46 protein-coding genes and 1 pseudogene are annotated in these 42,560 nt (G+C 71.0%); 21 read left to right on the top strand and 26 right to left on the bottom strand.

Annotation, left to right across the window (positions count from 1 at the left end; genetic code table 11):
* Positions 1 to 289: 289 nt before the first annotated feature.
* Complete coding sequence (locus P6F26_RS16535; protein ID WP_278029809.1) at positions 290 to 757, bottom strand: Lrp/AsnC family transcriptional regulator; 468 nt, start codon at positions 755 to 757, stop codon at positions 290 to 292.
* Positions 758 to 901: 144 nt separating this feature from the next.
* Here P6F26_RS16535 and cysG point away from each other — a divergent pair, with 144 nt between their 5' ends.
* The 6 genes from cysG to P6F26_RS16505 all read left to right on the top strand — a co-directional run bounded on the left by cysG (position 902) and on the right by P6F26_RS16505 (position 6,465).
* Entirely contained in the window at positions 902 to 2,296 is a 1,395-nt protein-coding gene (cysG, locus tag P6F26_RS16530) for a siroheme synthase CysG (RefSeq protein WP_278029808.1), read from the top strand.
* 1 nt (position 2,297) lies between these two features.
* Positions 2,298 to 2,597 carry a DUF2849 domain-containing protein gene (locus P6F26_RS16525; RefSeq protein WP_278029807.1) on the top strand — a complete coding sequence of 100 codons (300 nt, stop codon included), beginning with the start codon at positions 2,298 to 2,300 and terminating at the stop codon, positions 2,595 to 2,597.
* A 24-nt stretch (positions 2,598 to 2,621) separates the two neighbouring features.
* The gene (locus P6F26_RS16520; RefSeq protein ID WP_278029806.1) at positions 2,622 to 4,298 is read left to right on the top strand and encodes a nitrite/sulfite reductase; all 1,677 of its coding nucleotides are present in this window, start codon (positions 2,622 to 2,624) and stop codon (positions 4,296 to 4,298) included.
* The gene (locus P6F26_RS16515) at positions 4,288 to 5,037 is read left to right on the top strand and encodes a phosphoadenylyl-sulfate reductase (RefSeq protein WP_278029805.1); all 750 of its coding nucleotides are present in this window, start codon (positions 4,288 to 4,290) and stop codon (positions 5,035 to 5,037) included. The genes P6F26_RS16520 and P6F26_RS16515 overlap by 11 nt, the downstream gene beginning before the upstream one ends.
* 56 nt (positions 5,038 to 5,093) lie before the next feature.
* Positions 5,094 to 5,534, top strand: coding sequence for a DUF934 domain-containing protein (locus P6F26_RS16510; RefSeq protein WP_430736759.1), 441 nt, complete (start codon positions 5,094 to 5,096; stop codon positions 5,532 to 5,534).
* 70 nt (positions 5,535 to 5,604) lie between these two features.
* Positions 5,605 to 6,465, top strand: coding sequence for a ferredoxin--NADP reductase (locus P6F26_RS16505; RefSeq protein WP_278029804.1), 861 nt, complete (start codon positions 5,605 to 5,607; stop codon positions 6,463 to 6,465).
* A gap of 13 nt (positions 6,466 to 6,478) precedes the next feature.
* On the opposite strand, the gene P6F26_RS16500 is transcribed toward P6F26_RS16505, so the two are convergent.
* Entirely contained in the window at positions 6,479 to 7,093 is a 615-nt protein-coding gene (locus P6F26_RS16500; protein WP_278029803.1) for a hypothetical protein, read from the bottom strand.
* 228 nt (positions 7,094 to 7,321) lie between these two features.
* Between P6F26_RS16500 and infC the strand changes: the two genes are divergently transcribed.
* Positions 7,322 to 7,813 (top strand): translation initiation factor IF-3, encoded by a 492-nt coding sequence (gene infC, locus P6F26_RS16495; protein WP_278029802.1) that lies wholly within the window; start codon positions 7,322 to 7,324, stop codon positions 7,811 to 7,813.
* 448 nt (positions 7,814 to 8,261) lie between these two features.
* Here the strand turns inward: infC and P6F26_RS16490 are convergent, their stop codons facing one another.
* The 9 genes from P6F26_RS16490 to P6F26_RS16450 all read right to left on the bottom strand — a co-directional run bounded on the left by P6F26_RS16490 (position 8,262) and on the right by P6F26_RS16450 (position 18,059).
* Positions 8,262 to 9,053, bottom strand: coding sequence for an FAD binding domain-containing protein (locus P6F26_RS16490; RefSeq protein WP_278029801.1), 792 nt, complete (start codon positions 9,051 to 9,053; stop codon positions 8,262 to 8,264).
* Between the two features lie 95 nt (positions 9,054 to 9,148).
* On the bottom strand, positions 9,149 to 11,527 hold the full coding sequence (locus tag P6F26_RS16485; protein WP_278029800.1) for a xanthine dehydrogenase family protein molybdopterin-binding subunit: 2,379 nt from the start codon (positions 11,525 to 11,527) through the stop codon (positions 9,149 to 9,151).
* Between the two features lie 128 nt (positions 11,528 to 11,655).
* Complete coding sequence (locus P6F26_RS16480; protein WP_278029799.1) at positions 11,656 to 12,141, bottom strand: (2Fe-2S)-binding protein; 486 nt, start codon at positions 12,139 to 12,141, stop codon at positions 11,656 to 11,658.
* A 164-nt stretch (positions 12,142 to 12,305) separates the two neighbouring features.
* Entirely contained in the window at positions 12,306 to 13,067 is a 762-nt protein-coding gene (locus tag P6F26_RS16475; protein WP_278029798.1) for a dienelactone hydrolase family protein, read from the bottom strand.
* Positions 13,068 to 13,145: 78 nt separating this feature from the next.
* Positions 13,146 to 14,153, bottom strand: a complete 1,008-nt coding sequence (locus P6F26_RS16470; protein ID WP_278029797.1) for a molybdopterin-binding protein — start codon at positions 14,151 to 14,153, stop codon at positions 13,146 to 13,148.
* Positions 14,150 to 15,124 (bottom strand): XdhC family protein, encoded by a 975-nt coding sequence (locus P6F26_RS16465; RefSeq protein WP_278029796.1) that lies wholly within the window; start codon positions 15,122 to 15,124, stop codon positions 14,150 to 14,152. Before P6F26_RS16465 ends, P6F26_RS16470 begins: the two co-directional genes overlap by 4 nt.
* A gap of 116 nt (positions 15,125 to 15,240) precedes the next feature.
* Positions 15,241 to 16,503, bottom strand: coding sequence for a vWA domain-containing protein (locus tag P6F26_RS16460; protein WP_278029795.1), 1,263 nt, complete (start codon positions 16,501 to 16,503; stop codon positions 15,241 to 15,243).
* A gap of 52 nt (positions 16,504 to 16,555) precedes the next feature.
* Complete coding sequence (locus P6F26_RS16455) at positions 16,556 to 17,047, bottom strand: peptidase S1 (protein WP_278029794.1); 492 nt, start codon at positions 17,045 to 17,047, stop codon at positions 16,556 to 16,558.
* Positions 17,048 to 17,159: 112 nt separating this feature from the next.
* The gene (locus P6F26_RS16450; RefSeq protein WP_278029793.1) at positions 17,160 to 18,059 is read right to left on the bottom strand and encodes an AAA family ATPase; all 900 of its coding nucleotides are present in this window, start codon (positions 18,057 to 18,059) and stop codon (positions 17,160 to 17,162) included.
* Between the two features lie 201 nt (positions 18,060 to 18,260).
* Between P6F26_RS16450 and P6F26_RS16445 the strand changes: the two genes are divergently transcribed.
* Positions 18,261 to 19,214, top strand: a complete 954-nt coding sequence (locus P6F26_RS16445; RefSeq protein WP_278029792.1) for a phosphoadenosine phosphosulfate reductase — start codon at positions 18,261 to 18,263, stop codon at positions 19,212 to 19,214.
* Between the two features lie 10 nt (positions 19,215 to 19,224).
* On the opposite strand, the gene ureG is transcribed toward P6F26_RS16445, so the two are convergent.
* The 5 genes from ureG to ureC form a co-directional block, all read right to left on the bottom strand.
* Positions 19,225 to 19,836 (bottom strand): urease accessory protein UreG, encoded by a 612-nt coding sequence (gene ureG / locus P6F26_RS16440; RefSeq protein WP_278029791.1) that lies wholly within the window; start codon positions 19,834 to 19,836, stop codon positions 19,225 to 19,227.
* A 28-nt stretch (positions 19,837 to 19,864) separates the two neighbouring features.
* A complete protein-coding gene (locus tag P6F26_RS16435) occupies positions 19,865 to 20,518 on the bottom strand; it encodes an urease accessory protein UreF (RefSeq protein WP_278029790.1) in 654 nt (217 codons plus the stop codon).
* Entirely contained in the window at positions 20,515 to 21,012 is a 498-nt protein-coding gene (gene ureE / locus P6F26_RS16430) for an urease accessory protein UreE (protein ID WP_278029789.1), read from the bottom strand. Before ureE ends, P6F26_RS16435 begins: the two co-directional genes overlap by 4 nt.
* A 167-nt stretch (positions 21,013 to 21,179) precedes the next feature.
* Entirely contained in the window at positions 21,180 to 21,830 is a 651-nt protein-coding gene (locus tag P6F26_RS16425) for a hypothetical protein (protein ID WP_278029788.1), read from the bottom strand.
* Positions 21,831 to 22,047: 217 nt separating this feature from the next.
* The gene (ureC, locus tag P6F26_RS16420; protein WP_278029787.1) at positions 22,048 to 23,808 is read right to left on the bottom strand and encodes an urease subunit alpha; all 1,761 of its coding nucleotides are present in this window, start codon (positions 23,806 to 23,808) and stop codon (positions 22,048 to 22,050) included.
* 249 nt (positions 23,809 to 24,057) lie between these two features.
* On the opposite strand from ureC, the gene P6F26_RS16415 reads away from it, so the two are divergent.
* Positions 24,058 to 24,897, top strand: a complete 840-nt coding sequence (locus P6F26_RS16415; protein WP_278029786.1) for a c-type cytochrome — start codon at positions 24,058 to 24,060, stop codon at positions 24,895 to 24,897.
* A gap of 200 nt (positions 24,898 to 25,097) precedes the next feature.
* Here the strand turns inward: P6F26_RS16415 and P6F26_RS16410 are convergent, their stop codons facing one another.
* The 7 genes from P6F26_RS16410 to P6F26_RS16380 form a co-directional block, all read right to left on the bottom strand.
* Positions 25,098 to 25,493 (bottom strand): carboxymuconolactone decarboxylase family protein, encoded by a 396-nt coding sequence (locus tag P6F26_RS16410; protein WP_278029785.1) that lies wholly within the window; start codon positions 25,491 to 25,493, stop codon positions 25,098 to 25,100.
* Positions 25,493 to 26,314, bottom strand: a complete 822-nt coding sequence (locus tag P6F26_RS16405) for a cyclase family protein (protein ID WP_278029784.1) — start codon at positions 26,312 to 26,314, stop codon at positions 25,493 to 25,495. The genes P6F26_RS16410 and P6F26_RS16405 overlap by 1 nt, the downstream gene beginning before the upstream one ends.
* A gap of 91 nt (positions 26,315 to 26,405) precedes the next feature.
* On the bottom strand, positions 26,406 to 26,723 hold the full coding sequence (locus tag P6F26_RS16400; RefSeq protein WP_278029783.1) for a hypothetical protein: 318 nt from the start codon (positions 26,721 to 26,723) through the stop codon (positions 26,406 to 26,408).
* Positions 26,720 to 27,025 carry an urease subunit beta gene (locus P6F26_RS16395; RefSeq protein WP_278029782.1) on the bottom strand — a complete coding sequence of 102 codons (306 nt, stop codon included), beginning with the start codon at positions 27,023 to 27,025 and terminating at the stop codon, positions 26,720 to 26,722. Before P6F26_RS16395 ends, P6F26_RS16400 begins: the two co-directional genes overlap by 4 nt.
* Positions 27,022 to 27,291, bottom strand: a complete 270-nt coding sequence (locus tag P6F26_RS16390) for a hypothetical protein (RefSeq protein ID WP_278029780.1) — start codon at positions 27,289 to 27,291, stop codon at positions 27,022 to 27,024. Before P6F26_RS16390 ends, P6F26_RS16395 begins: the two co-directional genes overlap by 4 nt.
* A gap of 15 nt (positions 27,292 to 27,306) precedes the next feature.
* A complete protein-coding gene (locus tag P6F26_RS16385) occupies positions 27,307 to 27,609 on the bottom strand; it encodes an urease subunit gamma (RefSeq protein WP_278029779.1) in 303 nt (100 codons plus the stop codon).
* A gap of 19 nt (positions 27,610 to 27,628) precedes the next feature.
* A complete protein-coding gene (locus P6F26_RS16380) occupies positions 27,629 to 28,444 on the bottom strand; it encodes an urease accessory protein UreD (protein ID WP_278029778.1) in 816 nt (271 codons plus the stop codon).
* A 145-nt stretch (positions 28,445 to 28,589) separates the two neighbouring features.
* Here P6F26_RS16380 and pyrC point away from each other — a divergent pair, with 145 nt between their 5' ends.
* The 11 genes from pyrC to purF all read left to right on the top strand — a co-directional run bounded on the left by pyrC (position 28,590) and on the right by purF (position 39,879).
* On the top strand, positions 28,590 to 29,633 hold the full coding sequence (pyrC, locus tag P6F26_RS16375; RefSeq protein ID WP_278029810.1) for a dihydroorotase: 1,044 nt from the start codon (positions 28,590 to 28,592) through the stop codon (positions 29,631 to 29,633).
* A 43-nt stretch (positions 29,634 to 29,676) separates the two neighbouring features.
* Positions 29,677 to 30,357, top strand: a complete 681-nt coding sequence (locus tag P6F26_RS16370; protein ID WP_278029777.1) for an orotate phosphoribosyltransferase — start codon at positions 29,677 to 29,679, stop codon at positions 30,355 to 30,357.
* 237 nt (positions 30,358 to 30,594) lie between these two features.
* Positions 30,595 to 32,091, top strand: coding sequence for a replicative DNA helicase (locus tag P6F26_RS16365; protein WP_278029776.1), 1,497 nt, complete (start codon positions 30,595 to 30,597; stop codon positions 32,089 to 32,091).
* 60 nt (positions 32,092 to 32,151) lie between these two features.
* Positions 32,152 to 33,192 (top strand): alanine racemase, encoded by a 1,041-nt coding sequence (gene alr, locus P6F26_RS16360; RefSeq protein WP_278029774.1) that lies wholly within the window; start codon positions 32,152 to 32,154, stop codon positions 33,190 to 33,192.
* A gap of 8 nt (positions 33,193 to 33,200) precedes the next feature.
* Positions 33,201 to 33,983 (top strand): MlaE family ABC transporter permease, encoded by a 783-nt coding sequence (locus P6F26_RS16355; protein ID WP_278029773.1) that lies wholly within the window; start codon positions 33,201 to 33,203, stop codon positions 33,981 to 33,983.
* Positions 33,980 to 34,726, top strand: coding sequence for an ABC transporter ATP-binding protein (locus P6F26_RS16350; RefSeq protein ID WP_278029772.1), 747 nt, complete (start codon positions 33,980 to 33,982; stop codon positions 34,724 to 34,726). The genes P6F26_RS16355 and P6F26_RS16350 overlap by 4 nt, the downstream gene beginning before the upstream one ends.
* Positions 34,723 to 35,100, top strand: coding sequence for a hypothetical protein (locus P6F26_RS16345; RefSeq protein WP_278029771.1), 378 nt, complete (start codon positions 34,723 to 34,725; stop codon positions 35,098 to 35,100). Before P6F26_RS16350 ends, P6F26_RS16345 begins: the two co-directional genes overlap by 4 nt.
* A gap of 142 nt (positions 35,101 to 35,242) precedes the next feature.
* Positions 35,243 to 35,710, top strand: coding sequence for a paraquat-inducible protein A (locus P6F26_RS16340; protein WP_278029770.1), 468 nt, complete (start codon positions 35,243 to 35,245; stop codon positions 35,708 to 35,710).
* Between the two features lie 520 nt (positions 35,711 to 36,230).
* Positions 36,231 to 37,598, top strand: a complete 1,368-nt coding sequence (radA, locus tag P6F26_RS16335; protein ID WP_278029769.1) for a DNA repair protein RadA — start codon at positions 36,231 to 36,233, stop codon at positions 37,596 to 37,598.
* 90 nt (positions 37,599 to 37,688) lie between these two features.
* Positions 37,689 to 38,246 carry a CvpA family protein gene (locus tag P6F26_RS16330; protein WP_278029768.1) on the top strand — a complete coding sequence of 186 codons (558 nt, stop codon included), beginning with the start codon at positions 37,689 to 37,691 and terminating at the stop codon, positions 38,244 to 38,246.
* 142 nt (positions 38,247 to 38,388) lie between these two features.
* Positions 38,389 to 39,879, top strand: a complete 1,491-nt coding sequence (purF, locus tag P6F26_RS16325; RefSeq protein WP_278029767.1) for an amidophosphoribosyltransferase — start codon at positions 38,389 to 38,391, stop codon at positions 39,877 to 39,879.
* A gap of 108 nt (positions 39,880 to 39,987) precedes the next feature.
* Here the strand turns inward: purF and P6F26_RS16320 are convergent, their stop codons facing one another.
* Positions 39,988 to 40,587, bottom strand: coding sequence for a biotin transporter BioY (locus P6F26_RS16320; protein WP_278029766.1), 600 nt, complete (start codon positions 40,585 to 40,587; stop codon positions 39,988 to 39,990).
* Positions 40,588 to 40,732: 145 nt separating this feature from the next.
* Between P6F26_RS16320 and P6F26_RS16315 the strand changes: the two genes are divergently transcribed.
* Positions 40,733 to 41,395 (top strand): SDR family NAD(P)-dependent oxidoreductase, encoded by a 663-nt coding sequence (locus P6F26_RS16315; RefSeq protein WP_278029765.1) that lies wholly within the window; start codon positions 40,733 to 40,735, stop codon positions 41,393 to 41,395.
* A 113-nt stretch (positions 41,396 to 41,508) separates the two neighbouring features.
* Here P6F26_RS16315 and P6F26_RS16310 read toward each other — a convergent pair whose 3' ends face one another.
* On the bottom strand, positions 41,509 to 41,937 hold the full coding sequence (locus tag P6F26_RS16310; protein ID WP_278029764.1) for a cell division protein ZapA: 429 nt from the start codon (positions 41,935 to 41,937) through the stop codon (positions 41,509 to 41,511).
* Positions 41,930 to 42,560, bottom strand: a pseudogene (locus P6F26_RS16305) (hypothetical protein); the annotation flags it as partial. The gene P6F26_RS16310 and the pseudogene P6F26_RS16305, both read right to left, overlap by 8 nt.

Below are 42,560 nucleotides of genomic sequence, written 5' to 3'. Positions count from 1 at the left end.
GGGGGGGGGGTGACCCGCGAAACGGGGACGCGGCGGAGGGTTTTGCGCATTTACCTGGCGCGGGCTGGCGGATGAGCAGCGAACGACCATCCGACAGCGGCCGACCCCGTCGCGGAGAGGCCCGCGGCGGCCTGCCGAGGGCCGGGGGACGCCTGCGACCCGCGGGGTCTTCCGGGGTGAGTGCCTTCGCGCGCGCCAAGCGGGTCGCACCGGGCCCCATCGGCAGGCCGCGCGACAGGACGGCGGACATCCCGTGCCGCACGTGCGCCGCCCAGCCGCGCCCGACCCCTCAGAAATCCAGCGGAAGAAGCGGCGTCGACTTGATCTCTTCCATCGACAGAAGCGCCGTCACCGTGTGGATCTTCACCACCGAGATCATCGCCTGGTAGAACGTGTCGTAGGCGCGCGCGTTGGGGACGCGGACCTTCAGGATGTAGTCGATATCGCCCGCGAGGCGGTGGGCCTCCATCACCTCGGGACGCGCCTTCAGCGTCCTGAGGAACCGCTCCTGCCACTCCGCCTCGTGCTCGGAAGTGCGGATCAGCACGAAGAAGCAGGCCTCCAGCCCCAGCGCCTCGGCGTCGAGCAGCACCGTCTGCCGTCCGATCACGCCCGCCTCCTTCAGCTTGCGAATCCGCGTCCAGACCGGCGTCTTGGACGAGCCGACGTGACGCGCGATCTCCTCCAGCGAGCGGCTCGCATCCTCCTGCAGGGCCGCGAGGATCTTCCGGTCTAGGGCGTCGATCTGGACGGACATCTTGCGGGGCTCCTCTGGCTGGGACGGGGTTCGCTTTCCCGACGCTTTACGGAACAAGCGTCCCTTTCGGCAAGCGATATCTGCCGCACCTTGGGAAATTGTTCTAGATTACGGTCAGTCTTCCACACCGGAGTTCCGCGACCCATGCGCCACTTCCCGATCTTCCTCGACCTCGCCGGCCGCCGCGTCGTCGTCTCCGGCGGCGGCGAGGCGGCGCTGGCGAAGCTCAGGCTCCTCCTCAAGACCGAGGCGCGCGTCACGGTCTTCGCCGAGGCGCCCGAGGACGGCGTCCGCAGCCTCGCGCGCGAAGGACGGCTGCGCCTCGTGGAGCGCGCGCTGGACCCCGGCGACGCGCTGTGCGCCGCGCTGTTCTACGCCGCCAACGACGACGACGGCGAGGACGCCCGCGTCCTGCGCCTCGCGCGGGCGGACGGGGCGCTGTGCAATTCCGTCGACAACCTTCAGGCAAGCCAGTTCATCACGCCCGCGATCGTGGACCGCGATCCCGTCACCGTCGCAATCGGGACCGAAGGCGCCGCGCCGGTCCTGGCGCGCGCCATCAAGGCCGACCTCGAGGCGCGCCTGCCCGCGGGCCTCGGCATCCTCGCGCGGATCGGCAAGGGCTTCCGCCGCGCGGCAGAGGCGCTTCCCATGGGCCGCGCGCGCCGCGAATTCTGGGGCGACTACTACTTCGACGCGGGGCCGCGCGCGCTGGCGGAGGCGGGCCAGGACGGCCTGCCCGCAGCATTCGACGCGCTTCTGTCGCGCCACCTGTCGCGCGCGCCGGGGGCGGGCCGTGTGGACCTCGTCGGCGCGGGACCGGGCGACCCGGAGCTTCTGACGCTGCGCGCGCGCAAGCTGATCGACGCGGCCGACGTGGTGATCCACGACCGCCTCGTGCCCGCGCCGATCCTCGAACTCGCCCGCCGCGAGGCGATCGTGATCGACGCAGGCAAGAAGGGCTTCGGCCGCGCGATGCCGCAAGACGAGATCAACCGCCTGATCGTGCACCACGCAGCCGGGGGCGCGCATGTCGTCCGCCTGAAATCGGGCGATCCCGGCGTCTACGGACGGCTCGACGAGGAGATCGCGGCGCTCGACGCGGCGGGGATCGCCTGGACGATCTGCCCCGGCGTGACCGCGGCCTCCGCGGCGGCGGCGCAGATCGGCCAGAGCCTGACGCGGCGCGACCGCAACTCGTCGCTGCGGCTGCTGACGGGTCATGACGTCAAGGGCTTCGCCGAGCACGACTGGCGCACGCTCGCGCGGCCCGGCGCGGTGGCGGCGATCTACATGGGCCTGCGCGGCGCGCGTTTCTTGCAGGGCCGCATGATGATGCACGGCGCAGACCCGGAAACGCCCGTAACCGCCGTCGAGAACGCCAGCCGCGAAGATGCGCGCGTGATCGCCTCGACCCTCGGCCGGCTTCCCGCCGACCTCGAGGCGGCCGCCCCCGAGGGCCCCGTGATCCTTCTTCTCGGCCTCGCGCCCCGCGCCGCCGAGCAAGCCGCCCGCACCCTGACGCAGGAGTTCGCCTGACATGCCCCGCCCCTTCACCCCAAAGGTCCTGACCGGCAACGCCCTTCTGGAGGGCGACGCGGTCTGGCTCGCCGCGAACGGCCAATGGACACGGCACCATCACGAGGCGCTCCTGATCGAGGACGAGGCGACGGCCGAGCTTTACCTGCTGGATGCCGAGGCGCGCGGGCACGAGGTCGTCGGCCCCTACCTCGCCGATGCCAGCCCCGGCGCGAAGGGGCCACGGCCCGTCGAGCGGCGTGAGGCGTTCCGCGCGACCGGCCCCTCGAACCACGCGCACGGCAAGCAGGAAACGGCCTGAGAGCCGCGGCAAGGAGGACAGAGCATGTATCGCTACACCGAGTTCGACGAAACCTTCGTGCGCGCCCGCGTGTCCCAGTTCCGCGCCCAGGTCGAGCGCCGGATCGAGGGCGCGCTGACCGAGGACGAGTTCAAGCCCCTGCGCCTGATGAACGGCCTCTATCTGCAGCTGCACGCCTACATGCTGCGCGTCGCGATCCCCTACGGCACGCTCGACGCGCGGCAGATGCGCCAGCTCGCCATGATCGCGGAGCGCTGGGACCGGGCCTACGGCCACTTCACGACGCGGCAGAACATCCAGTTCAACTGGCCGAAGCTGCGCGACGTGCCCGACATGCTGGACGCGCTGGCGGACGTGAACATGCACGCCATCCAGACCAGCGGAAACACCATCCGCAACGTCACCGCCGACCACTTCGCCGGGGCGGCCGCCGACGAGGTCGCGGACCCGAGGCCCGTGGCCGAGCTGATCCGGCAATGGTCGAGCGACCATCCCGAATTCCAGTTCCTGCCCCGCAAGTTCAAGATCGCCGTGACCGGCAGCCCCGAGGACCGCGCGGTGACGGCGGCCCACGACATCGGCCTGCGGCTGGTGCGCCGGGACGGAGAGCTCGGGGCAGTGGTGCTGGCGGGCGGCGGCCTGGGGCGGACGCCGATGATCGGCCGGGTGCTGGCCGATTTCGTGGCCCTGCCCGACCTCCTGCCGTATCTCGAGGCGGTCGTGGCGGTCTACAACCTCGCGGGGCGGCGGGACAACAAGTACAAGGCGCGGATCAAGATCACGCTCCACGAGACCGGCCTCGAGGAGTTCCGCGCCCGCGTCGACGCCGAATTCGCGGTGCGCCGCGCGATGTTCGACGGGACGGCGATGGAGGCCCTAGGACGGATCGCGCAAGATTTCGCGCCTCCCGCCTTCGAGGCGCCGGCCTCCGGCGCGCCGGAGAAAGACCCGGCGCGCGGCGACGACCCGGCCCTTCGCTCGTTTCTCGACACGAACGTGCATCCGCACCGCGCGCCGGGCTACGTCATCGTCACCGTCTCGCTCAAGGCGCATGGCCAGACGCCTGGCGACGCCACGTCCAACCAGATGCGGGCGCTGGCCGACATCGCCGAGACCTTCGCCCATGACGAGCTGCGCATCTCCCACGAGCAGAACGTGATCCTGCCGCATGTTCCGCGCCGCCACCTCGCGGCGATCTTCGCGCGGCTTCGCGAGGCGGGCCTCGCGACCGCCAACGTCGGCCTCGTCTCGGACATCATCGCCTGCCCCGGCATGGACTACTGCGCGCTGGCGACGGCCCGCTCCATCCCCGTCGCGCAGGGCATCGCGACCCATTTCGAGGCGATGAAGCTCGAGCACGAGATCGGGCCGCTGAAGATCAAGATCTCGGGCTGCATCAACGCCTGCGGGCATCACCATGTCGGGCATATCGGCATCCTCGGCCTCGACCGGGCGGGCGTCGAGACCTACCAGATCACGCTTGGCGGCGACGGCGGGCCGGACGCGGCGCTGGGCGAGCGCACGGGGCCGGGCTTCGCCTACGACGAGATCGTGCCGGCGATCGAGCGCATCCTGCGCGCCTACCTCGGCCTGAGGCGGGATCCACGGGAGACCTTCCTCGAGGCCTATCGCCGCGTGGGGGCGGAGCCCTTCCGCGCCGCCCTCTACGAGCCGGAAAAGGGGCGGGCCGATGCGGCATGACGCGATCCTTCCCGCCCCCGCGCAGCGCGCGGCGCGGCTGAACGCCGAGACCGACGGGCTGTCGACGCGCGATCTTCTGGAACGGGTCCTCGACGGGGCCGCGGGGCGCGCCGCGCTGGTGTCGTCCTTCGGGGCGGAGGCGGTGGTGCTTCTGCACATGGCGGCCCGGATCGACCCCTCTGTCCCGGTGCTGTTCGTGGAAACGGGTATGCTGTTTCCCGAGACGCTGGCCTACCAGCGCGAGGTGGCAGAGCGGCTGGGCCTGAGCGACCTGCGCCTCATCCGGCCCGCGCCGGACGCGCTCGGGCAGGCCGACCCCGACGGGACGCTCCACGGCCGCGACGCGGACGCGTGCTGCGCGCTGCGCAAGACCGAACCGCTGACCCGCGCGCTGGCGCCCTTCGACGCATGGATCACCGGCCGCAAGCGGTTCCAGGGGGCGGGGCGCGCGCACCTGGAGAGGGTGGAGGCCGAGGCGGGCACGGGCCGCATCAAGGTCAACCCCCTCGCGCGCTGGTCGCGCGAGGATGTGCGGGCCTACATGGAAGCCCACGCCCTTCCCCGTCATCCGCTGGTGGCGCGGGGCTACGCCTCGATCGGCTGCGCGCCCTGCACCTCGCCGGTGGCGCCCGGCGAGGACCCTCGGGCGGGACGCTGGCGGGGCCTCGGCAAGGAGGAATGCGGCATCCACTTCGTGGATGGCGTGGCGGTGCGAGGCGCGCAACGGCGGGCGTCCTGAGGTGGAGCGGCCGCGGGACCTTGCGTATTTTTCGGAAAGATGAAGGACGGGACGAGATGCGGGACGAACGGGTGATCGTGCGCGACGAGGGCTTCGTGGCCGACGACATGCGCGGCGCGCGCGCGCTGGACGTGGCACCTGACGACGACGTGGCGGCGCTGGCCGGGCGTCTAGAGGGGATCGGCCTGATCCGCGTGGCCTTCGGCAGCTTCGCCGACGGGCGCGGCTTCACGGTGGCGCGCAGGCTGCGGGCGATGGGCTATGCGGGGCGGCTGCGCGCCTGCGGCCACGTGCTGGCCGACCAGTATGCCATGGCGCGGCGCGCGGGCTTCGACGAGGTGGAGATCGGCGCCGTCCTCGCGGCGCGGCAGGACGAGGCGCAATGGCGCGCGCGGGCCGACTGGCGCGAGGGCGACTACCGCGCACGGCTCGGGGGGCGGCCCGGTGCGCCGGGGAAGCACGGGTCCGATCGCGGCAGGTTGACACCGCGCGGTTGAACCGGGGGTTCCACTGATCCAGATCAAGGCTTAGAGACGAGGAGGCGGGCAGGTTCCGCACGACAGCAGCATGACCGAGCACAAAAGACCCGTGAAAGACACCGACGCCACGCCCGTGAAGGCCACGCCCGCCCTCCCCGACGCGCAGACCGTGACGGACGTGCAGCATTATACCGACCGTCTGTTCCGGTTCCGCTGCACGCGCCCCGCGAGCCTGCGCTTCCGGTCGGGCGAGTTCGTGATGATCGGGCTGATGGGCGACCCCGATCCCGCGACGGGCCGGCAGAAGCCCCTTCTGCGGGCCTATTCCATCGCCTCGCCGTCGTGGGACGACGAGCTGGAATTCTATTCGATCAAGGTGCCGGACGGCCCGCTGACCTCGAAGCTGCAGCACATCAGGCCAGGCGACCAGGTGATCCTGCGCCCCAAGCCCGTGGGCACGCTGGTGCATGACGCGCTCATTCCCGGCCGGCGGATCTGGTTCTTTGCAACGGGCACCGGCATTGCGCCCTTCGCATCGCTCCTGCGCGATCCGCAGACCTATGCGGACTACGACGAGGTGATCCTGACCCATACCTGCCGCGAGGCGGGCGAGCTGACCTACGGCGCCGAGCTGATCGAGAGCATCCGGGGCGACGAGCTGCTGGAGGAGCTGATCGGCGAGGGCTTCGCCGACAAGCTGCGCTACTATCCCACGACGACGCGGGAAGAGAGCGCAAAGATGGGGCGGATCACCGACCTGATGCGGTCGGGCGAGGTCTATGCCGATCTCGGCGTGCCACCGCTGTCGCCGGAGACGGACCGTGCGATGATCTGCGGCAACCTCGCCTTCAACCTCGAGTTGAAGGACATGCTGGACGACTACGGCCTGCGCGAGGGCGCCAATTCGAGGCCCGCCGAATACGTCGTGGAAAAGGCGTTCCTCGACTAGATCCGGCCGGCGCTCATTCGACGCGCAGGAGGCGACGCACCCGCGCGAGGGCGGCCTCGCGCGCTTCCGGCAGGTCGCGCGCCCGCTCCAGAGCCGCGCGCGCCGCGCGCTTTCCCAGCTCCGAGAGGGTCGAGGCCTCGATCGCCGCGAGCGCCGCGTCATGGTCGAAACCCTCGACGCCGAAGACACCGAGCGCGTCCTGCGCGACCTCGGGGGCGTCCATTCGCTCCGGGGCTTCCGCGGGGTCGGCGGACGTTCGCGGTGGGGTCACGCCCTCGCCGGTCGTCGGCCCCCCAGGACCGGCTTCGGTGGCCTGCGCGGCAGCCGTGCTCTCGGGGGTCCCGGCACCGACGGCCGGAGCTGCGCCGGGGGGCTCCGTCGCGCCTGTGTCCTGCGGCACCCCGGCGCCTCCTGCATCTGGACCAGCGGCCGCGTCCGCGGCCTCGGTCGGGTCGCCCACCTCGGTGGCCCCCGTCCCGCCGGCCCCCGTCCTGCCGCCCTCCGCCTCCGATCGCAAGGCCGCGCCGCCGCCTTCGCCCGCAGGCCCGCCCGGCGCAGCGACGGCGAGGAAATACCCGCCGAGCGCCAGCGACGCGAGGATCACGGCCACGATGAGCGAACGAGTCATTCCGGCATCCGCCTCCCTTCCGGCAGGTCCAGCGCTACACGAAGCCGCGCGACCGGGGCAACGCCTTGCGTGCGGGGGCGGCGTTTCCTTTCCTGACGCCACCAAATCGCCTTGAAAGACAGGGGTGTTGAAGATACCTTGCGCGCTCAGATCCCAGGCTACAGAAGGACGAACCCCATAGCCCGCAGACCTCACAACGCGCCGCCGACCCGCGACACCGGCCCACGCGTGAACGACCGCATCCGCGCCCCGGAGATCCGGCTGATCGGACCGGAGGGCGAGAACCTCGGTGTCGTGCATCCCGCCAAGGCGATGGATCTCGCCGTCGAGGCAGGCCTCGATCTCGTCGAGATCTCGCCGAACGCCGAACCGCCGGTGTGCAAGATCATGGACTTCGGCAAGTTCAAGTACGAGACGCAGAAACGCGAGGCCGAGGCGCGCAAGAAGCAGAAGACGATCGAGGTCAAGGAGGTCAAGTTCCGCCCGAACACCGACGTCCACGACTACGAGGTCAAGATGCGCAACGTCACCCGCTTCCTCGAAGCCGGCGACAAGGTGAAGGTCACCCTGCGCTTCCGCGGCCGCGAGATGGCGCACCAGAACCTCGGCCGCGAGCTTCTGGAGCGTGTGGCGAGCGACGTCGAGGGTCTCGGCAAGGTCGAGAACATGCCCAAGATGGAAGGCCGTCAGATGGTCATGATGATCGGCCCTGCCCGGTAGACCACGAAAGCCATTGCCCGACGAACCGAGGCGCGCCCTGGCGGCGCGCCTTTTTTCGTGCCGGGAGGCGCGTCGCGCCGATGGGTTCGGCGTGGGGTTCGGCGTGCCGGTGCCCCCCGCATCCCGCGACCGGCACGGTGCTGTCCGCGTGCCGCACCGGCGCGGCCCTTCTCCCGCGGGGCCAGCCTCGGGCCAAGATCGTCCCCGCGCGTCCCCGCTCCGCCCTGCAAGGTCGTGGCGGCGCGCGTGCTCCCGGACCTGCAGGGCCTCCTGCGCGCCGCATCGACCTCGGCTCAGGACAGGATATCGCCAGTGGACGCAGAGAAGGCCGATCGAGCGCTCGCCGCCGCCGCAGCGAAACTGGCCACATCCGTGGCGTCGGACAACCGTATCCGCTGCGGGGCGGCGGGCCGCGCCTGAACGCGCCCCGCCCGCCCCGCGCCAGCCCTCAGCTCGCCGCGGCGACCGCCCGGCCGGTCATCACCTTCACGAGGTGCGCGCGGTACGCGCCCGACCCGTGGAGGTCGGAGATCATGTCGCCGGACGGCGGCGCCACGTCCGCAAGCGCGTCCGCCGAGAAGGACCCGTTCAGCGCCTCCTCGGCTTCCGTCCAGCGGAACACGCCATCCGAGGACGCGCCCGTCACGGCCACGCGCACCCCATCCGCGAACTTCGCGACGAAGACGCCCACCAGCGCGAAGCGCGAGGCCGGCTGGATGAACTTCTGGTAGCTCGCCTTTTCCGGCACCGGGAAACGCACCTCGGTTATGATCTCGCCCTCCTCGAGCGCGGTCGTGAACATGCCGTCGAAGAAGTCGTCTGCCGCGATGTCGCGCGTGTTGGTCCTGACGGTCGCGCCGGATCCAAGGACGGCGGCCGGATAGCACGCCGAGGGGTCGTTGTTGGCCAGCGATCCGCCGATCGTGCCGCGGTTGCGCACCGCGGGGTCGCCGATGCGGCCGGCCATCGAGGCGAGCGCGGGGTAATGCGCCGCCGCCTCCGCCGCAACCCGCGCATGGGACGTGCCGCCGCCGATGCAGACCTCGCCCGCGTCGGACAGGCACACGCCCTTCATCTCGGGGATGCCCGTCAGGCTCACCAGCGTCTCGGGCGCGGCGAGGCGCTGCTTCATCGTCGGCAGAAGCGTCTGCCCGCCGCCAAGCGCCTGCGCGCCCTCGTGGCCGAGCGCTGCCACCGCCTCGGCGATCGTTGAGGGTTTGGAAAACTCGAAGTCGTACATGGTCTCTGTCTCCTCGAAGGGACCTCGCCCTTCATCTTTCCCGAAATACGCGATCCCGGCGCCGGCCTCCAGCGGCGGCGCCGGGTCGGCGCGGTTCATCCCTGCATCGCGGCCCAGACGCGCGACGGCGTCAGCGGCATGTCGATATGCGCGACATGGGTCATGCCGCCCCTGTGCAGGGCGTCGATGACCGCGTTGACCACCGCCGGCGGCGAGCCGATGGCCCCGGCCTCGCCGCAGCCCTTCACGCCCAGCGGGTTGTGCGTGCAGGGCGTCGCGCAGGAATGGTCCACATCCACGAAGGGCAGGTCCGCCGCTCGCGGCATCGTGTAGTCCATGTAGGACGCCGTCAGAAGCTGGCCGTTCTCGTCGTAGACCGTGTGCTCGATCAAGGCCTGTCCGATGCCCTGCGCGACCCCGCCATGAACCTGGCCTTCCACGACCATCGGGTTCATCACGTTGCCGAAGTCGTCGGCGCAGGTGAAGGACATGACCTCCACGCGCCCCGTCTCGGGATCGACCTCCACCTCGCAGAGATAGGCCCCGGCGGGATAGGTGAAGTTGTTGGGATCGTAGAACGCCGTCTCCTCCAGTCCCGGCTCGAGCGTCTCGAGCGGGTAGTTGTGCGGGACGTAAGCCGAGAAGGCGATCTCGCCGAAGGTCTTGGCCCGGTCGGTCCCGGCCACCGCGAAGCTGCCGTTCTCGAAGGCGATGTCTCCTTCCGAAGCTTCCAGCATGTGCGCGGCGATCTTCTTGCCCTTCTCGATGATCTTGTCGAGCGCGCGGTCCATCGCCGAGCCGCAGACGGCCAGCGACCGCGACCCGTAGGAGCCCATGCCGAAGGGGATCTTCGAGGTGTCGCCATGCACGATCTCGACGCTGTCCTCGGGGATGCCAAGCTTCTCGGCCACCACCTGCGCGAACACCGTCTCGTGGCCCTGCCCGTGGGAATGCGCCCCCGTCATCACCTGGATCGTGCCGGTCGCGCTGACCCGGACGGTGGCCGCGTCATAGAGGCCCACGCGCGATCCCAGCTGCCCCACGAGGTGCGACGGCGCAATCCCGCAGGCCTCTATCCATGTCGACAGGCCCATGCCCCTCAGCTTGCCGCGCGCCGCGCTCTCGGCCACCCGCGCCTCGAAGCCCGAGACGTCCGCCATCTCCAGCGCGCGGTCCAGCGTCGCCTGGTAGTTGCCGGTGTCGTAGACCAGCCCCACCGGCGTGGTGTAGGGAAACTGGTCGGGCGTCAGCAGGTTCCTGCGCCGCACCTCCACGGGGTCGAGACCCAGCTCGCGCGCCATCTTGTCCACGGCCCGCTCGATCGAATAGGTGGCCTCCGGCCGCCCGGCGCCGCGGTAGGCGTCGACCGGAGCGGTATTGGTGAAGACCGCCTTCAGGTTCACGTAGACATGCGGCACCTTGTAGGGACCGGCCATCAGCGTGCCGTGCAGGAAGGTCGGCGTCGCCGTCGAGAAGTTCGACAGGTAGGCGCCGACATTGGCCAGCGTGCTGGTGCGGATGGCGAGGATCTCGCCCTCCTTCGTCGCCCCGATCTCGATCGTGGTGACGTGGTCGCGGCCATGCGCGTCGCTGAGGAAACTCTCGGTCCGCTCCGCCGTCCAGCGCACCGGGCGGCCCAGCTTGCGCGCCGCCGCGAGCACCAGCGCCTCCTCGCCGTAGTGGTAGATCTTCGAGCCGAAGCCCCCGCCCACGTCGGGCGCCACCACCGTCAGCTTGTGCTCGGGGATGCCAAGAACGAAGGCGCAGACCAGCAGCTTGGTCAGGTGCGGGTTCTGGCTCGTCGTGGTCAGCTTGTAGTCGCCCGTTCCGGGGTTGTACTCGCCGATCGAGGCGCGCGGCTCCAGAGCGTTCGGGACAAGGCGGTTGTTCACCAGCTCCAGCGTCGTGACGTGCGGCGCGTCCTTCAGCGCCTGGTCCACGGCGTCGCGGTTGTCCTCGATCCAGCCCCAGTCGAAGCAGACGTTGTCGGGGATCTCGTCATGCACCCGGTTGTCCGCGTCCGCGACCGCCGCCGCCATGTCGACGACGGCCGCAAGCTCCTCGATCTCGGTGCCGGCCGCGACCGCCTCCGCGGCGTCCCTCGCCTGCGCGTAGGTCTCGGCGACCACCGCGGCATAGGCGTCGCCGACGTGGCGCACCTTGCCATGGGCGAGCACCGGGCGCTTGGGCTCGCGCATCGGTTCGCCGTCGCGCGAATGGATGAGCCAGCCGGCGGGGTTGCCGCCCACCTCGGCGAAGTCCTCTCCGGTGAACACCGCCTGCACGCCCGGCATCGAAAGCGCCTTGGACGTGTCGATCGACACGATCTTCCCGTGCGCGACCGTCGAGCGGACCATGACGGCATGAAGCTGCCCCTGCATCGCCATGTCGTCGGTGTACTGGCCGCGTCCCGTCAGGAAACGCACGTCCTCGCGGCGCTTGGATCTCGCGCCTATTCCATGATCCTTGGGCATGGACTTCCTCCCTGTGATATCGCCCCCAGGCCCGCCACCATAGGGGGCCACCGGGGTTCATGGGGCCTCCCCGCCCCCTTCATCTTTCCGAAAATACGCGTCTCCCGGCCGGAAGCCGGGCAATCCGCCTATTCGGCCGCGACCGCGGAGACGTCCTGCCCCGAAGCCGCCATCACCGCCTTGACGATGTTGTGGTAGCCCGTGCAGCGGCAGATGTTGCCCTCGAGGTATTCGCGGATCTCGGCCTCGTTGGGCCGCGGGTTCTCCTTCAGGAGCGCGGTCGCCGACATCACCATGCCCGGCGTGCAGAAGCCGCATTGCAGGCCGTGATGGTCCTGAAATGCCTGCTGCACGGCCGAAAGCGTGCCGTCGGGGGCGGCCACGCCCTCGATCGTGACGATCTCCGCCCCGGCGGCGTCGAGCGCCAGCACAGTGCAGGCCTTCACCGGCTCGCCGTCCATGTGCACCACGCAGGCGCCGCACTGGCTGGTGTCGCAGCCGACATGCGTGCCCGTGAGCCGCAGGCCCTGCCGCAGAAATTCCGAAAGGAGGGTCCGCCCCTCCACATCGCCGGAGACGGGTTTCCCGTTCACCGACATCGCTACCTCGGTCATACAATGCCTCCCTTGGTCATCACCGGGATCATGCACCCTTCGCCGGACCCCGAAAAGGGGTTTTCGCCCCCTCGCGTGGAAGTGTTCCGCAATGGGCCTTCTCCTCGGTCGCATGCGCCCGCAGCCGGCGGGCGCCGGCCGCGGATCAGGTCGCGGGACCGCTCTCAGATCTCCTCGGCGAGGAATTCCAGAAGGCCTGCGAAACTGTCGATGGCCGCCGCCTCGACGTAGTCGTCGGAGCCCGGCACCGTGAAGGAATGCCGCGCGCCGCCGTAGATGCGCGCGTCGTGCGGGATGCCGGCTTCGACCAGCTCGTCCATCACCGCCGCCAGATCGGCAATGCCCGACACCGGGTCCGCGGAGCCGTGGAAGAACATGACCGGCGCGCCCGTCGCCATCGACCAGTCCTGTCCCTCGGGCGTGGGCAGGCCGCCGTGGAAGCTGACGAACCCGTCGAGCGCGGCGCCCGCGCGCGCCGCCTCCAGCACCGCCGCGCCGCCGAAGCAGTAGCCGATCATCACCATGTTGCCGGTCGCGCCGGGAATGTCCGCGGCGGCCGCGATCGAGCCCATCAGCCGTTCGCGGAACAGCGCGCGGTCGGCATAGAGCTCGCCCGACAGGGCGCGGTACTCCTCGAAGCCCTGCGGGTCGGTGTCGGCGCCGTAGACGTCGATGGCGAAGGCCGTGTAGCCCGCCTCGGCCAGCATCCGCGCGCGGCTTTCCTCGTACTCGGTCATGCCGTCCCAGTCGTGCACGATCAGGACGGTGCCCATCGGCTCGCGCGCGGTGTCGGTGGCGACGTAGCCTTCGAACTCGGTGCCGTTCACGGTGTAGGTGACGTATTGCCCGGTCACCTCCGCCACGAGGGGCAGCGGCGCGATGGCGACGGCGAGGGCCGTGGCGGCGATCAGGGATCTGGCGTGCATGGGGATCTCCGTTTCCTGTTCAGGGGGGCCATGCACCACGACATAGGGCGGCGCGGAGTGCGTCAAGCCGCCGCGCCCTCAGCGCCGCGGCCCGTCGCGCGGCTGGGGCCGCGTCGGAATTTCCTTCAGAAGGCCGCCCACGCCCATCGCCGCGATGTCCGTCGAGGTCACCGGCACGCCGCAGGCCACCCGCTCCAGCACCCAGTCCGCCCCGTTGAGCGCGGGCGAACGCGCGCATCCCGGCAGGCCGATGACCGGGCGCGCGCCGATCTCGCCCAGAAACAGCAGGTTGCCCGGATCGACCGGCATCCCGAAGCGGATCAGCCGCCCCCCCGCCCGCACGAGGCCCGAGGGCGCCACGTCCCCGGCATCGGACGTGGCCGAACCCGTCAGGATGAGCGACAGCCCCGCCGTCGCCCGACCCAGCGCCGCCGCGACCGCGCCCGCCTCGTGTTCGACCGTCTCCACGCCCGCAAGCGCCATCCCCAGCGCCTCGAGCCGGCCCGCCACGGCCGCGATCCCCTTCTCGTCGCGCCGCGCGGGCGCGCCGGACACCCGGGTCACGATCAGGTCCGCGTCGCGCAGCACGGGCGGCAGGCGACGGAGCGCGCCCGCGCCGGCGCGGCAGGCCGCGTCGAGATGCGCCGCGGCCACGGCGTAGGAGATGATCTTGACCGTGCCGACCATCGTGCCGTCGGCGACGCGCTGCCATGGCGGCACCGTCGCCAGCGTGATCATCGGATCGACCGCGTTGAGGCGGTGGATCGCCTCCGCGTCGAGCGCGACGATGCCGGGACCGGTGGCGCGGATGTTGACCCGCCCGGTGAAGGCCGCGTCGAGCTGCAGCCCCGCCGCCGCCGGGTCCCCCACCAGCGCTTCGGCCAGACGCCGGGCGGCCGCGTTCTCGTCCACGTCGCCCGGATCGAGGGTCGCGACAGTGACCTCGGCGATGCCCGCCTCGGCGAGCGCCAGCAGATCCTCGCGCCGCAGGACGCGCCCCTTGCCGAGCCTGCCGCCCGGAAGCTGCAGCGAATAGGCGAGAAGCCCGCCCTCGGCCTTCGCCACGGGGACCGGCCCGAACTTCATGGCCGCCTGAGGCGCTGCGTGATCTCGGCCATGATCGATACCGCGATTTCGCCCGGTCCCCGCGCGCCGATGTCGAGGCCGACGGGCGCGTGGATGCGGGCGATCTCGTCGTCGGCGAAGCCTGCCTCGCCGAGGCGCGCCACGCGTTTGGCGTGGGTCCGTGTCGAGCCCAGGCAGCCGAGGTAGAACGCCTCCGAGCGCAGCGCGCGCCCGATCGCGGGATCGTCGAGCTTGGGGTCGTGGGTGAGCGTCACGACGGCGGTGCGCGCGTCGATGCCGAGCGCGTCGAGCGCATCGTCCGGCCAGTCCTCGACCACGCGCTCGCCCGGAAAGCGGGTGTCCTGGGCGAAGGCGGGGCGCGGATCGACGAGGGTGACGTCGTAGCCGGTCATCCGCGCCATCGGCAGAAGCGCCTGCGCGATATGCACCGCGCCCACGACGATCATCCGCAGCGGCGGGTTGTGGACGTGCACGAAGGTCGCGCCGTCCTCCTCCATGCCGGAGCGGTCGGCGCGGAAGCGCGCGTCCCAGGCCTCGCGCGGGTCGAGGCGGCGCGCGCCCGTCGCGGTGTCCACGACATAGGCGACCGGCCGCCGCTCGGCGCGCGCCGACACCAGGTCCTGCAAGAGGCCCTCGGGCAGCGCGCGGCCCACAGGCTCCAGCCAGACGCGGATGCGCCCGCCGCAGGCGAGGCCGACGGCGAAGGCCTCGTCGTCGGAGACGCCGAATTCCAGCATCTTCGCCGCGCCGCTGCCGACGGCGTCCATCGCCTCGACCACCACCGCGCCTTCCACGCAGCCGCCCGAGACCGAGCCCGCCATCTCGCCCTCGCCCGAGATCGCGAGCTGGCTGCCGACGGGACGCGGCGCGGAGCCCCATGTCTCCACCACGGTGGCGAGGACCGCGCCCTTGCCCGCGCGGTGCCACTCCAGCGCCCGTTCGGGCATGTTCTCGAGGTCAGGTGCCATCATGTGCCTCCCGGTCCGACACTACGCCCGGCATTCGCACAGGCAACTCCGATTCTCGTCGCGCCCTGCAGGCCGGGCGCGCGGGGCGTATTTGGAGAAAGATGAAGGGACACGCGGCGTCATGCACCGGAGAGCTGGCGCATCAGGCGGGTCTTCTCGCCGGTGTCGCCGGGCCGGCTTATCGCGTCGGCGAGGCCCGCGAGCGCGGCGATGTTGTGGCCGGCGCGAAACGAATCGACATGGGGCAGCATGGCGCGGATGCCGGCCGCGCGCGGCGCGAAGCCGTCCCAGCGCAGGAGCGGGTTCACCCAGACGAGGCGGCGGCAGGAGAGCTGCAGGCGCTCCATCGCCGCCTCGAGGCGGTCGGGCTCGTCGCGGTCGAGGCCGTCGGTGATGAGTAGCACGATCGCCCCCTGCCCCAGCACCCGCCGACCCCAGTCGCGGTTGAAGGTCTCAAGGCAGGCGCCGATCCGGGTGCCGCCCTCCCAGTCCTGCGCCTCGGCGCCGGCGGCCGCGAGCGCCGCGTCCACGTCGCGGCGGTCGAGGTGGCGGGTGATGTTGGTCAGCCTCGTGCCGAAGGTGAAGGCGTGCACCTTCGACCAGCCCCCGTCGCGGCGGTTGGCGACGGCGTGCAGGAAGTGCAGGACGGCGCGGGAATAGGACGACATCGAGCCCGAGATGTCGCAGAGCGCGACGAGCGCGGGCCAGCGGGGGCGCGGGCTTTTCATCTCGAAGCCCGTGATCTCGCCGCCCTGCCGCAGCGAGCGGCGCAGGGTGCGCGGCCAGTCGGGCGCGCGCCCCGAGCGCGCGGCCATCGCGCGGCGGCTGGGGATCGGGCGGAGATCGAGCGACATGCGCGCCAGCACGCGCCGCGCCTCGGCCATCTCCTGAAGGGTCATCTGCTCGAAATCGAGGGTCTTGAGGCGTTCCTCCCGGCTCATGGTGAGGCTCGCGTCGATCTCGATCTCGGCGCTTTCGCCGCCGGGGTCGGGCATGTCCGGCAGGTCGGGCGCCCGCCCGTCGAGCAGCGCCTCGGCCGCGCGCCGCTCGGCGGCCTGCGCGAGACGCTCCTCGGAGACGCCCTGCATGGAGGGCAGCAGGAGCGACATCATGTGTTCGAGATACCGCGGATCGCGCCAGTAGAGGCGGAAGATCTGCGCAAAGACCGGCCGGTGTTCGGGCCGCGAGGTGAAGCAGGCGCGCAGCGCGTAGAAGAAGTCGCGCCGGTCGGTGAAGCCCGCCGCCTCCACGGCGCGGATCGCGTCGGCGACGCGGCCGGGCCCGGCGGGCAGGCCCGCCTTGCGCAGCGCGCGGGCAAAATGCACGACGTTGCGCACGAGCCGGGGATTGTCCGGCAGATCCAGGGGGGCAAGCTCGGTCATCGGACCGAACCTAGGCGCGCCGGCCCCGCTTGGCCAGCGCGCCCGGCGCGTTTCAGTAGCTCAGTTCCGTCACGAGGAGCTGGGCGGGATTGTTCGACGATCTGTAGTAGCTGCCGGTCCAGATGTCGTACTGGCCCTGCATCGGGTTGGTGAAGGTGATGGCCGAGTTCGTGCCCCGGTAGTCGTCGTTGAAGTGCCAGGTGCCGTCGGGGGCGTTCACGAGCAGGATCGTGTCGACGTTCGAGCGCGCCTCGAGGGCGATGGTCAGCTGCCCGGTCGGCGACGTGCCGGTGTACTGGAAGCGGAAGTCGGGGCGCGAGATGACGAAGCCGGGCCAGCTGAAGCCGCAGCCCTGCAGGCTGACGGTGCCGCCGGCCGTCACGTTGCGCACCCAGGGGTCGGGCATGAAGTTCGCGGGCACGTTCGCGCTCCCGAACACCGTTGGATTGTTGTAGCTGGGACAGGCCGTTGCGGCCGCGGCCGACAGCGACAGGGACATGGCCGCAAGGCCTGCGCCCGCGAGGAGGCGACGTGCGATCTTCATCTTGGGGAAAACTCCGGGTCCGTTGCGTTCAGGCGCGGAGGTTACCCGACGATATGGCGAAAATGGCATCGGATTTCGGCGCCGAGCGGGTCTTTTGCGGCGCAATCGGGGCTCAGGCGGTCTCGGCGGCCACCTCGTCGAGAAGCCGCCTGGCCGCGGAGCCCTGAAGCTTCTGGATGTCGTCCTGGTATTTCAGGATCGCGCCCAGCGTGTCGGCGATGACCTCGGGCGACAGCTCGATCACGTCGAGCGCGAGCAGGCACTTCGCCCAGTCGATGGTCTCGGCGACGCCGGGGCGCTTGAAGAGGTCCTCGGAGCGCAGGCGCTGGACGAAGGCCACGACCTGGCGCGAGAGGGCCTCGGAGGCCTCGGGCACTCGGGATTGCAGGATCGCCATCTCGCGGTCGATGTCGGGGTAGTCGACCCAGTGGTAGAGGCAGCGGCGCTTGAGAGCGTCATGGACCTCGCGGGTGCGGTTCGAGGTCACGACGACGATGGGGGGCTCGGGCGCGCGGATGGTGCCGATCTCGGGGATCGTCACCTGGAAGTCGGACAGCGCCTCGAGCAGGAAGGCCTCGAAGGGCTCGTCGGTGCGGTCGAGCTCGTCGATCAGCAGCACGGGCGCGCCGGCGGGATCGGGGCGCATCGCCTGCAGGAGCGGACGCTCGATCAGGTAGTCTGGGCCGAAGAGTTCCCGGCGCAGCAGGTCCTTGTCGGCGCCGCCCTCGGCCTCGGCGGAACGGATCGCCACCATCTGCGCGGCGAAGTTCCACTCGTAGACCGCCGACGAGGCGTCCAGCCCCTCGTAGCACTGCAGCCGGATGAGCCGCCGGCCGAGACCGGCGGCGAGCGCCTTGGCGATCTCGGTCTTGCCGGTGCCAGCCTCGCCCTCGAGGAACAGGGGACGGCCGAGGCGCAGCGCGAGGAAGGTCACGGTCGCAAGCGAGCGTCCGCAGACATAGCCTTGATCGCCAAGGATTTTCTGCACCTCGTCTATGCTCGATGGCGTCATGGAGCCTCCGCTTGGGGTTGGCGCACATGAAGGCCGCGCGGGCGCATCCGGTCAACCCCCCGCGGGGCTTGCGGCGATGGCGTGGCACGGCGGTCTTTTAAAAGCCCCAACCCGTCCACAGCTTTGCAACAGTCGCGTTTCAGGAGTATCCAGTGAAGCCGCGGTCCCGCAGCCGCCGTTTGCCGAAGGATGACGATGCACATGCATGACAAGGCCTCCTCCTCGTGGAAGAGCGGGCTTGGCCGCGACACCTGGATGCGCCGCATCGCGCAGATCGGGGCGGAACACGGATTGTACGACAGGATCGGGAAGCGCCATCTCGGTCTCTACGTCGAGGAGGGCGAGACGCTGCTCGTGGCCTTCGACCGGGCCGACCGCGTCTGGTCCGAGGCGCCCGACGGCCTGCCCGCGGGCTTCGAGATGGTGCGCCGCCGGTCGTGGTCGCTTCTGTCCATCATGGCGGTCGGCGAGACCTGGTTCCGCGACCCCGCGCTGGAGCGGTTCTTCAGCGTGCTCACCGCGGGCGGCATCCTGAGGCGGTATTCCAGCGTCGTGTTCTACGGCGTCGGACCGGAATGCGGCTTCGCGGCCTGCGTGCATTCGGCGACGATGCCCGGCGCACGGGTGCTCGCGGCCAGCCCCGTCGCGACGCTGAACCACGCGGACGTCCCCTTCGAGCGGCGGTTCCGCGCCGCGCGCAGGCTGGATTTCACAGGACCCTCCGGGAACGCGCCGCTCGCCCTTCGAAGCGCCTCGGACGCGCTCGTGCTCTATGATCCGGCCGAAACGGCGGACGCGGCTCAGGCCGCGCTCTTCAACGGCGCGAACACGACGCGGGTGGGCCTGCCCCATGCGGGGCGCGACTTCGAGGCGATCCTGCACGGCGAGGAGGCGGCGGTGCCGCTCCTGCGCATGTTGAGCCGCGGCAGGTGCGATCCCGCCCGCGTGCGCGCCGCGCTCAAGGGTCCGTGCCGCGAGGCTCCGGGCACGATGATCCGCAGGGCGCGGGCCGCGATGGTTCAGGGCCATTCCGGGCGCGCGGCCCTGATCGCGCGGCACGGCTACGCGGCCAGCGGGGACCGGCGCCTCGGCGCGCTTCTCACCGAGATCGAGGCGCGCCGGAAAGAGGACCTTTCGGAGACGGAAACCGCCTGAGGACGCGCGCTCAGAGGCCGCCCGCCTCGCGCACGAAGGCCACGACCTCGTCGATGCCCTCGCCGTGGCGCAGGCTCGCCATCACGAAGGGCCGGCCTGCGCGCGCCGCCGCCGCGTCCGAGGCGAGCCGCTCGCGGTCGACGCCGACATGGGGGGCGAGGTCGACCTTGTTGACGATCAGCAGGTCCGAGCGCGTCACCCCCGGCCCCTTCTTGCGCGGTATGTCCTGGCCCGCGGCGGTGTCGATGACATAGAGCGTCAGGTCCGCGAGCTCGGGCGAGAAGGTCGCGGCAAGATTGTCGCCGCCCGATTCGATGAAGATCACGTCGAGGTCGGGAATGCGCGCGCGGAACTCGGCAACGGCGGCGAGATTGATCGAGGCGTCCTCGCGGATCGCGGTATGCGGGCAGCCGCCCGTCTCGACGCCCCGGATGCGCTCGGCCGGAAGCGCCTGAACGCGCAGCAGGTATTCGGCGTCCTCGGCGGTGTAGATGTCGTTGGTGATGACCGCGACGGAGTACCGGTCCGACATCGCGCGGCACAGCCTTTCGGTCAGCGTGGTCTTGCCCGCGCCGACAGGTCCGCCGATGCCCACGCGCAAAGGTCCGTTCTCGCTTGCCATGCCAATCGTGTCTCCTGTCTGGCGCCCGTCACGTCCGGAACAGGCGCACCTCCTGCGTCTCGTGTTCCATCGCCGCGAGGTCCGCGCCGAAGGCCGCGCCGCCCAGCGCCTCCTCCACCGCGTCGGGCGACACCCGCGCGGCGTCGGACGCCACCCGCTCGATGACGGGGGCGAGCGCGGCCAGCACCCTCTGCCCCTCGGCCTGCCCCAGCGGCACGAAGCGAACCGCGACCGAGACCAGCGCGCCGGCGAAGGCGTGCAGGAACAGCGCGGCTACCGTTTCGGGCGGAAGCGACAGGCCCCGCGCCGCCTCGGCCACGGCGAGCGGATAGGGCCTGTCCGGCCCGCCCGCCCCCATCGCGCGCAGCGTGGCGGCGAAGGCCGCGCCCTGCGCGCGCGTCTCCTCCCAGCGCTCGGCCGAGCCCGCGAGCGCCCGGGCGACATCCGACAGCGCGTCGAGGTCCGCGTCCGGCGCCATCGCGGCGGCCAGAAGGATCGCGTCCGTCCGCCCGCTGCCCGCCTGGAGGACCGTGGCGATCCAGCCCTCCGCCGTCGCCCCGTCGCAGACGCGGCCCGCCGCGATCGCGGCCTCCAGCCCGTGCGAATAGGCATAGGCCGAGACTGGGAAGGAGGGCGACAGCCATTGCGTCAGCCTAAGAAGGTCGGACGGTGCGGACGTCATGGATGCGAATGGGAGTGGCCGTGCCCGTGGTCATGCCCGTGCCCGTGGTCATGGCCGTGGGTGCGTCCGTGGCCGTAGGCGCCGCCTTCGGGCGTGAAGGGTCCCTCGACCGTCTCGACGCCCGCGCCGAGGCCGCGAAGCATACCGGCCAGCACATGGTCGTCGCGGATCAGCAGGTGATCCGGCGCGACCTCGCAAGGCGTGTGGCGGTTGCCGATGTGCCACGCCAGTCGCGCCAGGTCGCCCGTCACCTTCAGAAGCGGCTCGGGCGCTGCGGCGATCTCGATCAGGGTGCCGTCCACGGCCTCGAGCGCGTCACCCGCATCCAGCGAGACCGTCTCGGACAGGTCGACCAGCACCGCGCGGCCGGATTGCGCAACAAGGCGCTTGCGCCGCAGGAACCGGCCCTCGTAGTCGAGAACCAGCCTCTCGGACGGCTGTCCCGTCCAGTGGCCCGCACGGCGCACGCGGCCGGCGCGAAGGTCATCCGCCATGATCTCTCTCCGAAGGTCGCGGCAAGGCCCCGGCTCCACGATGGACCGAAGCTCGGACAACACGATAGGGGCGATGGCCGCGCGCGCAATCCCCCTTCTGCCGCGATGCGGCATCGTGAGGGCGGCGGCAGCCGCGCCGAGGCGCATGCGCCGCGAGGCGGGAGATGTCAGGACCGGCGGCGGAGGGCCGCAAGCCCCGCCAGCGCCAGCGGGAGCAGCGCCGCGGCCGGCGGCAGGGGAACGTTCGGCAGGCCCTCCACGCTCCAGGAGAGGATCGTGTATTCGTCCACGCGATCCTGCTCGCCGCAGAAGCCCGGAGGCGGGTTGCTCGGAGCGCAGGAGTAGTCATACCAGTCTCCGTCGATCACGCGATACGTCGACCCGTAGAATTCGTAAGACGATTCGATGGGGCCGAAATATCCCGAAAACGCGCCTGTATCCCAGTCCACCCTGATGTCCACATACGCGTCCCGGAGGCCGCCATCCAGAAGCCCGTCGACGATCCGCCCGTAGGGCTCGTCTGCGATCAGCGTGACGTGAAGCGTCCGGATCCTCCCGGCATCGGCGGTGAAACCGGGCCAGTCCATCGGATAACATGCCGAGCCGTAACTGCATGTCCCGCTGATGTCGTAGATATCGTCCTCGGTCTCGAGGTCGGGGATCAGAAGGCTACGGTAATAGTAGCCCTCGTAGCGAATTTGCAGCTCGTATTCGAGGGTGAGCGCTTCCGCGCCACCGCACCCGAGAATCGCGGCGGCGGCAAGGAATGCAGGCGGCCGAACAGCCCTGACTGGAGACTTCGAAAACCGTCCCACCACGACGTCCTCCCCGGATTGCGCGCGGTCTGCGCGTCGGCGACCTGGGCAGAACGCGCGCCGCGCAAGACGGTTCCGGGGCGTGGGCGATAGGTCGCGTGGGCGATAGGTCGCGGGGTCGGCGCCCCCGTAACCGGGACGACGCCGTCGAGGTGGAAAGGACGCGCCGTGACAGGCGCTCGGCCGACAGGGGCTCCCCGGTGCACCCCGGGGGCAGGCCTCAATACATGAAATACCGCTGCGCCAGAGGCAGCTCGCGCGCGGGCTCGCAGGTCAGCAGCTCGCCGTCGGCCCGCACTTCGTAGGTCTCGGGGTGCACGTCCACCTTGGGCGTCGCGGAGTTGTGGATCATGTCGGCCTTGCGCACCTTGCGGATGCCCTCGACCGCGACCGTGTCCTTCGCGAGGCCCAGCGCATCGCGGATGCCCGACGCCTGCGCCGCGCCGCTCACGAAGGTCACGGCGGACCGCTCGACCGAGCGGCCGAAGGCGCCGAACATGGGCCGCGACCAGACCGGCTGCGGCGTCGGGATCGAGGCGTTGGGGTCGCCCATCTGGGCGCAGACGATCGTGCCACCGATCAGCACCATCTCGGGCTTCACGCCGAAGAACGCGCGGTTCCACAGCACCAGATCGGCGCGCTTGCCGACCTCGATCGAGCCGATGTGGCGCGACAGCCCGTGCACGATGGCGGGGTTGATCGTGTACTTGGCGACGTAGCGCTTCACGCGCGCGTTGTCGTTGTCGCCCGTCTCCTCCGGCAGGCGCCCGCGCTGCTTCTTCATCTTGTCCGCCGTCTGCCACGTGCGGATGATGACCTCGCCCACGCGGCCCATGGCCTGGCTGTCGGAGGCCATCACGGAAAACGCGCCCATGTCGTGCAGGATGTCCTCGGCGGCGATGGTTTCCTTGCGGATGCGGCTTTCGGCGAAGGCCACGTCCTCGGGGATCGAGCGGTCGAGGTGGTGGCACACCATCAGCATGTCGAGATGCTCTTCCAGCGTGTTGACGGTGTAGGGCATCGTGGGGTTGGTGGAGGACGGCAGGATGTTCTGGAACCCCACCACCTTCATGATGTCGGGGGCGTGCCCGCCGCCCGCGCCTTCGGTGTGGAAGGCGTGGATCGTGCGGTCGCCGATGGCCGCAAGCGTGTTCTCGACGAAGCCGCTTTCGTTCAGGGTGTCGGTGTGGATCATCACCTGGATGTCCATGTCGTCGGCGACCGAGAGACAGCAGTCGATGGCGGCGGGCGTCGTCCCCCAGTCCTCGTGAAGCTTCAGCGCGCAGGCGCCGGCCTCGATCTGCTCGACCAGGGCCGCGGGCCGCGAGGCGTTGCCCTTGCCCGCGAAGGCGAGGTTCATCGGGAAGGCGTCGGCCGCCTGAAGCATCCGCGCGATGTGCCACGGCCCCGGCGTGCAGGTCGTGGCGAGCGTGCCGTGCGCGGGGCCCGTGCCCCCGCCCAGCATCGTCGTCAGCCCCGAATGCAGCGCGTCCTCGATCTGCTGGGGGCAGATGAAGTGGATATGCGCGTCGAATCCCCCCGCCGTCAGGATGCGCCCTTCGCCCGCGATGGCCTCCGTGCCGGGGCCGATGATGATGTCCACGCCCGGCTGCGTGTCGGGGTTGCCGGCCTTGCCGATGCCCGCGATCCGCCCGTACTTCAGGCCCACGTCCGCCTTGTAGATGCCGCTGTGATCCACGATCAGCGCGTTGGTGATGACGGTATCCACCGCCCCCTCGGCGCGCGTCAGCTGCGACTGGCCCATGCCGTCGCGGATCACCTTGCCGCCGCCGAACTTGACCTCCTCGCCGTAGACCTGCGCGTTGGGCCCGTCCCCGCCCGTCAGCGCGCGCCCGACCGCCTCGGCCGTCAGGTCGCGCTCGACCTCGATGATCAGGTCGGTGTCGGCCAGCCGCACGCGGTCGCCCGTGGTGGGGCCATACATGTCGGCATAGGTCGAGCGGGGGATGCGGGTGGGCATGACGTGTGTTCCTCGGCGGGTGAATTGCCTGTCGCCGGCAAGCCTAGGACGCCGCCGTGTTGATCTCCAAGACAAAAGGCGCGCCGGACCCCGGCGGCGCGTCACTTGCCGAAGCATTGTGCACAAGCCGGGCGCCCCGGCGCTCTCGCGGCGCCCCACGTGGCGCCCCGATCGACGCACGACCTCTGCTATCATCGGCCCGGGCGCGGCTCGTGCGCTGAGTCGCGCCCCACAAGGGAGGAAGACATCATGAAAGCGTGCATTCAGGCGGCGGCGGCCGTCTGCCTCGTGGCGACGGCCGCCTCGGCAGAGCCGAGCGTCGAGCGCGGCGAATACCTTGTCCGGGGCATCGCGGGATGCGGCAACTGCCACACCCCGATGGGACCGCAGGGCCCGGTGATGGAGCAGGAGCTTGCGGGCCGTGTCGTCGAGGACATCGAACCGTTCCGCGCCGTCGCGCCCAACATCACGCCCGCCGGCCGCATAGCCGACTGGTCGGACGCCGAGTTCGTCCGCGCCATCCGCGAGGGCATCCGCCCCGACGGCTCGCTGATCGGGCCGCCAATGCCCTTCGCGATGTATCGCGGCCTGTCGGACGACGACGCGATGTCGATGGTCATGTTCCTGCGAACGGTGGCCCCGGTCGAGAACGACCCCGGCACGTCCGAGTACCGCATTCCCCTGCCGCCCGCCTACGGCCCCCCGATCGAGAGCGTCTCGGCGCCCACGCCCGGCGTGACGGCCGAATACGGCGCCTACCTCGCCGGGCCGGTCGCGCATTGCATGGAATGCCACACGCCGATGGGACCGCAGGGGCCGATGCTCGACACCGACCTCGGCCGCGGCGGGTTCGAGTTCCGCGGGCCGTGGGGCGTTTCCGTGGCGTCGAACCTGACCAGCCACGAGGACGGCCTGGCGGGGTATACCGACACCGAGATCGCGGCGATGATCACCCAAGGGATGCGCCCCGACGGCACGCCGATGATGCCGCCGATGCCCTACGGCCATTTCGCCGGGATCAGCGCCGACGACCTGTCCGCGATCATCGCCTACCTGCGCACCCTGCCCGCCCTGCCCGACGTGGGGTGACGGGAGCGCCATTGCGACGGAGCAAGGCGCGGGGGCGGCCTGCCGCCGCCCCCGCGCCATACCGCGCCCGCACGCGCAGACCCCAAAGGCCGGGCCGCACCGGCTCCGCCGTGGTTGCCCGGCACACGGGCACCGCCCGCGCGGCGGCCTCATGCCGTCCGCAAGGGGCCATGTTCAGGCGGCCGCGCCGGGGGGCCCGCTCAGGCCTCGAACGCCTTGTCGACCTCCACGCCCAGCGCGGTGACAAGCCCGTTCGTCTGCATCGCCATGCCGATCACCGCCACGAGTTCGGCGTGCATGTCGGGCGTCATGCCCTTGCCCTTCGCCGCAGCGGTGTGACTGTGGATGCAGTAGCGGCAGCCGTTGGCGGTGGAGACTGCGACGTAGATCATCTCCTTGACCAGCGGATCCAGCGCGCCGGGCGCCATCACCACCTTCAGCCTGTCCCACAAGGCCCTGAGCGTCGCCGGGTCATGCGCCATCGCGCGCCAGAAGTCGTTGACGTGGTCCGTGCCGCGAAGGGCACGGATCTCGCCGAAGACCTCCGCCGCCGCGGGCGAAAGCTCGGCATCCGACAGAAGCGGGACCGTGGCCATCAGACCAGCGCCATGATCCGCGCGGGTCCGCCCGTGCCGCCGCGCACCTTGGGCGCGCCGACCATGAGCGTGGCCCCCGAGGCTGGCATCATGTCGAGACCGGCCAGCGCCTCGATCCCGTAGCGGCCCGCCGGCAGCCACGCGTAGTGCGTCGCGAAATCGGGCGACGGCCCGTGGTCCAGCGACAGCGTGTCGACCGCCATCGCGACGGCGTTCGTGCGCTCCAGCAGCATCTGCGTGGCCTCGATGTGGAAGCCGGGAAAGTGCAGCCCGCCGGCATCGTCCGCCCCGCGGAACGCCGAAGACCCCGCCTTCGCCGCCCAGCCCGAATTCATCGCGACGCAGGCGCCGTCGGGGATGTCGCCATTGGCCGAGATCCACGCCATCAGGTCGTCGGGCGTGACCTGCGCGTCGGCGTTTCCGGCCGCCTTCTCGCGGATGTCGATGACGCAAAGCGGACAGGCGAGGCTCTCCACCGGGATCTCCGCGACCGAGGCGCCGTCGGCCGAGAAATGCAGCGGCGCGTCGATATGCGTGCCGGTGTGCTCGTTCAGCGTCAGGACATAGAGGTTGTAGCCGTCCGAGCCGATGTCGAACTGCTTGTCGTAGGCGATGCCGGGCGCGCCCCCGAAGGTCGGAAACTCCTCGGACAGCTCGTGCGTCATGTCATGGACCGTCCGCGGCGCCTGCGCGAAGACCGGCTGCGCCGCGCCCAGGCCCATCGCCCCCGCGCCCGCGGCGGCCGCCGCGCTGCCCCTGAAGAAGTCGCGGCGCGACAGCATCCGCTCCTTCACGCTTTCCATCACGCAAACGTCGCACATCGGCTGGTTCCTCCTGTTCGTGGTTGCCGTCCTTGCAGGACGCGGGCCACGCCCCCGCCCTTCTTTCCCTGCCGCGCCGCCCGAACCCGGCTCAGGCGGGCCAGTTCCTGCGCCCGCGCCCCTCGAGCCGCGCGCGATTGTCCCGCACCCGGCGCGTCAGCGGGTCCACGGCCGCGGAGATCACCTCCGGCGCGCCCTGCCCGCGCATCGCGGCCTCCGCCGCCCGCCCCAGCGCCTCGGCGAAGGCCTCGGGCTTTTCGCGGAACGCACGCCAGCCCTCGTCGAAGGGCGTGTTCCACGCCCCGGCCGCACCCAGCCCGCGCAGCCACAGAACCGCATGCACCTCGACGCCGAGGCGCGCCATCTGCGCGCCCGCCCGCCAGGCGTCGAAGGGCGTGATCCCCTTCAAAGCCGGCCCATGACCCGGGCGTTGAAGCCCCAGACCTCGCGCCCGCCGCCATAGGGAACCAGCGTCACCTCGCGCGTCTGCCCGGGCTCGAACCGGACCGCGGTTCCCGCGGCGATGTCGAGCCTGTGGCCCTGCGCGGCCGCGCGGTCGAAGTCCAGAGCAGCGTTCGTCTCGGCGAAATGGTAGTGGCTGCCCACCTGCACCGGCCGGTCACCCGTGTTCGAGACCGTCAGCACCAGCGGCGCGCGCCCAGCGTTCAGCTCGATGTCGCCATCTGCCGTGATGATTTCACCGGGGATCATCGCGTTCCGCCTCCGCCTTGCACCGCCGAGAGGATGCGTTTTCCGAAAATGCCCAGAAGCGCCCCGAGAAGCAGCGCGAAGGACGAGCCGCCGCCGCTGAGAAGCGCCGCGGCCAGCAGCAGGATCACCAGCGTGAGCAGGTCCATCTCGGCCTGCTCCACCGGGATCTTCGACAGCGCCACGTTCTCCATGGCCTGCCGGACGTAGGGCTCGGCCAGGGGCGTCAGCGCACCTGCCGCAAGCCCGAGCAGAAAGGTGAATATCATCGCGCCTTCCTCCCTTCAGCGGATCGGATGGTGGACGGTCACAAGCTTCGTGCCGTCGGGAAAGGTCGCCTCCACCTGCACGTCGTGGATCATCTCGGGGATCCCGTCCATGCACTGGTCCGCGGTGACGACATGGGCGCCCGCCTCCATCAGCTCGGCGACCGAGCGCCCGTCGCGCGCGCCCTCCACCACGAAGTCGGTGATCAGGGCGATCGCTTCGGGATGGTTCAGCTTCACGCCGCGCAACAGGCGGCCCCTCGCCACCATGGCGGCGAGGCTGATCAGAAGCTTGTCCTTTTCGCGGGGAGTGAGGTTCATGCTTGGTCTTCCATGCTTGTCAAATCTGCCAGACGCGCGGCAAGGGGGTCCCCGTCAGCGCCGCCACGGCCCGCGCCACCGCGCGGCGCAGAGGCCAGGCGTCGCGGGCCATGAACCGGACGGTCAGCCGCCCGTCCCACGCCGAGGCCGCCGCGCGGACCTCGTCGCCGCCGGGCAGCGCGGCCCGGATCGCCCCGAGCCTGTCGCCCGCGTCCCCCGACAGAAGCGACAGCGACGCCACCGCCACCGCCCGGTCGAGGCCCGCCGCCCCGGCCCGCGCAAGATCCGCGTCGTCGAGGAACGCGCCCTCGATCAGAACGGGCCGCCCGGCGCGCGTCACGCGCCTGCGGTCGCGCAGGCGCAGACGGGCCAGCGTTTCGCCCATCGCGGCGCGCCCGAGGACCAGCGTCTCGAGCATCACGAACCTCGCGTCGGACGCCATGTCCACCTCCAGCGTGCGTTCCAGCGACGCCCCCTCGAACAGGATCAGCTCCTGCGGCAGCCAGTGCAGCGTCGCGCCCGGCCCCAGGCTGAGCCGCGTTCGGACCCGCGCGCTCCCGCCCGCGCTGCGATAGGCGCGCTCGGCGGTCTGCGTCGTGGCCACGGCGGTGCCGCCGCGAAGCTCGACGGCGTAATCCAGCCAGTCGCCCCCCGTCAGCCCGCCCGCGGTGTTCAGAAAGACGACCTCGGGCGCGCGCCCGTGCATCTTCGGCAGCATCGCCTTGGCCGAGCCGGACTGCGCAAGGCCGCTGAGCCGCCCGCCCTCCCCGAAGGTAACGGCGGCGCGGCCCTTCACGCGCTGATGGCGCGGATCGCTGGCGGCGAGATCGAACATCCTGCGACCGAGCCTAGAGCCGCCGTCGCCGCGCTGGCAAGCGTGCTCGCACGCGCATCGCGCGATGGCGGCGCCGATGCCCAAGTTTCGGGCACCGCGCGGCTTTCGCGTGGCCTTCCGCGATGGATCGGTGTAGCGCATGGCCATGACCGACCGCCTCACCATCCGCCGCCCCGACGACTGGCACCTGCACCTGCGCGACGGCGCCATGCTCAGGGGCGTCCTGCCCGAAACGGCGCGCCACTTCGCCCGCGCCATCGTCATGCCGAACCTCGTGCCCCCGGTCGTGACTTCGGACGACGCGCGCGCCTACCGCGCGCGCATCCTCGACGCGTTGCCCGAGGGGATGTCCTTCGAACCGCTGATGACGCTCTACCTCACCGAGACGACGGACCCCGACGATCTCGCCGCCGCCCATGCCGAGGGCCTCGTGACGGCGGTGAAACTCTACCCGGCCGGCGCCACCACGAACTCCGCCTCGGGCGTGAGGGACCTGCGCCGCGCGATGCCCGCGCTCGAGAGAATGGCCGAGATCGGCCTGCCGCTCTGCATCCACGGCGAGGTCACGACCCCCGAGGTCGACATCTTCGACCGCGAGCAGGTCTTCCTCGACACCGTGCTCGACCCGCTCCGCCGCGAGCTTCCGGAGCTCAGGGTCACGCTCGAGCACATCACCACCTCCCACGGCATCGACTACGTCATGCACGCGCCCGGCGACATCGCCGGCACGATCACCACCCACCACCTGATGATCAACCGCAACCACATGCTCGTGGGCGGCATCCGTCCGCATTACTACTGCCTGCCCGTGGCCAAGCGCGCGACCCACCAGCAGGCGCTGCGCCGCGCCGCGACCTCGGGCAATCCGCGCCTCTTTCTCGGCACCGACAGCGCGCCGCATGTCGACGCCGCCAAGGAAACCGCCTGCGGCTGCGCGGGCGTGTTCTCGGCCACCAACACCCTCTCGTGCCTCGCCCACGTCTTCGAGGAGGAGGGCGCGCTCGACCGGCTGGAGGGCTTCGCCTCCCTCCATGGCCCCGCGCGCTACGGCCTTGCGCCCAACGAGACGACGATCACGCTCGAGAAACGCGCCGGGCCCGTGGCCTATCCCGCCCGGATCGAGACCGGCGCGGGCCCCGTCACCCTCTTCGACCCCGGCCATCCGCTCCACTGGCACGTCCTCGCCTGAGCCCTTCATCTTTCCCCAAATACGCAAATCCCCACGGCAGCCCATGATCCCCACCTCCTATCCCGACCGCGCCACCATGGCCCGCCTCACCGCCCGGATGCTCCTCGACATCCGCGCCGTGCACTTCGACACCGGGAAGCTCTTCACCCATGCCAGCGGCAAGCAGGCGCCCACCTACATCGACTGCCGCAGGATCATCTCCTACCCGCGGGTGCGGGCCACGATGATGGACTTCCTGTGCTGCACCGTGATGGAGGCCGCGGGCCTCGAGGCCTTCGACAACGTCGCGGGCGGAGAGACCGCAGGCATCCCCTTCGCCGCCTTCGTGGCCGAGCGCATGGGCCTGCCGATGTCCTACGTGCGCAAGAAGCCCAAGGGCTACGGGCGCACCGCGCAGATCGAGGGCGAGATGGCCGAGGGCGACCGGGTGCTTCTGGTGGAGGACCTCACCACCGACGGGGGCTCGAAACTGAAGTTCGTCGACGCGATCCGCGCCGCGGGCGCCACCTGCGGCCATACCGCCGTCGTCTTCTACTACGGCGTCATGCCCGGCACAGAGGAGCGGCTGGCCGAACACGGGCTCGCGCTCCACTACCTCGCGACCTGGGCCGACGTGATCGCCGAGGCGCGGCGCGGCGGCGACTTCGGCGACGACACGCTCGCCGATGTCGAGCGATTCCTCGCCGATCCCGAGGGCTGGCGCGCGGCGCGCGGCCTGTCCTGACCCGCAGCCCCGTCCGAGACGCTTGGCCAGTGGCGAATCCGACACATCGCTGCTAGGTTTTCACCAGATATGGCGTCACGCGCCCGCCACGGCGCATCATCTGGCAGAAAAAAGCACTCACAGGTTACTCACAGCTTTGCCGGATTGACGCGCCCGCAGGCGCAGGCGCTATACCGGCCGGCACACCCTCCGCGTGACGCGGGACGGAGGGACGATCGAGAACGCGAGGGGTGAAAGATGAACGAGCATGTTCCCATGCCGACGGGCCAGGCGTCGTCCGAAACGGACACGTCCGCCATTCCGCACAACATCGAGGCGGAACAGCAGCTTCTGGGCGCAATCCTGTCGTCGAACGACGTGCTCGACCGTGTCGAGGACCTGGTCAAGGCCGACCATTTCTACGATCCGGTGCACCGCGAGATCTTCCAGCTGGCCGCCGCCCGCATCGCCAAGGGCCTCGCCACCGACGCCACGACGCTCAAGAACTTCGCCTCCGACGTGGCGGGCCTGAAGGACCTCGGCGGCTCGGAATACCTCGTCAAGCTCCAACTCTCCGCGATCGCGACCTCGGCTGCGCGCGACTATGCCCAGCTGATCCACGATCTCGCCGTGCGCCGCGCGCTGATCGACCTCGGGGCCTCGATCTCCGACAGGGCGCGCGCGATGCGCGACGACGTCAGTCCCGACGAGCAGATCGTCGCGGCCGAATCCGATCTCTTCAAGCTCGCCTCCACCGGCACGACGAACCGCGGCTTCCGCTCGTTCCTGTCGGCGCTGCACGAGGCGGTGCAGACGGCCAACGCCGCGCACAACCGGCAAGGCAAGCTTGCCGGTCTCTCCACCGGGCTGACGGACATGGACCGGATGCTCGGCGGCCTGCACCCCTCCGACCTCCTGATCCTCGCGGGGCGCCCCTCGATGGGCAAGACGTCGCTGGCCACGAACATCGCCTTCAACGTCGCCAAGGCCTGGAAGGAGGGCCGCCGCGAGGACGGAACCACGGGCACCGTGGACGGGGGCGTCGTGGGCTTCTTCAGCCTCGAGATGTCATCGGCGCAGCTTGCGCAGCGGATCCTGTCGGAAGCGGCCGAGATCCCGTCCGAGCTGATCCGCAAGGGCGACCTGACAGAGGACGAGTTCCGCCGCTACCTGCGCGCGGCGGGCGAGCTGGAACACTGCCCGCTCTACATCGACGACACCCCGGCGCTGCCGATCAGCCAGCTCGCCGCCCGCGCGCGCCGGCTCAAGCGCTCGACCAAGGGCCTCGACCTGCTGATCGTGGACTACCTTCAGCTGCTGCGCCCCGCCACCGCCAAGGACAGCCGCGTGAACGAGGTCTCCGAGATCACGCAGGGCCTCAAGGCCGTGGCCAAGGAGCTCAACATCCCCGTGATCGCGCTGTCGCAGCTTTCGCGTCAGGTCGAAAGCCGCGAGGACAAGCGCCCGCAGCTGAGCGACCTGCGCGAGTCCGGCTCGATCGAGCAGGACGCCGACGTCGTGATGTTCGTGTACCGGGGCGAGTACTACAAGGAGCGCGAGAAGCCCGGCGAGGACAACCTGGAGGCCATGACCAAGTGGCAGCAGGACATGGAGGCGCTGCACGGCAAGGCCGAGGTCATCATCGGCAAGCAGCGCCACGGACCCGTCGGCAATCTCGAGCTCAGCTTCGATGGCCGCTACACGCGGTTCGGCAACCTCGTGAAGCCTTGGCAGCAGGGCGCGCAGGACTACTGAGCGCAGGCCGGGACAAGGCTGCGTCTTGACGCCCGCGCGGAACCCGCCGAGACAGTCGCCATGGGAACGGGAACGCTCCACATCGACCTCGACGCCATCGTCGCCAACTGGCGCGCGCTGGACGCGATGACGTCCTGCGCGACGGCGGCGGTGGTGAAGGCCGACGGCTACGGCCTCGGCGCGGTGCCGGTGGCGCGGGCGCTGGCGGCGGCGGGCGCGCGGCACTTCTTCGTCGCGGTGGCCGAGGAAGGCGCAGCACTGCGCAAGGCGCTCGGCGGGCGGCCGGTCATCAACGTCTTCTCGGGGCACATGGCCGGCGACACCGCGAACCTGCGCGACGCGGGCCTCGTGCCGATGCTCAACAGCCCCGAGCAGTTCGCCCGCCACCGCGAGGCGCTGCCCGAGGCGCCCTACGGCGTGCAGCTCGACACCGGCATGAACCGGCTCGGCATGGAACCGGCGGACTGGGCCGCGCTCCGCGCCGAGGCCGAGGCCGGGCCACTCACCTTGCTCATCAGCCATCTCGCCTGCTCCGACGAGCCCGCCCACCCCGCGAACGCCGCGCAGCTCGCGGCCTTCCGCGAGATGACGGGCGGCGCCACCGTGCCCCGCTCGCTGTCGGCCACGGGCGGCATCCTCCTCGGCCCCGACTACCATTTCGAGATGACGCGCCCGGGCATCGGTCTCTATGGCGGCCTGCCCTTCGCCGATGCCACGCCGGTCGTGCGGCTGTCCCTGCCCGTCATCCAGGTGCGCGACGTGGCGCCAGGGGAAACCGTCGGCTACGGCTGCAGCTTCGCCGCGGCCGCGCCCACGCGCATCGCCACCGTCTCGGCGGGCTACGCCGACGGCCTGATCCGCGCGATGTCGGGCAAGGCGCGCCTCTTCGCGGGCGACGTGGCCTGCCCGCTCGCGGGGCGCGTGTCGATGGACCTTCTGACCGTGGACGTCACCGCGCTCGACGAGGTGCCGGACGCGCTCGACATCCTCTGCCCGGCGCAGGGCGTCGATGCGCTGGCCGAGGCGGCCGGCACCATCGGCTACGAGATCCTGACATCGCTCGGCGCGCGCCATGCACGCCGCTTCGCGAGCGCGTCGTGAACCGCGCCGTGACAGCGACGCGCCCCCTCGCCGTCCTGGGGCGCGCCACGCTCGGCCTTCTCGGCGGGACGGGGCGGGTCGCGCTCTACTTCGCGGCGACGCTCGGCCACCTCCTGCGCCCGCCCTTCTACCCGCGCGAGCTGGCCCACCAGCTGCTGCACATCGGCTGGCTGTCGCTTCCCGTGGTGGGCCTGACCGCGCTTTTCACCGGCGGCGCGCTCGCGCTCCAGATCTACGCGGGCGGGGCGCGCTTCAACGCCGAGGCCGTGGTCCCCTCCATCGTCGCCATCGGCATGACCCGCGAGCTCGGGCCCGTGCTCGGCGGCCTGATGGTGGCGGGCCGCGTCGCCGCCGCGATCGCCGCCGAGATCGGCACGATGAAGGTCACCGAACAGATCGACGCGCTCGTCACCCTGTCGACGGACCCGATGAAGTATCTCACCGTGCCGCGCGTGGTCGCCGCGACCCTCTCGCTGCCGCTGCTGGTCGCGGCCGGCGACAGCATCGGGATCATGGGCGGCTTTCTGGTCGGCACGACGCGCCTCGGCTTCGACCCGGCGGTCTACGTCCAGAACACGGCCGACTATCTCGAGGCATGGGACGTCGCCTCGGGGCTGATCAAGGGGGCGGTCTTCGGCTGCATCGTGGCGGTCATGGGATGCTACCACGGCATGGCCTCCGAGCGCGGCGCGCGCGGCGTGGGGCGCGCCACGACGCGCGCGGTGGTCTCGGCCTCGATCATGATCCTGGCCGCGAACTACCTCCTGACCGAGCTGTTCTTCTCGGCATGATCGGGCTTCGCGGCGTCAGCAAGGCCTTCGGCGCCAACCATGTCCTGCGCGGCGTCGACCTCGACATCGCCACCGGCGAAAGCCTCGTGGTGATCGGCGGTTCGGGCACGGGCAAATCGGTGCTCCTGAAGTGCATCCTCGGCCTCGTGACGCCCGACGCGGGCCGGATCCTGCTCGACGGGCGCGACGTGGCGAAAACCGACCGGGACGCCTTCCTCGCCCGCTTCGGGATGCTCTTCCAGGGCGGCGCGCTGTTCGATTCGATGCCCGTCTGGCAGAACGTGGCCTTCCGGCTCCTGCGCGGACGCGACCGCATGGACCGCGACGAGGCGCGCACCGCCGCCATCGCGAAGCTCGGGCGCGTCGGCCTCGGACCCGACGTCGCCGACCTCTACCCCGCCGAGCTTTCGGGCGGAATGCAGAAGCGCGCGAGCCTTGCGCGCGCCATCGCCGCCGATCCCGACATCATCTTCTTCGACGAGCCCACGACCGGCCTCGACCCGATCATGGCCGGCGTCATCAACGGGCTGATCCGCGAGATCGTGACCGAGATGGGCGCCACCGCCGTGACCATCACCCACGACATGACCTCGGCGCGCGCCATCGCCGACCGCGTGGCGATGCTGCACGCGGGCCGCATCCGCTGGCAAGGCCCCGTCGGCGACATGGACGCCGCCGACGACCCCTACCTGCGCCAGTTCATCACCGGCGCGGCCGAGGGCCCGATCGAGACCGCGCGATGACGCCGGTGACGCCGATCGCGCTCGTCGAGGCCGTCGCCACGCTCCTCTGGACCTACGCGGGCCTCGCCGCCATCGAGTGGATCGCCCGCGCGTCCCGGCTCGACCGGGGCCGCCACGTCCCCGTCTTCGTGGAGCTCGCGGGCCACCTCGTCCCGGCGATGATCACGCTGCTCGTCGTCGTTCTCCTCGGCGCGTTCCTCGGCTTTCCCACGGTCGTCGTCGTCATCGCGATCCTCTTTCCCGCGGGCCTCGCGGTGGGGGTGCACATGGGCCTCAACGACCTGCGCGAGGCGACGTGGCCGGGCGAGGCCGTGCGCTTCGCGCTGACCGCGGCGATCGGCGGGGGCATCGTCTGGATGCGCCAGTTCGGCTGAGCGTCCCCGCTTCGGTCCCTTCATCCTTGCCGGAAACTCTCGGGGGGACGGGCGCGCGCGCCGCGCGCCCGCGGGGGGCGGAAAGCCCCCCGTCGCCGCCGGCCCCTTGCGGCGCACCCGCCCCGAGGGCATGAGGGCCCCCATGCCAGCCAGCCCCGCCGCGCGCCTCGTCTTCGCGCTGAACCTCTCGCTTCTCGTGCTCTTTCCCGTCGCCTGGGCCGCGCCGCTCCTTCGGGCGGGCCTCCTGCCGCTCTTCGGGCTCGAGGAGGTCTCGGTCCTCTCGGGCATCGCCGCGCTCTGGACCGGGGGCGAGCGGCCGCTGGCGGTGCTGGTCGCGCTCTTCGCGCTCGTGGCGCCCATGGCCAAGACGGTGCTGCTCGCGCTCGTGCACCTCTCCCGCGCGCCGGCGCGCCTGCTGCCCACGCTCCAGTGGCTCGGCAAGCTGGCGATGGCCGACGTGTTCCTCGTCGCGGTCTACGTCACGCTCGCCAAGGGTCTGGCGGTGGGCCGGGTCGAGACGGCGTGGGGCCTGTGGCTTTTCACGGGATGCGTGCTCGGCTCGCTCTGGGTCGGGATATGGACGGCCCGCGCCACCCGCACCGCGCCCTAGAAGCTGATCCCGAAGCGCGCCGCCTGTCCGGCGAAAATCGCCGCAGATCCCGCCGATCCCGCCTGAGATGTCGAGTGTCAGTCCGCCCCGGTTCCCGGTCGGGACGCGTCCGGTCCAGCCGCCGTCCAGCAGAAGGTCCGGCACCCGTCGCGTGTCGGCGCTGGTGTCGAGCCCGCTGGCGCGCAGGCCCGCGACGACCTCGCCGCCCGCGATGGCCTGCGACAAGGCCGCGCCCAGCGCAGCCTCGGCGAAGCGGACGTCCTCGGTTCCCGCGCCCGCAGGCCGGCGTTCCCGACAGGAGTGCGGCGAACGAAAGCCGGTTCGGACCCCTGCGCGTGGTGCCCGCATCCTCGTTTCCATTCCTGTCGGGATTCGTCCGCGGGAGCGAACCGATCAAAGTGCAGGCACATGCGGGTGCCCATTTCGCGCCCTTGTGGCCCCACCGCCACATGGGCCGTGCCGCCCGGCCGCCGCCACAACATGATGGCATCCCCCTGCCCTCTCGGTTACACCCCCGGCCATGGCAAAGCCCGTCACCGTCTTCGTCTGTTCCTCCTGCGGCGCGACTCACAAGAAGTGGTCGGGCCGTTGCGATGCATGCGGCGAATGGAACACCATCGCCGAGGAGGCGCCGCTGTCGGCGGGCCCCTCTAAGCAGGGTCTCGGCGCCGCCAAGGGCCGGCGCATCGGCCTGTCCGACCTGCGCACCCCCGAGGCGCCCCCGCCCCGGCGCTCCTCGGGCATGGGAGAGCTCGACCGCGTCCTCGGCGGCGGCCTTGTGCCCGCGTCCGCGACGCTGGTGGGCGGCGATCCCGGCATAGGCAAGTCCACGCTTCTGCTGCAGGCCGCCGCCAGCTTCGCCCGTGGTGGCGCGCGCGTGGTCTACGTCTCGGGCGAGGAGGCGACGGCGCAGGTCCGGCTGCGCGCGACGCGCCTCGGCCTCGACGACTGCGCGGTGAGCCTCGCCGCTGAGACCAACCTGCGCGACATCCTGACGACGCTCGACGCCGAGGCGCCCGACCTCGTGATCATCGACTCGATCCAGACGATGTGGCTCGACACCGTCGACAGCGCGCCGGGATCGGTCTCGCAGGTGCGCGCGGCGGCGCACGAGCTGACGACCTTTGCCAAGCGGCGCGGCGTGGCGGTGATGCTGGTGGGCCACGTCACCAAGGAGGGCCAGATCGCCGGCCCCCGCGTGGTCGAGCACATGGTCGATACCGTGCTCTATTTCGAAGGCGAGCGCGGCCACCAGTTCCGCATCCTGCGCTCGGTCAAGAACCGCTTCGGCCCCGCCGACGAGATCGGCGTCTTCGAGATGACGGGCGCGGGCCTCGCCGAGGTTGCGAACCCCTCGGCGCTGTTCCTGTCCGACCGCGACACGCCCGCGCCGGGGTCGGTGGTCTTCGCGGGGATCGAGGGCACGCGACCCGTGCTGGTGGAGTTCCAGGCCCTCGTGGCGCCCTCGCAGCTGTCGCAGCCGCGCCGCGCGGTGGTGGGCTGGGACGGCGCGCGCCTGTCGATGATCCTCGCCGTGCTCGAGGCGCGGGCGGGCATCAGCTTTCAGGGGCTCGACGTCTATCTCAACGTCGCGGGCGGGATGCGCATCAGCGAGCCCGCCGCCGACCTCGCCGTGGCCGCCGCACTCCTGTCGGCGCGCGAGGACGCGGCGCTGCCTCCCGAGACGGTCGTGTTCGGGGAATTGTCGCTGTCGGGCGCGTTGCGCCCCGTGACGCAGGCGGAAAACCGGCTGAAAGAGGCGCTGAAGCTCGGATTTTCCGCCGCAATCCTGCCAAAAGGATGTAATATCGCCGAAAACGGCGGCGTGGCGGTCCGCACGATGGAGGATCTCCCCCGCTTCGTGGGCGAGGTCTTCGGGGCAGGCTGAGGCAGGCAGAGGCACCCTGCGCGGCCGGCGATGCGGCCGAGACGGAACGGAAAACGAAGAAACGGCAATAATCGAGGGACGCGGGCAGACATGGACGGCTTCACCATCTTCGACGGAATCGTCGCGGGCATCATACTGGTGTCGGCGGTGCTGGCGTATTCGCGGGGCTTCGTGCGCGAGGTGATGTCGATCCTCGGCTGGGTGGCGGCCGCCGTGCTGGCCTTCGTCTTCGCGCCCCGCGCGCTGCCGCTGATGAACGAGATCCCCTACCTCGGCGATTTCATCGGCGATTCCTGCGAGCTTGGCGTCATGGCCTCCTTCGCGGCGGTCTTCGTGGTGGCGCTCGTGGTCATCTCGCTGTTCACGCCGGTCTTTTCCTCGGCGATCCAGCGCTCGTCGGTGGGCAGCGTCGATGCGGGGCTGGGTTTCCTCTTCGGGGTCGCGCGCGGCGTGCTCCTGGTTCTCGTGGTGCTGATCGCCTACGAGCGCGTCGCCGGCGACGAGCCCATCCCCGAGATCGCGGAAAGCCGTTCGGCGATGGTCTTCGCCGAGGCGCAGCTGGCGATCGAGGACCGGATGCCGCAGGACGCGCCCGGCTGGCTGATGGACCGCTACGACCAGCTCACCGGCACCTGCGCCGCCGAGTGAGGCCGAACACCGACGCTGCAACGCGACAAAGCATGACATCGGCGTGACAGGGCGGGTGACACCGCCCCCCCGCTGCCCTATGTCATGCGCGAAGGGCCCGTCGGGAATCGGGGTCTTCTCCACCTGCCAGGGGACCCGCCGGATGCGCGACGACCATCTTCCCTACCCACATCCCTTCGATCCGCTCGATGGCGACAAGCTGCGCGAGGAATGCGGCGTGTTCGGCGTCGTGGGCGTCGCGGATGCCGCCAACTTCGTGGCGCTCGGCCTTCACGCGCTTCAGCACCGCGGGCAGGAGGCGGGCGGCATCGTCGCCCATCATCCCGAGCATGGGTTCAACTCGGCCCACCGCTTCGGCTACGTCCGCGACACCTTCACCTCGCAGTCGGTGATGGAGACGCTGCCGGGCGAGCTGGCGATCGGCCACGTCCGCTATTCCACCGCGGGCAGCAAGGGCAGCACCGCGATCCGCGACGTGCAGCCCTTCTTCGGCGAGTTCGCAATGGGCGGCGCCGCGATCGCGCACAACGGCAACATCGTGAACGCGGACGCGCTCCGCCGCGAGCTGATCGAGCGCGGCTCGATCTTCCAGTCCTCCTCGGACAGCGAATGCATCATCCACCTCATGGCGCGCTCGCTGCAGCGCACCATCCCCGAACGCATGAAGGACGCGCTGCGGCGGGTCGAAGGCGCCTTCTCGATTGTCGCCATGACGCGCACCAAGCTGATCGGCGTTCGCGACCCGCTCGGCGTGCGTCCGCTGGTGCTGGGCCGCGTCGGCGAAGGCTACGTCCTGTCCTCGGAGACCTGCGCGCTCGACATCATCGGCGCGGACTTCCTGCGCGAGATCGAACCAGGCGAGATGGTCGTCATCAGCGGCGGCAAGCTTGAAAGCTTCCGCCCCTTCGAACAGAAACGCTCGCGCTTCTGCATCTTCGAGCATGTCTATTTCTCGCGCCCCGACAGCATCATCGGCGGGCGCTCGGTCTACGAGACGCGGCGCCAGATCGGCGTGGAACTGGCCCGCGAGGCGCCGGCGGACGCCGACCTCGTCTGCCCCGTGCCCGACTCGGGCACCCCGGCGGCCATCGGATTTTCCCACGAAAGCGGCATCCCCTACGGCATGGGGATCATCCGCAACCAGTATGTCGGCCGCACCTTCATCGAGCCGACCGAGCAGATCCGCAACATGGGCGTGCGCCTGAAGCTGAACGTGAACCGCGCGCTGATCGCGGGCAAGCGCGTGGTCCTGGTGGACGACAGCGTGGTGCGTGGGACGACCTCTCTCAAGATCAAGCAGATGATCCTCGATGCGGGCGCGGCCGAGGTGCATTTCCGCATCGCCTCGCCGCCGACGGCATGGCCGTGCTTCTACGGCGTGGACACGCCCGAGCGCGACAAGCTCCTGGCCGCCGGCATGTCCGAGGAGGAGATGCGCCGCCACCTCGGCGTGGCCTCGCTGCGGTTCGTCTCGCTCGACGGGCTCTACCGCGCGGTGGGCGAGGCCAAGGGCCGCAACAGGTCCTGCCCGCAATACTGCGACGCCTGCTTCTCGGGCGACTACCCGGTGCGGCCCGTGGACATGGTCGCCAAGGGCTTCGAGCTGCCCGAAACGGCCGAGCCCGCGGAATAGTCCTTCTGCCGGGACGCGACCGGACCGCAGCCCAAGGAAACACACGGACAAACGAAAGACGCCGTCCCGAGGGACGGCGTTTCGCTTTTCAGGCGGTGGGACGTGCGGTCACGCGCGGCGCAGCGCACGCCACGCGCCGGTGACGACCAGCGCCGCGATCACGGCCTTCACCACGTCGCCGAGCAGGAACGGGGCCGCGAAGGCCTGCCACGTCTGCGCCAGCGAGAGGCCCGCCCAGCCGGCCTCGACGCCAAGAAGCCCCGCCACGGCGAGCGGCCATGCAAGACCCGGAAGATAGAGGGCGGCCGATGCGGCGAGCGCCACGAGCGACGTGCCGACCACGCCGCGCGCCAGCCCGCGCTCGGCCGCGGCCCCCGCGATCCAGGCCATGCCCACGAAGCCGACAAGGAAGCCCCCGGTCGGGCCCATCATGTAGAGCACGCCCGCGCCGCCGTTGGAGAACACCGGCAGGCCCATCGCGCCCTCGGCGAGGTAGGCCAGCACGGCCGCCGCGCCAAGCCGCGAGCCGAGCGCGAAGCCCACCACCAGGATCGCCAGCGTCTGCAGCGTGAGCGGCACGGGCCAGAACGGCACCGAGACCTGCGCGGCGAGCGCGATCAGGGCGCTGCCCGCAAGCGCAAGGCCGGCCTTCCGGGCAAGGCCCATGTCTCCGTATGTCGCGGCGAGAAGTGTTTGGTCGCGGCCCATGGGCGCCCTCCGATGCAGTGAATTCACTCGTCGTCCCGGTATTCCCGCGGGCGGTGCCAAAGTCAAGCGAGCGGCCCGCCGCGGGCACGCAGGCGCCGCGCGCCGGCCCTTGCAAAGCGGCGCGCGACGCGGCATGACGCGCCCGATGGACAAGCCCCTTCAAGATCGTGTCGCGCTGGTGACCGGCGCCTCCCGCGGCCTCGGCGCCGCCTGCGCCGAATGGCTCGCCGGGCAAGGCGCGCATGTCGTCGCCGTCGCGCGGACCGTCGGCGCGCTGGAAGAGGTCGACGACCGCATCCAGGCCGCGGGCGGCCACGCGACGCTCGCCCCGATCGACCTGACCGACGATGCCGCCATCGCCCATCTCTGCCGCTCGATCCACGACCGCTGGGGCCGCGCGGACATCTGGGTGCACGCCGCGGTCCACGTCACCGCCCTGACGCCCGCGCCGCACGTCACCGCCAAGGATCTCGACCGGAACATCGCCACGAACATCCGGATGACCGCGCGCCTGATCGCGATGGTCGATCCGCTCATCGCGCCCTCCGACATGGCGACGGCGGTCTTCTTCGACGACGACTGGGACGAGAAATACGCGGGCGCCTACGCGATGTCGAAGGCCGCGCAACGGGCGCTCGTGCGTTGCTGGCAGGCCGAGACCGCACGACATGCGCCCGACGTGCACCTTCTGCGCCCCGCGCCGATGCCCACGGCCACACGCGCGCGCTTCTACCCCGGCGAGGACAAGACGGCGCTCGCGCATCCGCGCGAGGAGGCCGCGCGCCTGCTCGGCCCGATCTTCGCCTGAGCCGCGGAAGCCGGCCCGGAGGGCGCGCGCACGTCGGGCCGGGTCATTGCGTATTTTTGGAAAGATGAAGGACGAAGGCGCGGCCGGGGCGTGACCCGCCCCGGCGCGCAGGTTCAGGCCGTCCCGTCCTCCGCCGCGCCGACCTCGAGCTCGTCCGCCAGCGCCTCGGCACGCGCCGCAAGCTCGGCCAGCCCGTCCGTCACGCTGTCGGGAAGCTCGGTGCGGGGCCCGGCCTCCTGCAGCTCGGCGATGCGGCGCGCGCGGTCGGCGAGGCGTTCCTCCGCCGAGCGCAGGCCCTTTTCCTGCGCCGCGATGCGTGCCTTGAGGTCCTTCACGTCGTCCTCGAGCGCCGCTGTCTTGTCGGCGAGCATCAGCCCCGCCATCAGCAGCATCCGGTCCGACGTCATGCGGCCGATCTGGCCGAGGATCACCGTGGCCTCGGTGTCGAGCATCCGGGCCGCGGCGCGCAGGTAGGTTTCCTCGCCCTCCTGGCAGGCGACGGTGTAGCTGCGTCCGCCGATGTCGATCTGAACCTCAGGCATGTCCCGCCTCCACGCTGTCCGCGGGACCGGCCGGCCCCTGACCGGAGGCAGCCGCCAGTTCCGTCACGATCCGGTCGAGTTCGGCCGCCTCGGAGCGGCGCGCCTCGGTCAGGGCCGCGACCTGCGCCTGCAGCCCGCGGTTGACGGCCTCGGCATCGCCGCCGGCCGCAGCGGCGGCGCGAAGCTCGTCCATCATGCCCGACATCCCGTCCACGACCGCCTGCATCCGCCGCAACTCGGCGCGCAGTTCGGCGATGCGCGGCTCGGGGTCGTCCCTGGAGGCGGCGGAAAGCTCGTCGGCCGCGTCCTGCGCGGCATCGCGCGCCTCCATCGCGGCGTCGCGCTCCTCGCGGGCGCGCTCCACGCGGCGCTTGAGGATCGCGTTCTCGCGCTCAAGTTCCTCGGCCCGCCCGGCCTCGCCGGAGATTTCGGCAGCCGCCGCCTCGAGGTCGGCCACCCGTGCGTCCAGCGCCTCGCGCGCGGCCTTCGCCTCGGACAGCTCCGCCGCACGCGCGGCGAGCGTTTCCTCCAGCTCGGCCATGCGCGCGACGTCGCGGCCGGCGCCGGCCTCGGCGGCCGCGTTCGCCTCGGACAGCCTGCCTTCCGCGGCGGCCAGCGCCTCC

The organism is Roseicyclus salinarum, assembly GCF_029624655.1.
GTDB classification, from domain to species: Bacteria; Pseudomonadota; Alphaproteobacteria; order Rhodobacterales; family Rhodobacteraceae; genus Roseibacterium; species Roseibacterium salinarum.
This window is presented reverse-complemented; position numbering and strand designations above follow the sequence as displayed.

Coding starts and splice junctions, on each gene's coding strand:
- P6F26_RS16535 (WP_278029809.1), bottom strand. CDS start 757: ATGTCCGTCCAGATCGACGCCCTAGACCGGAAGATCCTCGCGGCCCTG.
- cysG (WP_278029808.1), top strand. CDS start 902: ATGCGCCACTTCCCGATCTTCCTCGACCTCGCCGGCCGCCGCGTCGTC.
- P6F26_RS16525 (WP_278029807.1), top strand. CDS start 2,298: ATGCCCCGCCCCTTCACCCCAAAGGTCCTGACCGGCAACGCCCTTCTG.
- P6F26_RS16520 (WP_278029806.1), top strand. CDS start 2,622: ATGTATCGCTACACCGAGTTCGACGAAACCTTCGTGCGCGCCCGCGTG.
- P6F26_RS16515 (WP_278029805.1), top strand. CDS start 4,288: ATGCGGCATGACGCGATCCTTCCCGCCCCCGCGCAGCGCGCGGCGCGG.
- P6F26_RS16510 (WP_430736759.1), top strand. CDS start 5,094: ATGCGGGACGAACGGGTGATCGTGCGCGACGAGGGCTTCGTGGCCGAC.
- P6F26_RS16505 (WP_278029804.1), top strand. CDS start 5,605: ATGACCGAGCACAAAAGACCCGTGAAAGACACCGACGCCACGCCCGTG.
- P6F26_RS16500 (WP_278029803.1), bottom strand. CDS start 7,093: ATGACTCGTTCGCTCATCGTGGCCGTGATCCTCGCGTCGCTGGCGCTC.
- P6F26_RS16490 (WP_278029801.1), bottom strand. CDS start 9,053: ATGTACGACTTCGAGTTTTCCAAACCCTCAACGATCGCCGAGGCGGTG.
- P6F26_RS16485 (WP_278029800.1), bottom strand. CDS start 11,527: ATGCCCAAGGATCATGGAATAGGCGCGAGATCCAAGCGCCGCGAGGAC.
- P6F26_RS16480 (WP_278029799.1), bottom strand. CDS start 12,141: ATGACCGAGGTAGCGATGTCGGTGAACGGGAAACCCGTCTCCGGCGAT.
- P6F26_RS16475 (WP_278029798.1), bottom strand. CDS start 13,067: ATGCACGCCAGATCCCTGATCGCCGCCACGGCCCTCGCCGTCGCCATC.
- P6F26_RS16470 (WP_278029797.1), bottom strand. CDS start 14,153: ATGAAGTTCGGGCCGGTCCCCGTGGCGAAGGCCGAGGGCGGGCTTCTC.
- P6F26_RS16465 (WP_278029796.1), bottom strand. CDS start 15,124: ATGATGGCACCTGACCTCGAGAACATGCCCGAACGGGCGCTGGAGTGG.
- P6F26_RS16460 (WP_278029795.1), bottom strand. CDS start 16,503: ATGACCGAGCTTGCCCCCCTGGATCTGCCGGACAATCCCCGGCTCGTG.
- P6F26_RS16455 (WP_278029794.1), bottom strand. CDS start 17,047: ATGAAGATCGCACGTCGCCTCCTCGCGGGCGCAGGCCTTGCGGCCATG.
- P6F26_RS16450 (WP_278029793.1), bottom strand. CDS start 18,059: ATGACGCCATCGAGCATAGACGAGGTGCAGAAAATCCTTGGCGATCAA.
- P6F26_RS16445 (WP_278029792.1), top strand. CDS start 18,261: ATGCATGACAAGGCCTCCTCCTCGTGGAAGAGCGGGCTTGGCCGCGAC.
- ureG (WP_278029791.1), bottom strand. CDS start 19,836: ATGGCAAGCGAGAACGGACCTTTGCGCGTGGGCATCGGCGGACCTGTC.
- P6F26_RS16435 (WP_278029790.1), bottom strand. CDS start 20,518: ATGACGTCCGCACCGTCCGACCTTCTTAGGCTGACGCAATGGCTGTCG.
- ureE (WP_278029789.1), bottom strand. CDS start 21,012: ATGGCGGATGACCTTCGCGCCGGCCGCGTGCGCCGTGCGGGCCACTGG.
- ureC (WP_278029787.1), bottom strand. CDS start 23,808: ATGCCCACCCGCATCCCCCGCTCGACCTATGCCGACATGTATGGCCCC.
- P6F26_RS16415 (WP_278029786.1), top strand. CDS start 24,058: ATGAAAGCGTGCATTCAGGCGGCGGCGGCCGTCTGCCTCGTGGCGACG.
- P6F26_RS16410 (WP_278029785.1), bottom strand. CDS start 25,493: ATGGCCACGGTCCCGCTTCTGTCGGATGCCGAGCTTTCGCCCGCGGCG.
- P6F26_RS16405 (WP_278029784.1), bottom strand. CDS start 26,314: ATGTGCGACGTTTGCGTGATGGAAAGCGTGAAGGAGCGGATGCTGTCG.
- P6F26_RS16395 (WP_278029782.1), bottom strand. CDS start 27,025: ATGATCCCCGGTGAAATCATCACGGCAGATGGCGACATCGAGCTGAAC.
- P6F26_RS16390 (WP_278029780.1), bottom strand. CDS start 27,291: ATGATATTCACCTTTCTGCTCGGGCTTGCGGCAGGTGCGCTGACGCCC.
- P6F26_RS16385 (WP_278029779.1), bottom strand. CDS start 27,609: ATGAACCTCACTCCCCGCGAAAAGGACAAGCTTCTGATCAGCCTCGCC.
- P6F26_RS16380 (WP_278029778.1), bottom strand. CDS start 28,444: ATGTTCGATCTCGCCGCCAGCGATCCGCGCCATCAGCGCGTGAAGGGC.
- pyrC (WP_278029810.1), top strand. CDS start 28,590: ATGACCGACCGCCTCACCATCCGCCGCCCCGACGACTGGCACCTGCAC.
- P6F26_RS16370 (WP_278029777.1), top strand. CDS start 29,677: ATGATCCCCACCTCCTATCCCGACCGCGCCACCATGGCCCGCCTCACC.
- P6F26_RS16365 (WP_278029776.1), top strand. CDS start 30,595: ATGAACGAGCATGTTCCCATGCCGACGGGCCAGGCGTCGTCCGAAACG.
- alr (WP_278029774.1), top strand. CDS start 32,152: ATGGGAACGGGAACGCTCCACATCGACCTCGACGCCATCGTCGCCAAC.
- P6F26_RS16350 (WP_278029772.1), top strand. CDS start 33,980: ATGATCGGGCTTCGCGGCGTCAGCAAGGCCTTCGGCGCCAACCATGTC.
- P6F26_RS16345 (WP_278029771.1), top strand. CDS start 34,723: ATGACGCCGGTGACGCCGATCGCGCTCGTCGAGGCCGTCGCCACGCTC.
- P6F26_RS16340 (WP_278029770.1), top strand. CDS start 35,243: ATGCCAGCCAGCCCCGCCGCGCGCCTCGTCTTCGCGCTGAACCTCTCG.
- radA (WP_278029769.1), top strand. CDS start 36,231: ATGGCAAAGCCCGTCACCGTCTTCGTCTGTTCCTCCTGCGGCGCGACT.
- P6F26_RS16330 (WP_278029768.1), top strand. CDS start 37,689: ATGGACGGCTTCACCATCTTCGACGGAATCGTCGCGGGCATCATACTG.
- purF (WP_278029767.1), top strand. CDS start 38,389: ATGCGCGACGACCATCTTCCCTACCCACATCCCTTCGATCCGCTCGAT.
- P6F26_RS16320 (WP_278029766.1), bottom strand. CDS start 40,587: ATGGGCCGCGACCAAACACTTCTCGCCGCGACATACGGAGACATGGGC.
- P6F26_RS16315 (WP_278029765.1), top strand. CDS start 40,733: ATGGACAAGCCCCTTCAAGATCGTGTCGCGCTGGTGACCGGCGCCTCC.
- P6F26_RS16310 (WP_278029764.1), bottom strand. CDS start 41,937: ATGCCTGAGGTTCAGATCGACATCGGCGGACGCAGCTACACCGTCGCC.